This is a genomic window from Paenibacillus alkalitolerans (genome assembly GCF_016482785.1).
GTDB classification, from domain to species: Bacteria; Bacillota; Bacilli; order Paenibacillales; family YIM-B00363; genus Paenibacillus_AE; species Paenibacillus_AE alkalitolerans.
The window spans coordinates 57,672-115,342 of record NZ_JAEMXM010000016.1 but is presented as its reverse complement, the minus strand read 5'-3'; the positions used below and the strand labels follow the sequence as shown (position 1 = coordinate 115,342).

The window sequence follows — 57,671 nt, the reverse complement described above, 5'->3', positions numbered from 1 at the left end:
CGTCCGTATAAATTTCGCACAGATCCGCCTTCAACGCCGCAGCGAGCGCCACCGCCGTCGTGTCGGAGCCGCCGCGCCCGAGCGTAGTGATTTCGCCGTCTTCGGTCATCCCTTGGAAACCGGCGACGACGACAATGTTGTCCTCGCCAAGCGCTTTATGGATTCTGTCCGGTTTAATATCGGTAATCCGCGCGCGGCCGTGCGCCTTCTCCGTCAACATGCCGACTTGCCAACCGGTATAAGACACCGCGTTGTGGCCCAATCCTTGAATCGTCATCGACAACAAAGCTACGGATACCTGCTCGCCGGTCGTCAGCAGCATGTCCATCTCGCGGGCGGAAGGTTTGTCGTTCAATTGTTTGGATAAATCGATTAAATCGTCCGTCGTGTCCCCCATCGCGGACACAACGACAACGACGCGGTTTCCTTCTGCTTTCTTCTCGACAACGCGTCTCGCCACGCGCTTCATTCGTTCCGCGTCGCCGACGGAGCTTCCCCCGAATTTCATGACCACAATTGCCAAAAATACCACTCCCTTGATTTCCAGGCGAGAAACCAGCAAATTTTTTTGCACTATTATAACACAGGATGCTCTCGTTAGGTTGAATGATTTATACAAAAAGGTTAATGTTCGCGCCAACAGAGTTGATTTCCGACGGATCCGCCAAAGATAGTCGCCGGCGATCGCCGCTATTATTGCAAGAGGATCTGCAGGCCGCATGCTCCAGAGGATCGATACTCATGCTCATGCGGCAAAGGCTTGAGAAACTTCTGATTTCCGTACGTACACTCTCCCTTTGATTCAGATCGTCTGATCGCGCCATTTTCTGAACGAAAAGTCCCTTTGCCATTTTACTGAATAAAAGGTATAGTGCACGCAAGAGTGTTAGTATTGGGATAGAGCCTGGCCAAAATGCTTTATTGGGAAAATGAGGACGAACCTGCAAAGGACGAGTCGAAATAGAGGTAAAGCCCAAGTCGCCCAATCGGTTTATCTGAACCATGGGTATAATGCTCATAAAGGAGTTCGAAACGGATGTCAAGGCGGGATCGACCAAGCGAACCTCCAGGATCGTGCCAAGAAGGGAACAGTTGCCTTAAAACTTATACTTTCTAAACACAAAAATCCCGGCCGCTCTCCGGCCGGGACCTGGTCAAATCCGAACTATGCTCTGGAAATATACTTGCCTTCGCGCGTATCGATCAACAGCACGTCGCCTTCGTTGATAAAGAGCGGGACCTGCACCTTCAAGCCGGTTTCCATCGTCGCGTTCTTCGTTGCGCCCGTCGCCGTGTTGCCCTTGATTCCCGGCTCCGTTTCCGCCACCTTTAACTCGACGCTGTTCGGCAAATTGATGCCGATAATCTCTCCTTGGTAAGAAACGATATTAATAGTCATGTTCTCCATCAAGAAGTTCTTTTCCCACTCCAGCTGCTTTTCGGTAAGGGAAAATTGATCGTACGTCTCGGTGTCCATGAACGTATACTCCGATCCGGAGTTATATAAATATTGCACCGGACGGTTGTCCACGATCGCGCGGGATACGTTCTCGCCTGCGCGAAACGTCTTCTCGACGACATTTCCGTTGCGGAGGCCTTTGAGCTTGGAGCGGACGAACGCCGCGCCTTTACCCGGTTTTACGTGTTGAAAATCGATTACTGTGTAGATATCGTTATCTACTTCAATAGTCAAACCCGTCTTAAAATCGTTTACTGAAATCACGCCAAAATCCTCCTAGAAATGTTGGTTGAACGAATACACATTGCGTGTATCGGTTTACAGCGCAATAAATTGCTTGGAAGCCTTCGTGAGAATATCGCAACCGGATTCCGTTATGACGACCATGTCCTCGATGCGCACGCCGCCGAATCCCGGCAAATAAATTCCCGGTTCGACCGTGACCACCATTCCCGGCTCGAGAACGGTTTCCTCCGTCTTGCTCAATCGAGGGCTTTCATGGATCTCCATACCTACTGCATGTCCCGTCCCGTGCCCAAACTTATCTGCGTATCCGTATTTTGCGATGACGTCGCGAGCCAGCGAGTCCGCTTCGCGCCCGGTCATTCCCGGTCGAATGCCTGAAAGCGCCGAAAGCTGCGCTTCAAGCACGATATCCCAAATTTCCCGATGCTTTGCGGAAGGAGTGCCGATCACGACCGTACGGGTCAAATCGGAACAGTAGCTTTTGTAAAGTGCGCCGAAGTCCAACTTTAGAAATTCGTCCGACCCGATGACGCGGTCGCTTGCCACGCCGTGCGGCAGCGCGGATCGCTCACCCGAAGCGACGATAATATCGAACGAGCTGGACGATGCCCCTTGGCGGCGCATGAACATCTCCAATTCCAAAGCCGCTTCCCGTTCTTTAATCCCAGGTTTGACAACCGTCAAAATATGCGAGAAAGCCGTGTCCGCAACCGCAACCGCTTCTCTGATCAAGCGAAGCTCGTCCGCGTCTTTAATCCGGCGCAGCCGCTCTAGCAGCCCTTCGGTCGGCACCAGCGATATGTCGTTTCCCAGATCGGAAGCGTAAGTCAAGTACGCACCGTATGAAACGTGATTCTGTTCAAATCCGAGCTTCCGGACTCCGACGGAACGCAGCGTTTCCCCGACGGTCTTCATCGGGTTCGTATCGTGTTCCACAATTTCAAAGCCGGCTGCCTGTTCCTTCGCCTGAGTAACATAGCGAAAGTCGGTAAACAGAAACGCGCGGTCCGCCGTCACTACGACATAACCGGCCGTGCCGGAAAAGCCGGTCACATACTTGCGGTTCACGGGATGCGTTATAAGCAACGCTTCGGCTTCCGTCGAAGCGAGCGCCTGCCGCAACTTGCTTACACGTTGTTGTATCGCGGACATTCGTGCGTTCACCCTTTATCCCCAATGTGTGCTGCCATGGCACGCAACGCCAATTCGTATCCGTGTGCCCCTAATCCGGTAATGACGCCGATCGACACCGGAGCCGTTACCGACACTTGGCGGAACGGCTCGCGCTTGTACACATTCGACAGATGCACTTCGATCGCCGGTAAATTAACCGCGGCTAAGGCGTCCCGAATCGCATAGCTGTAGTGAGTAAACGCGGCCGGATTAATGATGATGCCGGCGGCGGTTTCGCGGGCGGCATGAATCTCCTCAACGAGCGCGCCTTCGTAATTCGATTGGAAAAACCGAATCCCGAGCCCGAGCTCGTCCGCCAACTTGCGGACGTTCGCTTCGATCTCTTCCAGCGTCACCGTACCGTATACATCCTTCTCGCGCCAACCGAGCGTATTTAAGTTCGGACCGTTCAATACCAGGATCGTTTTTACCAAGGGCACCACCTCTCCCGCTTTGGCGCCGTCAACATTCACGAGCATCCTTCTCGAGCACCAAATGCCATTTTACCATAGTTTTCCCCGGTTTGAGAAGCACTCCCAGACAACCTGCGGTTGCCTCGTTGTGCGAGACGCCTCCCTCTACACGGACAACCTTCGGTTGCCTAGTGCAACCGCATCGTACCCTCTCCTTTATCCCGCTCCCGCTCATCCGTAAATTCAAACGCCACCGAATACCCGATGAATACTCCCCATAGCGCAAATAGAGAACCTTCCGTGAAAAGCGTGTTCCAGCTTATTACGCCTATCGGTTCAGCCATTTCGTACCAAGGCCCGACCAGCAATATCCAAAACACAAACCAAATAAGTCCGTACGCGACACCGTACCACGGACCTTTCAGCCAATGAAACAAAAACGTATAGATAAGGGATGCGATGATCGAAAAGACGGTCCAAAACACCCATCCGACCATCCATCCGCCGACTCCCGCTAAAAAATTGTGCAAGAAAAACGGTTCCGCCAAAAATCCCGGCAATACTTCGGTAAATCGCAAGAAATAAAACAAAATGCGAACCGCTCCCCAAATCACCCCAGCAAAAAAACCGAGATATAATGCAAACGGCAGCTTTCTTGTATGCTCGACCGTCGTATGTCCGGCTTCCACCATATCGGCGCTTTTGCCCATAACATATCGTCTCCTCCGTTGCCATAATCAACCCTATTATGCGCAAAAAAGAATCGCGGTAACCGAAGCGTTCCCACATTCATCCGGCCGTTTCCGGTGGCAATTGAAGCGGGAATCGGCTACAATGAAAGCAAACAGCAAGATGTGTTGGAGAGGTGACGACTCGTGTCGCAACAAAATACAATGGCAATATACGGGGGACAAGCGGTGATTGAAGGCGTAATGTTCGCCGGACGCAACGTCAATGTAACCGCCGTGCGCAAGAAAGACCGTTCGATCGAATATTTCGAGACGCCGAAGAAATCGGTCCCTTGGGTGGCGTCGCTTAAGAAGATACCTTTCCTGCGGGGACTTGTCGGCTTGGTCGAAGCAAGCGCCAAAGGGTCTCAGCACCTCAATTTCTCCGCCGAAGCCTACGCTTCGGAAGAATCGGAAGGAGAGCGTGCGGAAGCTCCCGAGCCGCAGCGCAAATCGCTCGGCGAGAATGTGACGATGATATTGGGCGTCGCCGTGGTAGGCGTTCTGTCGTTCGTTTTCGGAAAGCTTGTCTTCACTCTCGTGCCGGCCGCGCTGGAAGAAATGCTCTTCGGCACCGTATTCGACAATATCTTTTTGCACAACTTGATAGAAGGTGTAATCAAATTAGCGCTCTTGGTCGCATATATATTACTGATCTCGCAAACACCGCTAATTAAGCGGTTGTTCCAGTACCACGGGGCGGAGCACAAAGTTATAAGCGCGTATGAAGCAGGCGATCCCCTTACCGTGGAACACGTTCAGAAATACAACACGCTTCATTACCGATGCGGCAGCAGCTTTATCGTATTGACCGTTCTTATCGGGATTTTCTTATATTCCTTGCCGTTTTTCGAATGGGACTCGATATGGGAGCGATTAGGCATCCGGATATTGCTTCTTCCTTTCGTGATCGGTTTATCGTATGAATTCCTGCGTTTCACAAATAGCGTTCGCGATGTTCCGCTGCTTCGCTATTTGGGATATCCCGGACTATGGCTGCAGAAGTTAACGACGAAAGAGCCTACCGACGATCAGGTGGAAGTGGCGATCGCCTCCTTCCAACGGATGCTCGAGGCGGACCGTCGAAACAGCATATCTATGGAACAAAATCGGACGGTGGGAGCGTGATGCCAAGATGAGACGCTATGGAGGCCGTAACGTCGCAACTTACGTCATCATTGCGTTAATGGTCGTCGGCTTGTTGTCCAGCATCGCTAGAAACGCATCCCAATGGATCATACCTGTCGTCATTTTCGGACTTGTCTTCTTGTTGTACCGGTTTCCGCCCTCGACATGGCGTTATCTCGCGGGGCGGTACCGCATAAACGGATTATTCGGATCGTCTTCCCAAGCTAACGGAAGAAAATCGAAACGCGCCAAATTCAGAGTCATTCGCGGCAACAAACAGGACGACGACGAAACTCCGAAATATCATTGAACAGCGCAACAAAACCGGCGTGCCTTATCGGGCCGCCGGTTTTTCTCATTCCGCTTTCGGCAGCGGGGGCTCGTGAGTTTTCATTTCTTCGCGTACAGTATAACCTTTGCCTCCTTTGCCCGTCACCGCCGCTTTCGGATTGATCGTATGAATCCATTTGTCCATTTCCAAAGAATAGCCCGAGTATGTCCATCTATCAAAAAATTCGCCGCCGGCCCTTACGCCCGAGTCGAATAGTTCCATCATCTGCTCGTGCGTAATTGAAAATTCCGTCGTATGCACCATGTGGGACGGAATTTTGACCGTACGAAACCGGTTGTGCTTTTCGATATACCGTTCGTCGTGAGCGCCCATCATGGTCGAGAACAAGGCATTGAACATCGACACCGGGCCATTGATCGGGTACGGTTGATCCGGCTTCTTGCCTACCAGCTGAAACCCGAGCGTCGGCACTTTCGGCGGAATCTCATTCAATTCTTTGTCGAAAATCCAAAGCGGGTAGTTGCTCAAGATACCTCCGTCCACTATATAATACGACTCCTTCTCAATTCCTCTGCCTCGTTCCTTCGGATTGCGATGCTTCAATATTACCGGATCGAAGAAATAAGGCAAAGCGGCGCTCATCCGGACCGCCCTCGCCACGGGAAAATCGGAAGGGTCTCTTCCGTAATTAGAAATATCCTCAGGCAGTACCAACATTTTCCCTTGTGAAATGTCGGAAGCGACGACCCTAAGCTTATTCGCTTCAAGGTCTCCGAAGGTGCGGATTCCCCTCGCCTTCAAATGTTCGCTCACCCATTCCTCCAACGGGTCCCCGGAGTACAAACCTTTCTTTACAAACAACCGAACCACTTGGCCGAAACCGTTCAAGTAATGGAACCAGTCTTTACTTATGAATCGCCGGAAATTCGTATTGAGTATAATATTCTTCATTTCATCAGCCGAATAACCCGCCGCCAAAAAAGCCGCGACAACGGCCCCTACCGACGTTCCCGCCACCTGGTGAAACGTAATGCCGCGCCTTTCCGCCGCATAAATCCCTCCGACGAGGCCGATCCCCTTGACCCCCCCGCCCTGGAACACCGCATTTACACGCATCGTCCGTCCCTCCCCTTGCGATAAATGTATGCCGGTGCCACAAGTCCATATGAGAAAAACACAAAAAAACGCCCGCACGCAAGGCAGACGCATTCAAGTCAATCCATATCCAATTCTTCGCGAATTTTCCTCAGCTCGGCAAGCCGGTTGCCGTCCCTGCGGAAGTACTCGACTAATGTTTCAATGCAAGTGATCGAATCCCAGCTCAGATGATGCTCGATTCCTTCCACATCTTTATAAATGTTCTCTTCCTGTACTCCGATCGCCGTTAAAAACTCTTCCAGCAAGCGGTGCCGGTCGACGAGACGTTTTCCCATCTTCTTGCCTTTGGCCGTCAATATCAGCCCGCGGTATTTCTCGTAAACCAAATAATTATCTTTATCCAATTTCTGGATCATCTTCGTAACCGATGACGGATGAACTTCCAATCCTTCGGCGATGTCGGCTACCCGGGCATACCCCTTCTCGTCGATCAAGCGGTATATTCGCTCCAAATAATCCTCCATGCTGGGTGTTGCCAAACCGGGGTTCCCCTCTCGTTACCGTTTCATAATCGTTACTTGAATACTATACCTTTAGCGTATGGACAAAGCAAGCCCGCTTGACTTCATTTTCCTCGTTTGACGGCGATTTCGCAAACAAATTCTAACGTTGAGGACATCTTTATGCAATGAAAGGGGGCAAGCGAATGGCAATGGAAACGCCGGTGCGGGCAGGCGCGAAGTTAAAAGTATTTATTCCGGAGCTCGTTTATTTTGAACCGGATTCCTTGGAATACCCTATGGGTGCCAGGATTTATAAATGGGCTCAGGAAAACGATTTGCCGATACGTATGACGACGTCACATAACCGGATCACCGATTTGCCCGGTGAGACCGATCTAGAGAAATACAAAATCGCAAAAAGAACGCTCGTTGTCGGAGTGCGCAAGACTCTCGAATTCGACACGTCCAAACCGTCTGCGGAGTACGCGATCCCGGTTGCTACCGGCTGCATGGCGCATTGCCATTATTGCTATTTGCAGACGACATTGGGCGCCAAACCGTATGTACGGGTGTATGTAAACATCGACGATATTACGAACCGGGCGTTGAAATACATTGAGGAAAGGAAACCGGAAATCACCCGCTTTGAAGCGGCTTGCACGTCGGATCCCGTCGGGCTGGAGCACATCACCGGCTCCCTCTCGCATCTCATCGAGTTCATGGGAAAGCAGGAATACGGCCGGCTTCGGTTCGTAACCAAATTCAATAACGTTGAACCGCTGCTTGCCCTTGAGCATAACAAGAGGACTCGCATTCGCTTCAGCGTAAATGCGGACTATGTCATCCGAAATTTCGAGCCGGCAACCTCAAGCTTCACGGAGCGCATTGAAGCTGCGGGCAAAGTGGCGAGGGCCGGCTATCCTCTCGGTTTCATTATCGCGCCGATCATTTGGCATGAAGGTTGGGAAGAAGGGTATGCGGAGCTGATCCGAAGCTTGAAACGGGAAGTTCCGCCGGAAGCCGAGACGGAATTGACATTCGAGCTCATACAACACCGGTTTACGAAGACGGCGAAACGAGTCATTCAGGCGCGTTATCCGAAGACAAAGCTGGAAATGGACGAAGTGAAGCGGAAATATAAGTGGGGCCGTTGGGGCCAAGGGAAATATGTGTATCCGGATGAACAAGCGAACGCCCTTCGGGAGTTTCTTACGGAACAAATCTTTGCAAACTTCCCGAAGGCGAGCATCGATTATTTTACTTAAAACCTAAGCCAGTCCGGAGTGATCGAGTTAAACCATACGGTGATTCGCAGCATCTGTCCCGTGTAAAGCAGTATGCCGAAGAGAATCAGGAACGCCCCGCCGGCTTTCATCAAGCGGTCGGAGTATTTCAAGATCCACCTTGTGGAACCGATAAAGAACGCCATGAGGAAAAAGGGAAGCGCGAATCCCAATGTATAAGCCGTAGTCAGTTGGAACCAAATGCCCGGTTCCGTTGTCGCGAGCGAGATAATGGCGGAAAAGATCGGCCCGATGCACGGCGACCAGCCTGCCGCAAACCCGATGCCGATCAGCAGAGAGCCGAGCAGCCCTGCCGGCTTTGCGTTGATCCTCAGCTTCATGTCACGCATCAGGAATTGCGGCTGGAATATTCCGAGCAGAAATAAGCCTACCAAGATGAGCAATATAGCGGACAGTTTCGCGATAAGGTCCTGATATTCCCGAAATATTTCGGCAATAAGTCCCGCGCCCGCCCCAAACGCGTAAAATACGATCGAGAACCCGATAATGAAGAAAAGAGTGTGGCTGAGCGTACGCAGCCGCACTTCTTTCGTTTGGTTCGTCTTTAATTGCGAGACGGAGACGCCGGTAATATACGACAAATAAGATGGATACAATGGCAAGCAGCACGGTGAAATAAACGAAGCGAGCCCCGCGGCAAAAGCGATCCAAACGGTGATTTCCGGCAATTTCTCTCTCCCCTTCGCGTCATCCGATCATAATTTGAAACCTTTCTTCAGCGCAATAAGCACGATAAGGATCATGATCAATAATAACACAACGGTTGCACCGGGCGCCAAATTGAGTTCACCTGCGCCTATGAGACCGGTCAAGACGGCGACTTCCGAGAAGACGATCGCCCATATGAGCGAATGGCGAAAGCTTCGGGCAATGAGCAGACTGCACGCGACTGGGATAGTCAGCAGCGCCGACACGAGCAGCGCGCCTAAAATTTTGATGGAAACGCTGATGACGAGCGCGGTCAATACCGTAAGCGTAATGTTCAGCGTTCGTACCGGAAGCCCGCTGACGCTGGCCGCATCTTCGTCGAACGTCAGCAGAAAGTATTCCTTCGAATGAAAAGCAATGACGCCTAGGACGACGATGGTCACCGCGAAAATCGTTACGAGATCGATCCAATCGAGCGTATAGATACTGCCGAAGAAGTAACTCGTAACATTGATGTTGAACCCTTGCCCCAAAGTAAACAGCATGGTGGCCAAAGCAACGCCGCCGGATAACAGAATGGCTATCGATAATTCGGCATACGTCCGGTACGTGCGGCGCAGCCGCTCGATGGCGATCGCGCCGAACAGCGCAAATATAAGCCCGACTCCGACCGGATACACATTGATCAAGAAGCCGAGCGCTACGCCTGCGATGGACACGTGAGCGATCGTATCGCCGATCATGGATAGCCTGCGAAGCACGAGGAACATGCCAAGGAGCGGCGCCATCCCTCCGATGAGAAGTCCTCCCACGAGAGCGCGCTGAAAGAAAGGAAAGGCGAAAATATCAAACATGGCCTCCCATGACCTCCTTATTGGAACGCGGGAACACGTTCGCCGGCTCCCGGCCAATCTTTCAACGCGTGAGTAAGGTCCGTCTCGGCGCACGATATGGCGTTGTCCATCGGTTTGACGTAAAACTTCAGTTTACCGTTCGTCATAACGGGCCGGTCGCCCAAGTACGATTTCATCATTTCGACATCGTGCGAAACCATGAGGAACGTGATGTCGTGATGGGCGTGCATATGACGAAGCATGGAGAAGAAGGCGCGCTGCGTCTCCGTATCAATGCCGACCGTCGGTTCGTCGAGAATAAGCAGTTCCGGATTTCCGACAAGCGCCCGCGCCAAGAAAGCGCGCTGCTGTTGTCCGCCGGACAGCTGTCCGATGCGCCGGTCTGCCAGATCGGCGATCTGCAAAGCATAAAGCGCGTCGTTGCAACGTTGATGGTCCGCCGCCGTTAGTCGGCGGTACAGCTTGTGCTTGCCGTACAAGCCGGAAAGCACAACCTCTCTGACCGTCGCCGGGAACAACGGGTTAAGCGCGGTTTTCTGCGGGACGTAACCGATTCGCCGCCACTCGTTGAATTCCGAGATTGGAGCGCCGAACAAGCGCAATTCGCCCGCCGTCGGCTTCAGCAAACCGACCATCATGCGAAGCAGCGTCGTCTTTCCCGCGCCGTTGGAGCCGATCAAGCCTACGAAATCGCGGCGGTGTATTTGGATATCGAGCCCGTCGATAACCGTCTTATCGTCGTAGGAAAACCGAAGATCCGATATTTCGATCACCGGCTGCCCCGTTCCGTTTCGCTCATTTATGTTGGCGGGGTTCATACTATCCCTCTTTGCTTAGAATTGGAGTATTACTTTAAGGCGGTCATCAGATTGGCGAGATTGTCTTCCATTAACGAAATATATGTTTCGCCCGCTTTCATTTGCTCCTCCGTTAATCCTTCCACCGGATTGAGCGGCAGCGTTTGGACGCCGAGATCGTTCGCGAGCGTCTTCGCCAATTCGTCCGACAACAACTCTTCCGTGAAAATATACCGCACTTCATGTTCCTTTACAAACTCGCTGATCTCTTTCAAATCTTGCGCCGTAGGCTCGGCTTCGTGAGCCAATCCCATGATCGGCAGCTGCGACAAACCGTAATCTCTCGCCAAGTAACCGAACGCTTGATGGGAGACGACGATCTCTTTCTTTGCCGCTCCGGAAAGCTGTTGTTTGAACTTGTCGTCCAGCGCCTTCAATTCCGCCGTCAACGCTTCGTAGTTTTTCTCGTAATCGGCGGTGTGCTCCGGATCGGCTTGAACTAGGCCGTTCTTAATATTTTCCGCCATCGCAAGCGCCGAACGAGGGCTCAACCACGTATGCGGATCGAATTGGCCGTGATCGTGCTCATCCTCGCCGCTTTCCTCCGCAGCATGCTCGTCTGCATGTGCTTCGCCCTCCTTCGCGTGCTCGTCTGCGTGCTCTTCGCCTTCTTCGGCGTGCTCTTCCGCGTGCTCTTCGCCTTCAGGAGATGCCGTCAACAGTTCGATACCATGGCTTGCTTCCACAACGACGAGGTTTCCTTTATCGATGCCGGCGAGCAGATCTTCCGTCCATCCTTCAAAGCCTGCGCCTTGATATATGAACATTTGCGCATTCGCCACATTCGTCATATCTTGGCTTTTCGGCGTCCAATCGTGCGGATCGACACCGGTCGGAATTATATTCACGACGTTAACATGCTCCCCGCCGATTTCCCGAGCGAAATCATATAGAGGGAAAAACGAAGTAATAACGTTTACTTTCCCTTCCTGCAGCACGTAGCCTTGGGAATTGCACCCAGCAGCGACAATCAGTGCGATAACCGTAATGAAAATAACAGAGACAATCTTTTTCATATTTCCTCCGATTTATTTTAAAGTTAATCGTAAAAATTACGATTTACATGAAGATTATACGTTTGTCTCTGAAAATATGTCAACCCAAATATTAATGTGTCAAGAAATAGCATTGCCCGCACGAGGCAGCAAAGACATTACTTCATCTCCGATTTATGCAGAGGCAAAGATTACCGTTGCGTGCCAGCTTTTTCGAAACGCCCTATTACAGAGGCAAAAATTACCGCTAAGTTGCCTCTTTGTACCCAAGTATAGTCTTACTTCCGGCTGTAGCGGCAAAAACTGCCGCTGCAGCAGCCAACGTACTAAACCGGCCGATTGCAGCGGCAATTATTGCCGCTGCACTTGAGCGGCCATAACCTAAAACGCCATCGGCGTCCTTCACTCAATCGTCTCCGTGCAGATGCGAGCTGCTTACTCCGGCGTCCACGTCGGGTGTTCGGTGAACAGACCGTTGCCGACTCCGAGCTCATACATAAGCAGCAGACCGAAGCCTATGCCGAATACGGATGTGGCCAAGCCCAATCCGCGATGAATGATGCCGTAGCTGCGGGAAAATATGTACGGTAAGCCGATGATCACCGTCGCTCCCATCATGCCGGCAACCGTGCCGAGTCCGAAAACAAGGAGATAAAGAATCGATACTCTCGTATCCGCAATTGTGTGCAGTACGAGAAGCGCCACGGCGGCCGAGCCGGCTGCGCCGTGTACAAGACCGACGATCAACGGTTTAAGAAACGTCTTCCGAGTAACCGGAGCTTCATTCTTCTTATGAGTGTGTCCCTTCCAAAAACTGCGTAAACTGACGATTCCCAAAATTGCAATCATCACGCCTACAGCAAATTCCATGGACAGACCGATGCGGGGAGCGATCTCCCATTCAAGGTAAATTATTAACGATCCGATCAGCGCAATGGTCACCGTATGCCCAAGTCCCCAAACGGCGCCGATCAACGCGGCGAAGATCAACTTCCGCTGTTGGCTGACGATGGTCGTTACCGCGACAACGTGATCCGCATCCATCGCGTGCCTAATTCCAAGCAGCAACCCAAACCAAAGCACGGATAATTCCAGCATTCGTCTCTCCCCGTCTCTATAAAAGATAAATGATTAAAAGCGCATGAGACCAGAACGGACTCGCGTAATGCGAGTATAAACATTCTGATCCCATGGCGGCAACCTTTTTTGCGTTTATTTTACCTTCGCTCCGTTCGGTATGTCTCCTTCAACCGTAGCGAGCGTGAGCAACTCTCCGGCGGATGCGGCCAAAATCATGCCCTGAGACAGTTCGCCGCGCAGCTTCACCGGCTTTAAGTTGGTCACGCATATCAATTTCTTGCCGATGAGCTGATCCGGTGTGTAATATTTAGCGATTCCGGAGACGACCTGACGGCGCTCGCCGCCCAGATCCAACTGGAGCTTCAAGAGCTTATCCGCTTTCGGCACCGGTTCGGCAGCCACTACTTGCGCCACGCGAAGCTCGACTTTCATAAAGTCGTCGATTCCGATTTCGGCCACGCCCTCGATTCGCGAACCGGCCGGTTCGGATTCGGCGGCAGCCGGCTTCCCTGCTGCTTGGACTTCTTTGCCGCCACCCATCGCCTGCACAATATACGCCACTTCCGCCTCCGCTTCCAGACGCGGGAACATCGGCTCCGCCTTCTGAACGCGCGTCCCCGCAGGAAGCTTGCCGAAATCGTACAAACTGGTCCATCCGGTCACCGATTCGTCGTTCATATCGAGGCCGAGCTGCGATTGAATGTGCCCCGGCGTAGAAATCAAGAACGGGCGCAGCAACACGGAAGCGATGCGCAAGCTCTCCGCAAGATGGTACATGACGGATCCAAGCTGTTCCCGCTTTCCTTCATCTTTCACCAGCATCCAAGGCTGCGTTTCATCAATATATTTGTTCGTACGAGAAATCAGCTGCCAGACGGCCGTTAGGGCGACGGAGAATTCCATGCCTTCCATCGCTTCTTCCACTTTCTTCACCGTTGTTTGCACCGTCTCCACCAAGGAAGCGTCGAACGGGGTGGCGTTCTCGATGCGCTCAGGAATGGAGCCCCTGAAATATTTGTCGATCATGACGACCGTGCGATTAAGCAGGTTGCCCAAATCGTTCGCCAAATCGTAATTGATCCGTTCCACAAACCCTTCGGGAGTGAACGTCCCGTCCGCGCCGAACGGCACCTCGCGAAGCAAATAATACCGCAGCGCATCAAGGCCGTACCGGTCGATCAGCGTTACCGGGTCGACGACGTTGCCTTTCGATTTCGACATCTTGCCGTCTTTCATAAGCAACCAACCGTGTGCAAACACCTTCTTCGGAAGGGGCAGTCCGAGCGCCATCAGCATGATCGGCCAATAAATGGTGTGGAACCGTACGATTTCCTTGCCGACGAGATGCACGTCCGCCGGCCAGTATCGCCGGTACAACGAATCATCCGCCGTCCCGTAGCCGAGTGCCGTAATATAATTCGACAGCGCGTCGATCCAGACGTACACGACATGCTTCGCGTTGCCGGGAACCTTCACCCCCCAATCGAATGTCGTGCGCGATACCGCCAAATCTTCGAGACCCGGCTTGATGAAGTTGTTGATCATCTCGTTCTTCCGGGACTCCGGTTGGATGAATTCCGGGTTTTCCTCGTAAAATTTCAACAACCGGTCCGCATATTTGCTCATCCGGAAGAAATAGCATTCTTCCTGTACGCGCTCCACCGGACGGCCGCAATCCGGACATTTGCCGTCGACGAGCTGACGCTCAAGAAAGAACGCCTCGTCCGGAGTGCAGTACCAGCCTTCGTACGTGCCTAAATAGATGTCGTCTTGGTCCACCAGCTGTTGAAAAATTTTTTCAACCACGCGCTTGTGGCGGTCTTCCGTCGTACGGATAAAGTCGTCGTGACTGATGTGCAGCTTGTCCCATAGCTCATGAATGCCCCCAACGATATCGTCGACATACTGCTGGGGGGTGACTCCCTTCTCTTTCGCCTTACGTTCGATTTTTTGCCCGTGTTCGTCCGTTCCCGTCAAATAGCGCACGTCATATCCGCGCAAACGCTTATAACGCGCCATTGCGTCTCCTGCGACGGTCGTATACGCATGCCCGATATGCAGTTTGTCGCTCGGATAATAGATCGGTGTAGTGATGTAAAATGTTTTCGCCGTTTCAGCCATCCGCACATTCCTCCAATCAAAAATAAAAAGCCCTCATCCCCTATGGGACGAGAGCTGTCGCTCACGCGGTACCACCCAAATTCCGTTCCATCATGCAATCGGAACGCTCAACGAGTCTCGCGGACTCTGCCGTTAACGCCGGCGCTGCGTGCCCGACTTATGCGGCGAAATCCCTGCCGCACTCGAAGGACAATCCTCCCGGACCATCTTCCACTTCGCGCTTATACCGGTTTTCAGCTGCCCCGGCTCTCTGCTATAACCGCTTCGGTGTACTTATCCGTTCACAGGATACCGTATTTCCCATTAGATTACCTATTTCCGCCGTCAAAGTCAAGACAGGAGGCGTCATCAGGCGGCCGATCCTCCCCCGTTGTCCGCGGCGGTACCGGATCGATCCCTCCGGGATGAAACGGATGGCATTTCGCGATACGTTTAGCGGCGAGAATAGATCCCTTAAGCGGACCGTGGACGTCGATCGCTTCCAGCGCGTACGCCGAACATGTCGGGTAGAAGCGGCATGTCGGCGGCTTCAACGGAGAAAGAACCGCTCGGTAAAACCGGATCGGAGCTTGCAGCGCCAACTTAGCCGCCGGCTTCAATGGCTGCGGCTCCTGCACTCGCGGCAAGTGCCGTAAATTTCGAATTTATGCTTGACGACGTCGAACCCATCGGGTAAATTCACCTGCACGTCCATCGGGCAGAACGGGACGGGATACGTCTTTTCGCATTGGAGGCAGATGGCATGATGATGATGACCGTGCTCCCTGCAGTGGGCACGGAATTTCACGCCGTCTTCAAAGACGAATTGCTCCAGCACATCCAGATCGTTCAACAGCCGCAAGTTGCGGTACACCGTATCGAAGCTTAGACCGCTATACGTTTTTCCCATCGATTCGTATACATCTTTCGCCGACAAGTAACCGGGAGCTTCGGCAAACAGCCTCGCAAGCGTCTTCCGCTGGTCGGTAATGCGCAGCCCTTGCTTTGACATAGCGTCAATGATCTCATGAGCTTTCACTTTCTTCTCTCCCCCGGATCAATCAATATAGCTTATATGATGCACGAAAAACACGATTTCGTCAAAATTGCCGAAAAAAAACTTCCTCATTCGGCTGTTCCGAACGAGGAAGTTTTACTCATGCTACGCCTTGACTTTAACAATCGTATTGCGGTCCTGCGATTCCATGGCGGCGAGGATAACCGCGAGCGACTTCGCTCCCTCTTCGCCTGAGACGGACGGAGGCGTCTTCGTCAAAATCGACTCGACGAAAGCGTCAATCACGCCGCTGGACAGCTGCTTTTCGTTCGTGGAGATGCCGCCCACTTGATATTTTTCCACAGTTCCGTTGCGAAGCTCAACGATCACTTGGTCTTCCGGATGAGTTCCGATTTTCATAACCCCGTTCTCGCACCATAGAACCGTGCTGTTGTCTTCGCCGCGGTAATATGTCCAAGAAGCGACTAAAGAACCGATGGCGCCGCTCTTCATGCGAAGAATGCAGTTGGCGTTGTCGTCAACGTCGGTGTCTTCCTTGTGGAGCGTGCCGACGAATGCGCCCACTTCAACTGCCTCGTCATCCAGAAGCCAGCGGATCAAGTCGGCTTTGTGAACGCCCAAGTCGCCCATCGCGCCCACGAAGGCTTTATTTTTCTGGAAGAACCAGCCGCCTTTGCCTTCGATGCTCCATCCTTCCGGTCCCGGGTGTCCGAAGGAGGTGCGGAACGTAAGTACTTTGCCCATTTTGCCGGATTTCAATATTTCCTTCGCTTTGACATGCGGAGGCATGTAGCGCTGGTTGTGTCCGATCATCAAATATACGCCGTTCTTTTTCGCCGCTTCAATCATCGCTTGAGCTTCATCGGCCGAGACGGCCATCGGCTTTTCGCAAAGCACGTGAGCGCCGGCGTCGGCAGCATCAATCGAGATCGGCGCGTGGAGAGCGTTCGGCGTGCAGACGCTCACGGCGTCCGGCTTTTCCGCCTTCAGCATTTCATTGTGATCGGTATATGCTTTACCGCCATATTTTGCGACCAGCTTCTCCGCACGCTCCTGAACCGGATCGACGAACGCGACGATCTCGACATTCGGATTCGAGGCATACTCCGGCGCATGCCGGTGGATGGTGATGGATCCGCAGCCGATGACGGCAACTTTCAACTTGGACATTCTGATAAGTCCCCTTTCGTGAAATATCGTATATTACTATAGCATGTTTTGCCGGGACAAGCATATGCCTGCGCCGAAACTCAATCGCATATTTAATATGAAAAAATAACCTTCCCCACCACGTTGCCGAGCGGAATGCTGCCGATCACGCGGCTATCGGTACTGTTGTTCCGGTTGTCGCCCATCACGAACACATGTCCTACGGGAACGGTTACGGTTTCCGCCGGAGATTTGATCGGCTCGGAAACATAAGGTTCTTTGAGCGGCTCTCCGTTCCGGTAAACGACTCCATCCCGAAACTCCAGCGTATCTCCGGGTTTGCCGATCACTCTTTTGACCCAAAGATACTCCGACTCCGCTCCTCTGAGCTTCGCCACGAGAGGATGCTCAAACACCGGGTCAAGCCATGACCGCTGTTTTCCGATGCGGCTGTCGATAATGACGATATCGCCGTATTCGTATGAGGACTGCATTTTAAACGCAAAGGTCGAGTCCGAATTGTGCAGTGTCGGGAGCATCGATTCCCCTTTCACTTGAAACGCCTGCAGCACATATGCGTTGATTACGACCGCTGCGGACACCGCTACGATCCCCGTTTTCGTCCAATCCCATAATGCCGGGCCGAAGCCTCTTTTCTTCTCCACTACGACCATCCCATTCGCTGTTTCAAGTTTTCGACATGCGCCAAGTGATGCGCGCCGTGCCAAGCGTATAAACCGATTGCTTGATCGATGCGGGTTGCACCCGATTCCGGATGCAAGAACGTTCGCTGAAGCTGAGCCGGAGTTAGAGATCGCAGGAAGACAACCCATCGTTCGGTCAGAGCGTCTAACAATTGCAACGATATTTCCGGAGGAAGCGACGAATCCTCCAACTCGGCCCAAACTTCCTCCCGATATGGTTTAATGGTCGGCCGGTCTTCCGTAACAGCCAGCTTAAACCGGACGTAACTGTTCATATGGCTGTCGGCCACATGGTGCAAGACTTGTCGCACGGTCCACCCTTCGGGACGGTACGGAGTGTCCAAATGCTCGCCGGTCATATTCCGCACGCTGTCGCGCAGTTTTCCGGGCAAACGCTCTATTTCGTCAATCCAATTGGAGATTTGCTCTTCGCTTGCCGAGCCTTCCCAACGAAATTTTCCTATCGGATATCGCAATTGATCCATGCTTTCTCTCCTTTCATTCGCATCAATTATGTATTCGAAGACGAACTTTGAAAATCCTGCCTGGAACCGATTGTTGTAATTTATTTGAAAAAACCCTTCACAATCGAACGAATGTTTGGTATATTGTATACAAACAAATGTTCTGATAGGTGGTGCTGCATATGGCAAACACGTTGAGAAATTATCGTTTTATGGAACGAGGATTCGATTATACGTTCCGGTTTTATCCGAACGGGACAGTGACGATTATCGACAATGACACGAATGCAACGATTAAGCCTAGCCAATTGACCGGCGCGCCCCTTCGTTTCTACGCTTTAAAGAAAATACAATTCATCAAGAACAAGCTGCAAGAAACCAATACATCCGCTGCTGGCTGAGTCCGAAGGATACCTTAAATGCCGAAGAACGGCACGTGAGTTCATCCGGACCGTTCTTCGGCCGGCTTATAACATAAGAATTTAAAAGTTTTCAGATGAAAAAAAGTAAATTCTTATGTTGCAAGAAAAACTTCCGCTAAATGACGTACTCGCTTAAGCCGTCCGCCGCATTCCGTACAATAGGCAGCATCCATATCGTTTATACGTAAAGGCAACCGATTAGGTTGCCTTTAGCCCGGCAGCAACGAACGCCCGGTGTATCGCCTCTGCCGTTGCCGCCGCATGAGAGCTGTCGCCGTGGATGCATATGGAGTCCGCTTGCAGCGGAATTCGATCTCCGCTAACGGTGATTACGCATCTGTCCTTCGCAATGAGAAGCGCTTGTTTCGCCGCATCTTGCGGGTCGGCGATGACCGCATGTGCCGACGATCGCGGCGTTAACTTTCCTGCGCTCTCATAGGTCCGGTCGGCAAACGCCTCATGTACCGCCTTCAACCCGAAACGGTCCGCGCAAGCGGCTAATTTTCCATGCGCAATGCCGTACACGGCTATGCCGTCATCGTATGCGGCCGCGGCTCGAACGATCGCTTCCGCTATGCCGGGGTTGTTTTCCGCCATATGGTACAACGCTCCGTGGGGTTTTATATGCCGCAAGGAACCGCCTTCTGCCCGAATGAAGGCGTCCAGCGCTCCAACTTGGTAAAGTACGATTTCATATGCTTCATCGGACGAAATCGACATTGCCCGGCGGCCGAATCCGGCCAAATCCTGCAAACCCGGGTGCGCGCCGATCGCAACGCCTTTCGCCAGGCAAGCTCTCACGGCGCGGCGCATCGTCGAAGGGTCGCCTGCATGGAAACCGCACGCCACGTTCGCCGAGGTCACCCAGTCCAACAGCCGCTCATCGTCGGCCATACGGTACACACCGAAGCTTTCGCCAAGATCGCAGTTTATATCTATCGAAACTTTCAAATATACCCCCTCCTCGCTTCTTTGTCTTTCAACAAGGCTAATCCCGAACGGAGAAGCTCCAAATTTCGTTCTCGGCCTATCAACAAGGCTTCAGCTTCTTGTGCATCGATCAACCGAAATCTTATACGCTCACCCGGGCGCATTTGGGCGATCGCGGGAAGGTCGACGGACGCGGCCTGTGCGATCCGCGGATAACCTCCTGTCGTTTGACGGTCGGCCATCAACACGATCGGTTGTCCGTCAGGAGGTACTTGCACGGTGCCCATCATCACCGCTTCCGAAAGCATATCCCTCCCCGGCAATGTTTGCAGCGACGGTCCCGACAATCGAGCGCCCATGCGGTCGGACTGAGCCAACATGACGAACGTTTCTCCGAGGAACCGGCTCTTGCTTGCATCATCGAACCGATCCCACTCACACCCGGGCATCACGCGCACCTCGGTAACTTCATCCTCGAGCTTGTTCATGACGGGCGTTCGCCATTCAACGCCAAGAAACCATGCCGCGGCGCTGAAACAACCGTTGCCGGTCCGATTCCCCGTCTCCGGGCAACGTTGTTCATTCCTTTGCCTGCACACACACGTTTCCAGCCGGTCTCCTGACTTAAGAACTCTTCCTTCTAAGCCTCCGAAACGGTTTGGCACAGCCGTTGAACGGCTCCCAAGCACCTCCGGCACCGATATTCCGCCGCGTAACGCTACTACGGTCCGGTATCCTTCCACCGCCGTCCCGAACCGTATAGTACTCCCCATCGGAATCGTTACCGGCCGCCACATCGGTAGAGGAAGCCCGTTGACAGTCGCATTCATATCGGCGCCGCACACCGCCATAACGACCTCTTCCTCAACGGACATGACGGCCCCGGACAATGTCATTTCCAGTGCCGCGGCATCTTCCGGATTTCCTGCAAGCATGTTGGCCAACCGCAGCGATAATTCATCCATCGCCCCCCCGACGGACACACCGTATTGCTGCCAACCTTTCCTTCCGCGATCCTGCACCGTTGTGAACAGCCCGGGCTTTATAATTTTCAATGTCATAAGGAACCCCCATCTTCCATCTCCGAGTGGGTTGTTTCCTTGAATCGTATCGCATCTCCCGCTGTCAACAAACTCGGGGGTACAAGCTCCGGTTGAAACAGCGGCATGGAAGTGCGGCCGATCAGCCGCCATCCGCCTGGTGAAGCGAAAGGATAGATGCCCGTCTGACTTCCTGCGATCCCTACACTCCCGGCGGGAACACGCTTCCTTGGCGTTGCAAGACGAGGCGCCGAAATTCGCTCCGCCATCCCTCCGAGATACGGAAATCCTGGCATGAAACCGATCATATAAACCGTATACGATCCGGACGTATGGATCTTAATAACGTCCTCCGGTGAAAGTTTGTTATGTTCGGCAACGAACGGCAAATCCGGACCGCACTTGGAGCAGTAACAGACGGGGATATCAACCGCGGTTCCGGCCATGCCGCCTCCGTTCGTATCAGCGGCGGCTTCAACAAGCGACACCCGCTCCGTTAACCATGAACGGACTTGCGCTTGAGCGCCGTCTGCTAACCGGCCGGTCTTAACAATGGCGACCGGATCATAATATACTGCCACGGATACATAAGACGGCACCGCTTCTTGAAACCCGGGAAACGGATTTTCCTCCAAACTGCGCGTCAATTCAACCACCCGGCGGTGCGTAACGAGATCGATACCGTCGCCGAATTTGACAATGAGCGCGCATTCCCCTAATGGAACGATCCTCGTACCTTCTCCCACAAAAACCCCCGCCCCTTCATTTCATCTTCTCCGGACGCCAGAGGGCAGCTTCCAACGGAATGCGCGAGGCGTTAGCCCGCTTCCCAACCATTGTAAAACAATGCAGGCGTAGCTGCTATTTAAACGATATATAATTTATAAGTTTTCTGCCACAACAAGCGGCGCAGCACGTTCCACATAGACGAAATATTTTTGTTCCGACGATCGGCCGAACAAACAGCGCGGCCGCCAGAAGGCAAGCCGCGCCAAAGAAGATCACCAACAACGGGATGTTCCATTGTCTCATTGATAAAGCGCTCCCGAATCATTCGAATCACCGGTCTCATTCTTTTCCATCCGCTCGTCGAAACTTCCTGCCGCGGCTCTGCTGGAAAGCGGCATACGCCAATCGCGGGCTATCTTCGCACTGTTATCGTCCTTTAATACTTGCTCCACGATATAAAGGGGTCTATGCTTGACTTCTTTATATATCTTTCCGATATATTCGCCTACCAACCCGAGGCATATTAACTGTACCCCGCCGATAAACCAAAGAGATACCATGAGCGACGTCCATCCGGTTACGGCCCTTCCGGTCCACTTCGCGTATAATGCGTATATGCCCGCCGCGACGCTGATAACAAACAGCGTACATCCCGCGAGCGTAACAAGCCGGATCGGAATGACGCTAAACGACGTAATTCCGTTCCAGGCGAACGAGAGCATCTTCCGGAACGGATACTTCGACTGCCCGGCTTGCCTCTCCTTCCTCTTGTAAACCACTTGTGCGGAACGGAAACCGAGCAGCGGAACGAGCCCTCGCAAAAACAAATTCACTTCGCGAAATTCCGCCAGCTGCAGCAGCGCGCGGCGGCTCATCAAACGATAGTCCGCATGATTGAACACGATTCGTACGCCGAATCGAGCCATCAAACGATAAAACGTCACCGCCGTTGTCCGTTTGAACCATGAATCTTTCTCGCGTTCGCTGCGGACGCCGTAAACAATGTCGTTCCCTTCCAGAAATCGCCGCACCATCTCGCTCATCAATTCGATATCGTCCTGCAAATCGGCATCGATCGAGATCACGCAATCCGCCCATTCGGCCGCCGACGTCAGTCCCGCCAACAAAGCGTTCTGATGACCGGCGTTGCGGGCAAGCTTCATACCGCAAATCCGTCCGTCCATAGCCCGGTACTGCTCGATAATGGGCCAAGTGCTGTCTTGGCTTCCGTCATCAACGAACAAGAGGAAACTGTGGGATGAAATAAGACCGTCTCCGCTCATTTCATCCAGCTTCCGAATCAATTGGCGAATCGATTCCGGCAGCGCATCTTCTTCGTTATAACATGGAACGACAACCGCCAAAACCGGCGGAATATCGCAGTAAGCGTTATTTTGCAATGTTGTCACCCTAACTTTGTCAGCTTCTTTTATCCGATATGACCGCAACCCCGAATGCGCGATTTTTCCACAATATATCCGCAATCATTTCCGCCATGTCATAACTGCATCGCACCAGGACGAACATTTCCGACATTCGTTTGCGTTTGTAGCTTTTCTTACGTTTACGGTGCAGCAGAAGCTCGATAATCAAGCCTACGGTAAATCCGCCGGCGGCTCCGATCAATCCCCAGTAAATCGGTCCCCATAGCAGTTTAAAACCGATGGCCGCGGTAATTACCGAGCACGCTGCAGCCGCTGCCATTCCGATGTCCAGATAGGATGATCCGTCCGACCGGTGAATCGTATCGAACATAGCCCGACGCACGGGACGCAGTTCCAGAGGCACCGCCAAAATGTTGTCGCGCCCTACTCCCCTGCTTTCCAACTCCGCCAAAGCCAGCTCCAAGTGTATAGAAAAATCGAATGAAGCTACCACATGCACGTTCGCCTATCCCTCATCTTTCATCTCGCGCCTGTTGCCGGAACGACATCAAGGTTTGCGTATCGTTGAGTCAAATATTTTGTCATTTCCTTGTCGAATAGTTTGTTGCATTGTATCGTGTTTGCGTAAGAGTCGTATATCGTAAAAAAATAGATGGAGGGGAGAAACATGAGCCATTCCCAATCGGCTGTACGATGCATTTGCACCCAATCAGCCATTAAAGAATAATGAATGACAAGCAAAAAATTCGATTTATAGACGGTCAAGATCCATATTGCGAGTGAGAAAAAGCCGTTCACGATTCGATGTGTGTATAAGTGTCCCATGCCCGGCATCAGCACCGACCAAACAAAAGCAACCCACGGTTTCCGCTTGTCCAAATAATTGATTTCAAGCGTACTGATGTTATAGTTGCTGATCGGTGCATCCTCATAATTGGCCAGCCGGGTGAAATTGTTTAAATCTACAGTCGTACGGTAACTGTCATATATAGCGAAAATGTATACGGGAGCATACAGCGCCAACCAGCGAATTTCGAGCACTTCTTTGGCCATCTCGAATTCACCGTTAAAAGAATACATCATGGCCAAGTTGAGTTTGGATTGCGTATTGATTACCATTTCCCAAATAAACAAAAGGAATCCTCTCAAATATTTTTGAAGCAAAATATGCCCCGCGCCCGGGAAAGCGGCGGACCACCATGCCGTTATCCACGGATTCCGATAATGCAATTGGGTCGTGCCGAAAGGACTGAGATGCGCTAATTTGCGTCTATAGTTCGTATTATCCTGCGTATGTATCACATAACCGCCCCCGCTTTGTCCCGATCCCTCGGAAAACGTAATGGTATTTTCTTCAATATTTTTCAATATAATTCATTTTCGCACAACAAAAAACCGCGCAGATCGGAATCTGCACGGTTTCGCATTCTCGATATTAGTTGCTTGCCGGAATGGAAATTTTTTGGTTCGGGAAGATCAAATGCGGATTTTTCAATTTGTTGTACTTCGCAAGCTCCCGCCATTTCAGGCCGAATTTTGCCGCAATCTCCGACAATGTGTCGCCGCGCTTCACGATGTATACCGTCTCCGTCTTCTCAGCCGGTTCGGAAGGCTTCTCCGGTGCTGCGGGCGCCGCAGGTTGCGCAGGTGTTGCAGGTGTTGCAGGTTGCGCAGGTGTTGCAGGTTGCGCAGGTGTTGCCGGCTGCGCAGGCTCGGCACCAGGAGACAAGTCGACCGCAAATTTCGCGTACCCGTCCGACTCCAAGCCGATGAACGACAACGTATCGATGTCTTCCGCGAACGATTTCGCGTCCGGAGACGTCTTGTAAACTACATTCGTCTTGCCCGGGATGGAAGCGAGCTTCCAGTTGCCGTCCGCGGTCGGGTTGATCGTCTTGTTTTCTCTAATATAATCGATCACCGCTTGCCGGTTTTCATCAGGCGACTTAATAATGATCCGCTCTCCGTCCGGATTCGCTCTTACGGAAGATGACGCGCGATAATTGTTTGTGGCGACCACGAACTTCTGTTTTTCATCGATCGGTTTCCCGTTGTATTGCAAATTTACGATCCTGTGGGATTCCGGATTGAGAACCGTCTTGCCGCTCGCATCGTACCGCGGCGGTTTAGTGACGTCGATCTCATACGTAATGCCGTCGATTACGTCAAAATTGTACGTTGGGAAATCGTTGTTTACGAGCTGCTGTTCTTCGGTGGACTTCGGGTCGATCGTGTTGAACTGGCCGGCCGACCATTCGAGCCACTCCCGAACTTCCGCGCCTGTCAACCAAACCGCGTGCAGCGTATTCGAATACAAGTACAAGTCCGCAACGTTCTTGATTGCGATCGGACCGGACGCAATATTCGTATAATATGTCGGGCCTTGGCGTCCACCCGCTTTGAACGGCGCTCCTGCCGAAAGAAGCGGAAGATTTTCGTACTCCGTGCCTTGCAGAGCCTTTTTCACATACCAAGTTTGCGCATCCGTCACGATTTGAATCGACGGATCGTCTTGTACGAGCGCGAAGAAGCTATTGATCGGCGCCGTCGTTTCTCCGACCGGACCGCGAACATACTCGATCGTTGCTTCATGTTCATGCTTCACGGCTTCAAGCACTTCGTGATCGGCGTCCACCAATGCCGTTTTCGTGTCTTTATCGTAAACGGCTCTCACTTCGACTTTCGAATTGATCACTTTCCATTTGCCGTCCGCTTGCTGCAGTTCAAGATCGATAATGCCGAGGTTGTTCCCCCAAAATCCCGGTTCAACGGAAGGCACTCCGTTGATCGTGCCTTTCTCCAAGTCGACGCCCGGCTTTCCTTCAAACGACTTGTCCGGAAACACTTTATGCGCATGACCGAACAATATGGCATCGATTCCGGGCACTTTGCTCAAGTAGAGAACGGAGTTTTCCATCAATTCGGTTTGCGGGATGTCCTCGAAACCGGAGTGCGGAATCGCAACGACGATGTCCGCGCCTTCTTCTTTCATCTTCGGGACGAGCGCCTGAGCCGTCTTCACGATATCCTTCGCGATGACTTTGCCTTCGAGATGCGTCTTGTCCCACTGCATGATTTGCGGAGGAACGAAACCGATGACGCCGACTTTGATCGTATGTTCTTGGCCGCTCTCATCGACGACCTTTTTATCCAATATTAGATATTGTTTGAAGTATGGCTTATCGTTAGTTTCGTCATTGTCGCGGTCGTCGTGGAATACGTTGGCGCTCACATACGGGAATTCGGATCCTTTCAACGAGTTCTCCAAGAAATCCAAACCGAAGTTGAACTCGTGGTTGCCGATATTCCCCGCATCGTAATCGAACAGGTTCATCGCTTTATAAACCGGGTGCGTCTCGCCGTCTTCCAGCGGATCCACCTTCGCGACATAATCGCCGAGCGGATTGCCTTGGATTAAATCGCCGTTGTCGAAGAGCAGGCTGTTCTTCGCTTCTTCGCGCGCCTTGCGGATGAGCGTGGCCGTCTTGGCGAAACCGTATTCGTCGGTCGGCTTGTCCGCAAAATAATCATAGTTCACCATGTTCACGTGCAGGTCGGTCGTCTCCATAATCCGAAGTTTAACGACACTGTCGTTGTCAGCCGCGACCGCCCACATCGGCGCAACCAATGTGCCCAACGCAACGGTTGCCGCCAACATACTCTTTTTCCACGCATGTTTACGCATGAAGAAGTACTCCTCCTATGTATGAGAAAGATAATAATAACCGTAAACTATCTTACCAAAAATAACCGGCTAATAGTTTTACGCGTCATATATGTTACCATAAATTAAGAGAAACAGGTTGCGGTTTACAAAAAAATAATTAGCCGATGCGGCCTTTGCGCTTTATAGGAAATAATTCCGGCGAAATGCTACAATGAAACAAACCATTAAATTAGCTGAACCGGGTGTGGCGCCTTCTATGAATTTGAAACGACTTCAATCCTTCGCTCGCATTGTGGAGACGAGAAGCTTCTCGGACGCAGCCGAGTCGCTGCAGTTGACGCAATCGGCCATCAGTAAACAAATAAAAGCGCTGGAAGATGAATTGGGCGTGCCGCTGTTGACCCGGAACACTTCCTCCGTAGAACCGACGGCGATTGGCCGGCGCGTGTATGATATAGCGAAAGGGATCGCCGGCGATTGGGAGCGGATCATTCACGAGTGCAGGGCGGCTGCGGCGTCCACGCGCGGAAAGCTCCGAATCGGCGCATCGACGGTTCCCGCATCGTATTTGCTTCCTCCCATGGTGAAGCGGCTCCGCGAACGGCATCCGCAATTGGAGCTTACCGTCATGGAAGGCGATTCGGAAAAAATCGTGAACTGCGTTAAGGAAGGCACCGTCGACGTCGCCTTTGTCGGCTCCGTCCACCCTTCGCCGCAGCTGCGGTGGGAACGAATCGTTGACGACCGCCTCGTTATTGTCGGAGCGGCCGACTATCCGGACCGGCGCGAAGACCCGCTCCGGGAGCTGCTTCTTCAACCTTTCGTCATTCGCGAAGAAGGTTCGGGGACGCGTCAAGCGTTCGAAGAAGCGATTCGTAAATTAGGATTGTCACCGGACCGTATTTCCGTCGCCGCGGAAGTTTCAACGACCGAATCGGCGCTCGCGCTCGCTCAAGCCGGCGTCGGCGTCACCGCGGTTTCCAAATGGGCTTTATCCGGTCCCAGAGAGCTGCTGTCTCTTGCAGAAATCAAGACGGACCGCGGTTTTTACGCGGCATATCCGATATCCCGCGATATCGACCCGTTGATCCGGCTATTTCTGCATACGGCACAGGAAATATATAGCGAGCAGTAAGAGCCCTTCGCACCTTTACAAGGCCGGAGGGCTTTTGCTACATTTAGGTATGATTTGTTTTCATAACCCTTATGAATATACGGAAAGCAGAGGACGGACTTCATCATGAACACATTATTCGGGATATGGCGCCGCAGCCGGAGCCGAAGCGCCGCGTTATCGGTCTCCTTGGTCTGTGCCATACTTTTATCCGGCTGTACAGGGGGAACCGGCGGCGGCGCGACGGCGGAACAACCGTTTCGCATAGCTGTCATTCCGGTCCAAACGGAGGGACAATTGGGCGAAGCGATCGATACATTGCAGGGAATCGTTGCGGAGGCGCTTGGAAAAGAAGTATTGATAGAAGATTACCCCGATTACAACGGCGTTGTGGAAGCGATGAATTACGGCCAGGTGGATATGGCGTTCTTCGGACCGCTGACGTATGTCATTGCGCATCACAAGAGCGGAGCGGAAGCGATTATCGTCCAGCTAGTAAAGGACAAGCCGTATTACTATTCCTATATCATCGCCCATAAAGACAACCCGTCGGAATCGCTCGACGATTTGCTGAAGCGGACCGGCGACGTCTCGTTTGCATTCGGGGACCCGAATTCCACATCGGGTTCGCTGGTGCCGGGCCGTGAATTAAAAAACAGGGGCGTGTATACGTCCGCAACGGAATATGCGATGAAGGACGTTCGGTTTACGGGCTCTCACGATATTACCGCGCTTTCGGTCCAAAATAAAGAAGTCGACGCCGGGGCGATCGACAGCGCCATATACGAGAATCTGGTCGAACAAGGCACGGTGGACGGCCAACAAATCAAGATCCTTTGGCAATCCGAACCGTTGTTCCAATACCCTTGGGCGGTCAAGAAAGGCACTGATGCGCCGACGATCGCGAAGCTGCAGGAAACGTTCGTCGGCATCCAAGACGAAACGATCTTGAAAGGATTCGGCATCTCCGGCTTTGCCAAGACGAGCGACGCGGATTACGAATCGATCCGTGCTGCCGCCGAAGCGGAAGGCCGGCTGGAGTAACGGTCGAACGGAGGAACGTTCATGCTTTGGTTCACGAAGAGAAACTTGATCTTTCTAAGCATTGTCGCAGCCGCTGCGGCTGTCAGCTGGACCGGAATCGGAATCGATCTCGCGAAGCTGGCCCGCGCGGCTAATTTTGTCGACTTCGTGCGCAACGACTGGCTCCCTCCCGACTGGAGCGTGCTCCGCCAAGCGTTGACGGAATCGGCGGCGACATTGGAAATCGCCTTCCTGTCTACAGCAATCGCGTTATGTATAGCGATGCCTGTATGCTTCCTCGCGGCCGCCAACATTTCGCCACGTTCCGTTACCGGACCGGTCCGCGCTTTCCTCAGCTTTCTTCGCGCGATTCCGGAAGTCGTGCTGGGACTGTTATTCCTGGTCGTCGTCGGACCGGGACCGTTCGCCGCGGTATTAGCCATCTTGGTTCACAATGTAGGCGTGTTGGGAAAGCTGCTGGCGGAGTTGGCGGAGGCGGCGGATCCGATCCCCCAAGAAGCGCTGAAGGCCTCGGGCGCTTCCAGAAGCGCAGTCGCATTGTACGCCGTACTGCCGCAAATTTTACCGAACGTTGTGTCGCAATATTTTTACCGGTTCGAGGCCGCCATACGAACCTCGCTCATTCTAGGCGTCATCGGCGCGGGCGGGGTAGGTCAATTGCTGTTCATTCACTTTAAAATCTTTAAATACAATCAAGTGACCGTCGACGTTCTTGTTATTATGGTTCTCGTCATTGCGGCGGATGCCGCAAGCGCCTGGATTCGGCGCCGCATCATATAAGGGGGGCGGGCAAGTGACGCTGTTGTTGGATCAGTTGAAAGTAACATACGGCGCAGCCGGAATTCCGGCGTTGGACGGCGTTTCCGCGGCTTTCCGGCCCGGGGAGATGATCGGCATTCTCGGACGAAGCGGTGCGGGGAAGTCAACCCTTGTCCGCTGCATTAACGGGCTGGTGCGCCCCTCCGGCGGCACAATCGTGTGGAACGGGACGGATTTGTTAAAGCTGCCGCCCCCGGAGCTGCGGGTGATCCGAACCCGAATCGGGATGGTGTTTCAATCGTTCGGACTCGTTCCGCGGACTACGGTGTTGACCAACGTGTTGCTGGGGATGCTCGGATCGCGGCCGGCATGGAAAAACGCCGTCGGTTATTTCAGCCGGGAAGAGCGGCTGAAAGCGGAGGAAGCGCTCCGGTCCGTCGGCTTGCAAGAATACTTCGCGCAGCGGGTGGAACGGCTGAGCGGCGGACAGCAGCAGCGTGTGGCCATCGCCCGCATGCTGGTGCAGGAGCCGTCGATGCTGCTCGGCGACGAGCCGGTTGCGAGCCTTGACCCGGTGACCGCGCGCGGCATCATGGATGTCATTGCGCGAATACGGCGGGAACGGGAATGCTTGACCATCGTCAATTTGCACGATGTCAAGCTGGCCCGCGAGTATTGCGACCGCATCTTAGGCTTGCGGGAAGGCCGAATCGTCTTCGACGGCCGTCCGGAGGACGTGGATGCGAGCGTGCAGCGAATGATTTATGTGTGACCGGGCTTATGTGCATGAAATTCTTTCCTCTGAACAACATAGCTTATGAGACGACGACATTTTAACCGGAAAGGAACGATGTTGAAATTGAACCGCAAAGAGAAGGAGAGGCGCGATAACGGCGAACCGAACATCGCCCCGGGCATGCAAAACGATGAATTGGAGAGAGCCGCAACGGAAGAAGAACGGCGCGAGGGAGAAACGACGGAAGTAACGAAGCTGTATCTCGACCGCACGCCTGAGGATTAAGGCGGACGGACGGAACACTGGAAAAGGGTTGCCGCACAATAGAGCGGCAACCCTTCGTATTTATCGCGCGACTTGTTTGCGGTATTCCTCCGGCGGGCATCCGACCGTTCTTTTGAACACCCGGCTGAAATGAGGAAGATGCTTAAACCCGACGCGGTAGCACACTTCCGATACGGACACTTTGTTTTCGAGCATGAACAACACTTTCGCTTCATTGATCCTGCGGTTGTATAAATAAGTGAATATCGTGTTTCCGGTCAATTCCTTAAACACTTTCGCCAAATAATGCTTGCTGACATGCAGCTCCCGCTCCAAATCGTCCATCGTCAAATCGTCCCCGTAATGGTTCTCCATGTACCTGATCGCATTTTGCACGTGTCGCTCCCTGTCCGTCTGAGGCATCGCCGCTTCACGAAGCGGTTGCTTGCACCGGTTGCTAACGATATAGAGAAGGTCCGTAAATCTGAGCAAAAATCGTTCATAGTGGTACTCGTCACCGACCTGATAACATCGGTTCATGTCGGCAAGAAGCGAATCGACCTCTTCTTTCCCGGGACCTTCCAGTCGAATCCGGTGATTGCTCAATTCTTCGAAAGGCTTCAACAGCTGCAGCGAATACGTGCGGTTCATATACTCTTTCACAAAACCGGATTCGAAATGGATAATACTCCGGACATACGGCCAGCGGGGGTCGGGATTCGGACAGTGCAGCGTCATTCCGTGCATGAGTATGAGATCTCCCGGCTGGAGCACATACATATCCGCACCGATCACGTAATTGCATCTTCCCTCATGAAAGTAATAAATTTCGTACCTCGGATGAGAATGAAAATACGCGTTCATCGGCCGGGCGTCTTTATAATTGAATTCCACAGGTCTGTCCAAAAAGGTCCCCTCCTCACCGCCGCGTGCAGTGCACTCTACTATTATATAACACGTTGGAGTTCGCAATAAGGTTCAAAATGAGACTTTCGTTTTTAGACGCTGCAAGCGAAGAAGTTTCGGTTACACGCAAGGGGCAATACCTCATAAACTCGTATCGCCAAGGCAATGCAGCCTATCATGCCCACCCCTCCATGTGAGCCTTTGGAGTAAATCCCCTCCACTCTCAGTAACTGAATAACAAGATGATTTTCTGATTATCTGGATCCCTCACCCCATGATAGGGTCAAAAATGAACCCTATTGTTGACAATAGGGTTCATTTTTAACCTTATCGCATCCCAATCTTTGTTGGATGATGGAAGGATCAGCATCAGCTGCTACTCCACTTTCACCGCCTGAAGTTGGGCTCTCACGCACAGCTCGCCCGCTTTGAACGCGTGCTCTTGCGTCATCGCGTTCTCCGTCCCGTTCAGACAATCGAGAATGAGCTCCCCGAAGAAAGGAAATCCGACCTCTCCTCGCGGCGCAAGATGGCGTTCTCCTTCCCCGTTCACCAAGTACAGATGATCGCCGCGCGGATCCCGTGCAATATCGATATATTTGCGCAGCTCGATGTAGCCTTCTGTCCCGAGGATGACGGTGCGCCCGTCGCCCCATGTGCCGAGTCCGGAGGGGGTCAGCCAGTCGACGCGGAAATAGTTCGTCGCACCGTTGTCGCCTATGAGTGTGGCATCGCCGAAATCTTCCAATTCCGGGTAGTCTTTGTTGTGATAGTTCGCCACCTTGCTGGATTCGACTTTCGCGTCTTTGCACCCTGCAAAAAACAAAAACTGCTCGATCTGATGGCTCCCGATATCACATAAGATGCCGCCGTAACGCTCTTTGAGGAAAAACCAGTCCGGGCGGGACGGCGCGTTCAACCGGTGCGGACCGGTTCCGAGCACATGCACTACCCGCCCGATCGCTCCGTCTTGGATCAATTGCCCGGCAAACACCGCGCATTCCACATGGAGACGTTCGCTGTAATACACCATGTACTTGTAACCGGTTTGCGCCGCTTTCGAGCGGGCCGCCTCCACTTGCTCCAGCGAAGTGAAGGGCGTTTTGTCGGTGAAGTAATGCTTGCCGTGGTCCATTACCCGAAGCCCGAGCGCGCACCGCTCCGAAGGAACGTCCGCCCCGGCCACGAGCCGCACCTCCGGATCTTGCAATATTTCCTGTTCGGAACGCGCTATTTTTACTTCCGGATACTTCGCCGCAAACTGTTCCGCCTTGGCCGGATCCGGGTCCCATACCCACTTGAGCGTGCCGCCCGCTTCCCTCAGCCCGTTGCACATCCCGTAAATATGGCCGTGCTCGAGCGCCGTCGCGGCAAACACGAATTCGCCGGGCTTGACCACCGGCTTCGGTTTGCCTTGAGGCGCGTAGTTCATTCCGTCGTTGTTCCCCATCGCCGCTCCTCCGCTTCCCTTACGAATTGTATGTCCCGCTAAGATCGACTACTTTGCCTTCCGCAACTTCTTTCTTGTATACGGAATTCCGGATGCGCTCCTGCAGCTGCTCATAGAATAAGTCTTCGTCAATCGGCAAATTCACCCAGCTGTCGGTCCACGTCGACAAATACATCGCATTGGACAGCGTCAACCCATTGATGCCTTCTTCACCCGGAGCGATCAGCGGCGTGCCGTTGCGGATGGCGTCCGCGAAGTTTTGCGTAATTCCGATATGATCGGCGTTTCCGCCTTCGACCGGTATTTCGCATTTCCAACACTCCGGAGACCCGAATACGCCGGCGAACGTGCGGTTAAACTCGGGCTCCGGCACCCGGAGCCGCCAGAACGTCATTTTGCCGTCTTCAATGACGATCTTGCCCCGGTCTCCCGTCACCTCGAACCGATTCGTTCCTGGAGCTTCGCCCGTCGTCGTTACGAATACGCCGGTAGCTCCATTCGCATACTCCACATATGCGGTGACATCGTCTTCGACTTCAATGTCGCGGTATTTGCCGAAATGGCAAAACGCCCTCACGCGCTCCGGCATCATGCCGATCGTCCACTGCCACAAATCCAGCTGGTGCGGGTCCTGATTAATAAGCACGCCACCGCCTTCCCCGGCCCATGTCGCACGCCAGCCGCCTGAGTTATAGTAGCTTTGCGAGCGGTACCAATTCGTAATGATCCAGTTCGTCCGCCTCACTTCACCCAATTCGCCGGACGTGATCAAGTCCCGTAATTTCCGGTAGAGGGGATTTGTGCGCTGGTTGTACATAATAGAAAACACTTTCCCACTCGCGGCCGCCGCTTCGTTCATTAGCCGCACCTGTTTCGTATATACGCCCGCCGGTTTCTCGATCAACACATGCAGCCCATGCTTGAACGCTTCAATTGCGCAATCAGGGTGGTCGTAATGCGGTGTCGCCACAATGACCGCATCCACCAATCCGGAGGCGAACATCTCTTCCGCGGAGCTGAAGAAGGCAACTTCTTCCCCAAGCTTCGTCTTCACCCAATCCGCCTTCTTCGGATCCATGTCGCTGACCGCCGTTAACCGTGCACCTTTAACCTTGCCTTCCCATAAATACTTCGAGTGTCCCGTTCCCATATTGCCCATACCGACTACGCCGACCCGAACCGCATCCATACGTTTCGCCTCCTAATCTTCTTCCGCCAATCCGCGGAACCAGCTTGCATATTCGCGGAGCATCGCGCGGCTGTCATAAAATCCGCTAAAATCTTCTACTCCGTACCAACCTGCATACCCCACCGATTTCAAATCCGCCAGCACTTGCTTCCAATTCACCGCTCCTTCGGTGAACGGCATCCACCTGCACTGCCATTCCCCGTTTTCGCTGCGGAACCAGCCGGCATTTTTCACATGCACGTGCGCCAAGTAATCTCCGAGCAATTCCATGCCCATGCGGTAGTTTTCATACCCCTCGTGCACCATGTTACCGGGATCGTACAGAACGCCTATATGCTCCGGATCGAACCGGGAAACGAGATTGTAAGCCAGTGATGCACTCGGGGCTATCGTGACGTGATGCGTTTCTACCAATCCTTTTATCCCGTATTGTTTCGATAGCTCCTGCACTTCGTGAAAATATCGGATCCCGATTTCGAACAATTCGTTATAGTTTTCGCTGCGATCGTACCTGGGCACGCCGATGCGGATCGATTTCGCCCCTAACGCCTTTGCGTGCTTCATTGCCCGTTCGGTACCTTCGACGTCCCCCGCCTTCAAGTACGGAGTCAGCGCCGCGGTCGTCATGCCGGCACGTTCGACTTCTACATTCAACTGCTGCAATTGTTCTATCCCGGTTCCCGGATCGATCGTGCACAAGTTGTTGCGCCAAAACGTCGGCGCTTCACCCTTTACATTGTCCGGAACGGTCGTGTACCGCCACTCGATTCCTTCAAGGCCGGCTTCCTTCGCTGCCCCGATCAACTCAACCGGGGTTAAATCCGGTGTCGCCACCGTAAACACGGACAACTTCATTGCATCCTCTCCTCGTCAAAAGGTTCCCATATCCAAGTTACCATATCCGATTCATCAGCGCTTAACTGCGGTTGTGTAGTGTGACGTATTATTTAACTGTGGTTGTCGTATTTGGTTTCGGCGCGATTGGCGGAAAAATTATGTATTGCGGATGACGGTTACGTTTGGATGCAGCATTTTCCGATAAATATGAATTATGTACTGACTTCTTCATACGACGCTGAAGGCAACATCGTGCAATGGTATTTCGACATCGTTAAGCGTGTGGGAACGACGGAAACCGGGGTTCCTTACTGTGACGATTTGTACCTGCATGTTGTCGTATTGCCGGGCGGCGGTGTTTATTTATTGGACGAGGACGAGTTGAAGGAAGCGCTGCTCCGGAACATAATCGGCAACGACGATTATTCGCTGGCCTATAACGCGGCAAACCGTTTAATGAAAGAGCTGCGAGAAAACGACAACTATCTCATACGTTCAAACCGTATGTACTATCAATTTATGTTGTCTTTGTACACGTAATGGAATTTTTGTAGAGACCACACCTGTCTACGGACGGTAAATCGAATGAAGTAACGAATTATATGAGGTTATTGAACACTGAGATGCAAAACAACGAAACAAACGGAAACAAACCGAAATATTACGTTGACAAAGACGAAATATACGGAATAAGATATTAGCGGATAGCAAATCTCACCAATATTTGCCGGAGGGTTCATGATGCTGGGGGAAGAACGGCGCCGGAAGATCGTTGAACAGCTGCAGCAAGGAAACCGCGTCATTGCCAAAGATCTTTCCGAGATGTTTCAAGTCTCTATCGACTCCATTCGAAGAGACCTCACGATGCTCGAGGAACAAGGTTTGCTGCAAAAGACGTACGGAGGAGCCGTACCCGCGGCTCCGTCGCCGAAGGTGCGCACGCTGCCCCAGCCGCAATCGCTGCGATACGGCGAAGGAGCGCCCCATCAGAACGCAATCTCCAAGCTTGCCGCTTCATATATCGAGAAGAATGAGACCGTCTTTATCGGCGGAGCCGGGATCCAATTCGGCATGCTGAAATATCTCCCTGCGGAGCTTCCTTTCACGGTTGTAACCAATTCGTTGAAAATCGCGGAGACGCTGCGTGAAAAAGAAAACATCGAGACATATTTGATCGGCGGGAAGGTAAGGCACTCGGCCGGAAGCATGATCGATGCCATCGCAATCGAGATGATCGCCAAATTCAACTTGGATACTTGCTTCTTGACCGGCGGAGGAATCGCGGAGAACGGAATCAGCACGGCAACTCCGGAAGGAGCCGGGTTTACGCGGGCCGTATGCGCCATTTCACGAAGAAGAGTTTGTTTGGCTCCGCACGAAAAAGTAGGAGTCAAGATGTTCACGACAGCGGTTCCGATCGAGCAAATGGATATCGTAATTACGGATCAAGCGGCTTTGGAGAAAGCGATCCGCGAGATCGAAAGGCGCAATGTGAAAGTGATTTTCGCTGAAGAAATCGGATGAACACGAGAGGTGCTAACGGATGAAATTTATTAAAGTGCAGCAAACCGGCAGATTGCAAGGCAGCGTTACAATACCCGGTTCGAAAAACAGTTCTTTGGCATTGCTGGCGGCGTCATGTTTGGCGGATGAGCCGGTAACATTATCGGGTTTGCCGAAAATATCGGACATACAGGTCATACAACAGCTCGGGAATGAGATGGGCTTGCAAATGACACAAGAGACGGACGGCGCAGTCCGATTGGATCCAAGAAATATCAGCAACACTACTCTCGATCCGAAGAAATCTTCAGCATTCAGAACCGCCTATTACTTCATAGGCTCCTTACTGGCCAAATACGGGAAAATTTCACTCGGTTATCCCGGAGGCGACGATTTCGTCAGCCGGCCGATCGATCAGCACATTAAAGCACTGAAATTGATGGGAGCCAAATTCACATTTTTTAACGACTATTATGAAGTGGAAGCGAAAGAACTGAGGGGCGCGACGATATACTTCGACACGATCACTTCCGGCGCGACAATCAACGCCATGCTGGCCGCCGTTCGGGCCAAAGGCCGCACCGTTCTTCTTAATGCCGCACGGGATCCCGAAGTGTCGGATACCGCGAATTATTTGATTCAGATGGGAGCAAAAATAAGCGGAGCGGGTACCGATACGATCAAGATTGACGGAGTCGGAAGCTTGCATTCTTGCGCGCACACGGTTATCCCGGACCGGCTTATTGCAGGAGCCTTTATCATTTCCGCAGGGGTAACCGGGGGCACCGTTACCGTGGACAACGTGATTCCCGAACACTTGAAAACTTGTACCGCAAAGCTGTCGGAAATCGGCGTGCAGATTGAGACGGGCGACAACTCGATAACAGCACACTCGGACGGCAAAATTAGAGCAACAAGAGTCAGAGCCGCAATGTACCCCGGTTTCCCGACCGACTTGCAGCAGCCGCTCACCGCGCTTCTGACTCGCGCTCCAGGGAAAAGCATTGTCAGCGACAAGGTTTTCCCCCACCGGTTCAATCATGTGCAGCAATTGAAACGAATGGGGGCCAATATCGAGGTTCGATCTGGTGTTGCGTTCATAAAAGGCGGCCTGCCGTTAAAGGGTAATCTCGTTCACGCTTCGGATATTCGAGCCGGAATTTGTTTGATCCTTGCCGGCCTGAGCGCCGAGGGCATCACCACGATTTCGGGTGTAGAACATATCGAACGCGGCTACGAAGACGCTGTCGATGCGTTTTCCTCCCTTGGCGCGAAGATCGGGTTATACGATGATAAAGATCATAGCAGCGAAATATTGTTGAGCGATGTGCAGTAACAATGGACATCGGATTCCAAACTTCAGGTCAAAGTGCGCACCATTCCGCCGTCCACCTGAAGCGTAACGCCGGTAATGTAAGAAGCGTCGTCGGACGCCAAGAAAGCCACCGCATTCGCGAATTCGGCGGGAGTGCCGTAACGGCCCAGAGGAATGACGGCTTCCGACTGCTGTTTCGCTAGCTGCGCCGTGATGCCCAACTTCCTCGCGCGCGCCTCGTCAAGCGATCGCACTCGGTCGGTATCGATCCTGCCCGGGGCCGCATTATTAATGCGTATATTGTAGGGAGCCAATTCATCAGCCAGCGTCTTTGCAAGTCCGACAACCGCCGAACGATATGTATTGGACAAAATCAATCCCGGGATCGGCTGCTTCGCCGAAGTCGAAATCACATTAACAATACTGCCCGACCGCTTCTCCTTCATTGCCGGCAATACGGCGCGCACGAATCGCACGACGCTTAACAAATTCAAATCATGAGCCGCAATCCAGGCTCCGTCGTCAAAATCGTCAAACCCGCCGGCAGGCGGGCCGCCGGCGTTATTGATCAATATATCGACGCCGCCGAAACTCGAAAGAGCCGCTTCTACCACTGAACGTATTTCCGCCGGGCGGCAGACGTCTGCCGCGACGGCAATCGCCTTCCTGCCTGTCGTACGCTCTATCTCGCGGGCAGCCGCTTCTATGCGGAACGGATCTCGGCTGCATATCGCAACGTTCGCCCCTTGTTCAGCTAATTTTTTAGCAACTTCCAAACCAAGTCCGCCGCTTGCTGCGGCAACGACAGCCGACTTTCCTTCCAATTTCTGCATCCGTTACGCTCCTCGTGGCACTATCTGCTAAAGTTAATTAGAGTTTACCATCTACATACATGGAGTGAAACCGTTTTTATATCAAAATATAATTTTATCCGTTAATTTTTATGCGGTACAAGGATAGGGTATTACATGTAAAAAGATTTATGGCCGCAACGCACTCTAGTCGTCCGATCTTAGCAAAGCGACCGTGTCTTTCACCATAGCCGCGAACTGATGCTCCTGCTCGGTTTCCGCGGAAGCTTCAAGCAGCTGCAGCACGTCTTTCATTGATCCGTTCTTCGCCCAATAGCTTCCCCGCAGCAGCTCCGCGTATTCCGCGACGGAAGCCAAGAACGCCAAGTCTCTCGAAATTTTATTGCCGATGCGAAGCGGTTCCGACCATTCCTCCGTCCGCCCGCTCTTCTCATCCAAGTACCGAACGCGAACCTCTCCGAAGTCCGCCGCATCATCTTCCGTATCGATCAATTTCACTTCATACAATGCCGTCACCGAATGCCCTGCACCGACTTCACCCGCGTCCACACGGTTATCGCGAAAATCCTCGTCCGCCACGTCACGGTTCTCATAACCGATCAGCCGGTAACGATCGACCCGCTTGGGATCGAACTCCACTTGAATTTTCACATCCCGTGCGATCGTCTGCAGCGTGCCGGTCAAATCGTCGACGAACAACCTTCTCGCTTCCGAAAAACTGTCCACATATGCGTAAGCACCGTTTCCTTGATCGGCCAGCTTCTCCATCATAACGTCGTTATAATTGCTCATTCCGACACCGACGGACGTCAGCGTTATGCCGCGTTCGGCGTAATCTTCGATTTGTTTCAAAATGCCCTCCGCGGAAGTTTCCCCTACATTGGCGACACCGTCAGAGCAAAGAATGACCCGGTTGACGGCGGCGCCAGAAAATTGCTTGTCCGCGACCTCATAGCCGAGCTTCAAGCCTTCCTCCGCATTCGTAGAACCGCCCGGCGTTAACGACTCGATCGCATCAAGCACTTCGTCCTTTTCCTCCAAAGAAACGGGCTCAAGCACCGCACGCGCATCCGAACCGTACGTGACGATCGCGATTTGGTCGCTACCCGATAAAGAATCAACGAGCAGCTTCAAGCTTTTCTTCACAAGCTCCAACCGGTCTTCCCGATTCATCGAGCCGGAGACGTCGATAACGAAGGTCAAGTTTACCGGTTTGCGGTCGGATGCTTCGATTTCTTTGCCTTTCAGAGCAATGCGAACCAGTTTATATCCTTCTCCGAACGGAGAGTCTCCTCCGTCGACATGAATGGTGAACGCCTTCTTCGCCGGCGCCTCATAGCGCATGTCGAAATAATTAATAAATTCCTCGACCCGGATGGCGTCCTTAGGCGGCAATTCCCCCCGGCTTACATAATTTCGAGCGATCGTGTACGAGCCGGTATCGACGTCCACCGCGAACGTGGACAGCGGATCTTCTTCCGCAGTAACGAACGGATTCGTCCCGGTATGATCGAAATACATATCGTCGTACGGCTCGCCGTTCGGCAGCGCGGAAGGCTTTGGTTTCCGCTTTGGCGGAGCCGGCTCCGACGAGGCCGAATCTTGCGCTGAACCGGTACTCGCCCCATCCTTTGCAGCGGCAGACGACTGTTCTTCGGTTTGCGCATGATTCTCCGATTCAGCGGCGGATTCACTTCCGCCGGCATTGCTTGCCGCGCTGCAGCCCGTAAGCAGCAAAATCATTGCGAATGCAGTAAGAAAGACCCCTCTTTTCATACGTTTCGCCCCCTCAGCGATATCTAATTTCAATATCTCTGACGAGGAAAAACCGGGAGATGTTGCAAATATTTTACTGATTTCTCATGCTGCCTGTCCGCCTGAAAATCATCATTTGCCGGTCAGTTCAGCGTACCGGAAGCAATTCTTCGTATGATCCATAACCATGCCCGTCGCTTGCATGAACGCGTAACAAATGGTGGAGCCGACAAAGGAAAAGCCTCTCTTCGACAAGCTTTTGCTCATTGCATCCGATTCGGGGGTTCGCGCAGGCACGTCCGACGCGCCCTCCCAGTGGTTCACCAACGGGGTGCCTCCCACGAATGACCATATGTATTCGCTGAAAGAACCGAACTCGTCTTGCACATTGAGAACGGCGTTGGCGTTGCGGATCGCCGATTTCACCTTAAGCCGGTTGCGCACGATCCCCGGGTTCGTTAACAGCTCTTCGACTTTCGCCTCGTCATATGCGGCTACGATAGCCGGTTCGAAGTTGTCGAATGCGATGCGGTAGTTGTCCCTCTTCTTCAATATCGTCAACCAATTCAAGCCCGCCTGCGCGCCTTCCAGCACCAAATATTCGAACAGAAGACGATCGTCGTAAACAGGTACGCCCCATTCGCGGTCGTGATATTGGATATATAACGGGTCGGACGTAGTCCAAGCGCATCTAGTCATCATAACGATTCCTTTCGAATCAAATTGCGGAACTAACGACTCGTCCCGCGATAAAATAAACGGCCGTCCATATGAAACCGCCTGTATATGCAAATGGAGCGAAGCTGACGTATTTCATCCGGTTCGAAGATACGACGTAAGGCAATACATGTCTTACAACGGGAATAAAGTAGCCGAAGACGAGCGCAAATTTACCGTATCGATCGACCAGCTTCTCCGTACGTTCCAAAGTCCGCCGAAACCCCATCTTCCGCTTCAACCGGTTCAACACCGGCAAGCCGAAGATGCGCCCCATTGTATAACCGAAGGTCAAGCCCGAGCAAACACCCAGATATGTCATGAAGAAGGCAGGCACCGGCAGAAGCATTCCGCTTGCCGTCACCGCGCCTCCCGTCATAACGATCGCTTCATTGGGCAGCGGAAATCCGAACAGCCCCAAGCATAAGGCAAAAAACAACGCAGCATAGCCGTATTGCGCAAGAAACGCTTCAAACTCCATGAAGCCAGCCTTCTCTCAAAAAAATAACTTTCCCAATCGTTTCTTACGAAGAAACAAATGGAAAAGTTGCATATGTTGACAGTCATTACTTCGAATTCCAATCAAGCTCAAACCGTACGCACAAAGATAACCGCCACAAAGTTATTCGCGCTTTCCAACCGCGGCCTTGCCGGTCGTCTCTCTCATATTGCCATGCCGTCCGGTTTATTCGATCCATTTTCTCCTGCAATTGCTTCGACTTGAACTCTTCCGCTAACAGTTCCATCATAAATTTCCACTCCCCTAACTCCTTGCGTTTCTCTTTATCTTTATTGTATCCTGTCAAAAGGAGAAGAAAAGTGAATTTACATTTTTTTGTGCTTCATCTTTTTTCGGTACAGGGGGTGGCGGGATGCATCTAGAGATGCATTACTTGAATTTGTGCGATCGTTTAGGTGCCGTTGATTTAGGGAGAGCCGTTCCTGTTACAGTGGAAAATTTATCGGAAATATTCGAATGTACGGAACGCAATGCGAAGATGATATTGCGCAAGATGGAGGAGCAGCGTTGGATCGATTGGCAGCCGGGAAGAGGACGGGGGAATAAATCGAACATCACTCTTCTCTCGGACCGGGAACAGCGGTTGATGGATCTTGCCAAGCGGCATGTGGGCCAAGGAGACGTAAGAGAAGCGATGCAATTGGTGCAGCTTCGGGGACGCAACAATGAAGTGATCACCCGGTTCTCCGAGTGGCTGACCGACTTTTTCGGTTACCGGAAAGAGGGAATGAGCGACCGACAGCTTGAGACGCTTCGTGTTCCGGTGAACTACTTCATCGGCACGTCGGATCCCGCTCAAATATATTTCGCAGGGGACGGCCACTTAGTCAGGCAAATATTCGACACGCTGGCCGGTTATGACTACACCAACGAGACGCTCGTTCCAAAGCTCGCTCACCATTGGGAATCGAACGATGCGCGGACCGAATGGACTTTTTACTTGCGCAAAGGAGTTCTGTTCCATCACCGCCGGGAGATGGATGCCGAAGACGTCGTATTTACGTTTGGAAGACTAAGGAATCATCATATCTATTTCAATATCAAACATGTCGCCGCTCTCGATTCCAAAACCGTAAAGTTCGAACTCCATGAGCCGTGCGTATGGTTTCCGCGCATGGCCGGATTCGACTCAACCTCCATCCTGCCCAAGGAGCTTGTCCTGGAGAAAGGCGAGGCGTTTTTCGATTTGCCGATCGGGACGGGACCGTTCCAGATGGTGAAGAGAACGCCGGCACTATATGTGCTGGACGCTTTCCCGTTATATTATTCGGGCCGGGCGCATCTGGACCGCGTGGAGCTGCACACGATGCCCTCGCCTGAAGATGATATCGCCTATTGGGATTTGTCGGACAAATGTTCCGGCCCGGAACATGCCATGTGTTCGTGGGAACGCATACGGACATCGTTGGCATGCTTTCGGCTGCTTACGTTTAACTTTCAGCGTCCCGGGCCGCAGCTGCATCCTTCGTTTCGAGCCGCTTTGCACCGCATTCTGGATAGAGAAGCTATGCTGGCTCAATATGCCGACGACCGGTACAGCATTTCATACGGTTTTTCACCGGCTTGCGAAGCTGCCGCGGCTTCCGCAAGTGTGCATTCGCGTTCGGATGAAGAACGTTCGATCGGCGATTTGCTCAAAGAGTCCGGATATGACGGCAGTCCGCTGATATTGGAATTGACCAAAAACCAGGCGTCGGATGCCGAACTTATCCGATCGTTGTGCGAAGCGTACGGAATCGATGTGAAGATCCGCCTCAGGGAAAAATCCGAATATTGCGGCCGCAGCGACATGACGGACGCGCATATGACGTTAAAGAACGTCATACTGGAAGACGAAGAACTGACGTTCCTCGATTTGGTTTTTTCCGAGAAAAGCTGTATAGACTTTCACTTGTTGGACGACGAGACGAAACAAATCGGCCGCCGGTATGTACGCAACATGTTTCGCGAACAGTCGAGCGAAGGACGTTGGGCTTGGATCGCCAAGCTGTCGGAACTGCTGCGAGAGTCCCATCATATGCTGTTCTTGTTCAAATTACATTTCGAATCGTACTACAACCCTCGAATCGGCGGAGTCCAGCTCAATTCGCTCGGACTGATCGATTTCCGCAACCTGTGGTTCAAGGCATAAAAAGCACGCCCTTGAAAATTTCCAAAAGCGTGTCTTTTTTCGCCAATCTATTATGCTGTCGCTTGAACAACCTTTATTATCAGCCTTTGATTCCCGTCGTTGCGATGCCTTCCACGAAATACCGCTGCGCGAGGAAAAACACAATCATGCACGGAACGATGGAAAGCACCGACATCGCCATCACCTGGTCCCAGTCAGATTAGTACACGAAATTCCGATAACGATTTTCGCTCATACCTCAATATGATAAATAAAAGCCTTTGGAATATATCCAAGGGCTTTTTTGATTGGCTATTTTATACAGACCTTATTCAACATCATAACAAATGAAAAAGAAACAGTCTATTCTTTTCATGAAATTTTTTTTATAGTTGGGTTGCCGACAAAACCAATGAAACGGAGTGTTGCTCGTCGTGGAATACACATGTCATCTCGATCGAACGGATTTGCAGGAATACATGGACAAAGTTTTCGGTTCCGGTTATTTAGTTGCGGAAGTAACGAAAATGCATGGCGGTGCGCAAAAGGTCGTCTACAAAATCGATTGCAAGAACGGCTTTACATGTGTTTTGTATGTGTGGGATTCCTCCATGAATTATTTTCAACAAGAAATAGAAACCCAAAATATGAATGAGCGGTCCTACGGCGCCGATTTGTTTGAAATGAACAATAACTTTTTAACGCGACAAGGAATTCCAACTCCCGCTCTTTATGCTCTGAATAAAGAAAAAAGACTGTGCCCGTTTGATTTTGCTCTCGTTGAATATGTGCATGGACGGAAGGCGGAAGATTATTTTCAATCCGATTCCGCGACACAAGATAAAGTGTTTCACCGGTTGGGCGATATGGTTGAAAGAATGCATGCGATCGAACGACAGGCGTATGGGAAACTGAACCATATGGGGGGCGGCGCTGAACAGTGTCACCTGTTCAAGATGGAAAATGCAAAAAATCAGCTTGCTTATGCCTCCCGATATATCGACGAAATTTCCATCAACCGGGTCAAGATACTCGACTTATTGCAGCTGCTTGAATCGAGAATAAATCCTAGAAACCGTTACGGGTTCATTCATGGGGAGCTGGGTCCCGATCATGTATTGATCAATGAAAATTTCGAGCCGTACTTGATAGATATAGAAGGGGCGATGTTCTTTGACATTGAGCATGAACACAGCTTTTTACAACTGCGGTTCCAAGAAACTTACCGTTATTTGAATAACGACTCTCTCGATCATGACAGGATGTTGTTTTATAAGCTGCATCACCATATTTCAATTACTTCGGGCGGATTGAAGCTGCTTCATAGAGGATTCCCGGATAAGCATTTTGCCAAAGGAATCGTCGACCATAATTACCGGAGCGTGCTGCGAATGATTGAAGGAAACAGTTACTGATTCGTTAATACGAGCAACGGCAGTCCGGACATGATTTCATGTGCAGGACTGCCGTTGCTATTCGGATAATTTAGGCTCCCGCCTTATGCAATGCTCGTTCCTTCGCCATTCGGCGGGACCGGGACATCCCGAAGGAGGCGGCCGCCGTCCCGGCAGCGATAGCTACGGATGCCGCACCGATCCAACTGACGGACGCCAGCGACGCCTGCCCGACGACGATGCCCCCGATTCCGGCGCCGGCCGCCATTGCGAACTGGAGCATTGAAGTATTCAGACTAAGAATAATGCCTGAAGCTTCCGGAGCAAGATTTATGATATTAACCTGCTGCGTAGGGCCCGACGACCAAGCCGAGAACGCCCACAGCATGAGCAGTGCAAACATGACCGCCGAATATTGCGCTGTCAGCGAAATCAGAACAAGAGTCACGGCGTGAAGGAGCATTCCGCCGATCAGCGTACGGGAAACTCCCCATTTGTCCGTGCTGTAGCCTCCTAACTTGGAACCGATCAAGCTGGCAATGCCGAAAGCGAACAACGCTGCGCTCACAACACTTTCACTCATCCCCGTGACGGTAAGAAGAAAAGGCGAAATGTATGTGTAGGTAACGGAATACCCGGCGATCCAGAAGAAGGTCACCGTTAAAGCGACGATGATTTTCTTATCCTTAAGCAGCGCCATCTGCTTGCGGAGCGGCACCGGCTCCTCTCCGTCCGTTCGCGGAATCGAGAAGGAAATAGCGAGAATGGCCAGCAATGCAAGTACGCCGATTCCACCGAAAATCATCTTCCAATCGTAAACGGATGCAATTACCCTTCCCAGAGGAACACCGATAATAAGGGAAGTGCTGAAGCCCATGACGAGCGTTGCGATAGCGCCGCCTTGCTTTCCGGCAGGAGCCAGCTTGGAGGCTACCGTCAACGCCGTAACGACGAATACTCCGGTGCTTAAGGCCAAGATGATGCGAGATCCGATTAAAAATTCAAATCCGGGCAAAACAACGGCGATTCCGTTCCCTATTACGAATACGCCGAGCGAGTAAAGCAGCAGCTTCCGCCTCTCCATGCGCGCCGTAACGGCCATAAGGAACGGAGTACCGAAAGCGTAAGCGAGCGAAAACACCGTAATAAGCTGCCCCGCCGCGGACACCGTGACGCCGATATCCTCCGCGACTTTATCCAAAATGCCGGCAATGATAAACTCCGATGTACCGACGAGAAAACTGATTATGGCCAACAAATAAATTTTCCAGGCATTCGACACTGTCACCCAGCCCCTATCCTATACAGTATTGGAATTTCTCCCTATGTTTGTCATCTCTGTTTCAAGCAATTTCATTCTGTTCCTGCAGTGCGGCAACACCTCCTTTACGGATATTGCGATTGTAAAATATGACATTCTGTCAGAGTCAAGGTTTCAAAAATTTGTACAACGAGATTTCTTAAAGCTTGATTGTTTTTATATTTCTAAAAATATAGAAATATAAATCAAAAAATACACATTAAATCCATATCATTACTCTAACAGATAAGGAGCATACTTTCGCGCCACCTCCCGGTTCACGCTGTAGTATATATAAGTGCCGTCCTTACGGAGATCAAGAAGGCCGCAATCGGTCAATTGCTTTAGATGATGAGACAGCGTAGAGCCCGCTACGGATTCCAACTTGCATTTGATGTCGGTGCAGCACAGATTCCTCTCCTCGGTAAGAATCATCGCGATTTTTAGCCTGGTCGGTTCTCCGAGCGCCTTGTATATTTTAACGGCTTGACGCATATCCGCTTGATCCTCGACCATCTTTACCTCCCCCTTAGCTAATTCGTTATTTCTAAATTTATCGAAATAAAAATAACATACTTCTCGATCAATGTAAACAGGGAAAATAATAACGATGGCGCAAGCCGATACCGAATAAGAAAATTAGAGGAAGCGGCTCCCCTAATTTTCCTGCCATCAAAGAGTGGGGCTGTCACTTAGTCGATAGCGTTGACTTTGTGACAGCCCCATTCATTCATTGCTCACACCCTGAATGACTTCAAACGTTCGTTCAATGTTTTCGTTTGCGAATACACTTCTTTATAGATACCGAACAGCTCGCGGTACGCAGACACGCGATCCGGATCCGGTTGATACGAAACGCCGTAAGACAAGAACGATTGTGCGCATTCCCGCAGCGTGTCGAACCATCCGCAGCCGGCAGCGGCAAGCATCGCCGCACCCATGCCGGGTCCTTGCTCGTTATTCAAGGAAATCACTTCGGCGTCAAACACATCGGCCTGCATCTGCAGCCATGTTTCGTTCTTTGCGCCGCCGCCGATCGATAACACCGTGCCTACCTGTTTACCGGCGTTTCGAAACAGATCGATCGATTCGTTCAGCGAGAACGTGATGCCCTCCATGACGGCTCGGGCAAAATCGCTCAAAGCATGCGATGCGTCCATGCCGATGAAGCTTCCGCGAATGATTGAATCGGCGTGAGGCGTCCGCTCTCCCACCAAATACGGCGTATACAACAGCCCTTTCGAGCCGATCGGCACCGCGGACACCCCTTGCAGCAGCTCGTCGAACGATGCGTTCGGCGCGAACGTTTCCTTGAACCAGTTCAAGCTGTGTCCTGCCGATAACGTAACGCCCATCGCGTAATACGAGTCCGGTTTCGCATGATTAAAGAAGTGTACTTTCCCGCCGAAGTCGCGGTCCTTATCGTCTTCATACGCAAGGATGACTCCGGACGTACCGATCGAGCACATGACGGAGCCCGCCGACAATATGCCCGAACCTACCGCGCCGCACGCGTTGTCCGCACCGCCGGCGAACACTTTCGTCTCAGGGCGCAAGCCCGTCTCGTTAGCGACGTCCGGCAGCAGCGTACCGACAAGCTGCTGCGCTTCAACCAGAGGAGGACAAAGCTCCTGCCTGATGCCGAGACGGCGGCAAATCTCTTCGCTCCAGCGCTTTTCCCTGACGTCAAGCAGCAGCGTGCCGGCCGCGTCGGACAAATCCATATGCGCCGCTCCGGTCAAGCGTAGCCGGACGTAATCTTTCGGAAGCAGGAACAGCTTCGCCTTCTCGAAGTTTGCCGGTTCATGCCGCTTAACCCAAAGCAGCTTCGGCAGCGTGAAGCCTTCCAAAGCGGGGTTTCTCGCGATCGCGAGCAAGTCTTCTCCCAATGCCGCTTCGATATTTCGGCATTGCTCCGTCGTCCGGGTATCATTCCATAGGATGGCATTCCGGATCGGACGGTATTCGCCGTCGAGCAGCACCAATCCGTGCATCTGGCCCGAGAAGCTGATGCCCTCGATATCTGCGGCGGCCGCACCCGACGTCCGAACCAATTCGGCAAGCGCAGTCTTCGTCTCGCGTACCCAATCCTCCGGATTTTGCTCGCTGTACCCGGAACGCTCATGAAAGAGCGGGTACGGCCGGGAAGCGGTGGCGCGAATCGTACCCTGCCGGTCCACAAGAAGCACTTTCACGGCGCTCGTTCCGAGATCGACTCCAATAACGTATTTCACGCGGGATCCCTCCGACCGGTTTTAGAAAATGTATTCGTTCAATGCGCCTTTAATCAATTCCAATCTGCCGGAGCGGTTTACGATATTGTCTTTGTCAATAATATAAGCTTGAAGAGATTTGAAATCGGCTTTGCCGTTTACAATATCCAAGCCGATGCCCGACTTGAAGCTCGCATAACGGTCGTCGACGATCTTTTCGAAGAAACCGTCTTCTTTCAATTTCGCTACGGTTTTCAAGCCTCTGGCGAACGTATCCATCCCGGCGATGTGCGCATAGAACAAATCTTCCGGTTCGAACGATGTGCGGCGCACCTTGGCGTCGAAGTTAACGCCGCCGGAGCCTAATCCGCCGTTCTCGACGATTTCGTACATAGCAAGCGTTACGGCGTACAGATCCGTCGGGAACTCGTCCGTGTCCCAGCCAAGCAGCAAATCGCCTTGATTCGCATCGATCGAGCCGAGCATGCCGTTAATGCGCGATACCCGCAGCTCGTGTTCGAATGTATGGCCTGCAAGCGTTGCGTGGTTCGCTTCGATATTCAGCTTGAAATGATCTTTCAAACCGTACGATTGCAAGAAGGCTATCGTGGTCGCCGCATCGAAATCGTACTGGTGCTTCGACGGCTCCTTCGGCTTCGGCTCGATGAGGAACTGGCCGGTGTAGCCGATCTCCTTCGCATAATTGATCGCCATATGGAAAAACCGCGCCAAATTGTCGAGCTCCAGCTTCAAATCCGTGTTCAACAGCGTCTCGTAACCTTCCCGTCCGCCCCAGAACACGTAGTTTTCCGAGCCGAGCTCTTTGCCTACTTCGAGACCTTTCTTCACTTGAGCTGCCGCATATGCGAAAACTTCGGCGTTGTTCGAAGTCGCGGCGCCATGCACGAAGCGTGGATTCGTGAACATATTCGCCGTGTTCCACAATAACTTCACATTGCTTGTTTTCATGTAATCTTTAATCATCGAAACGATCTCGTCCAAGATCCGGTTCGTCTCCCGAAGGGTGGCACCTTCCGGTGCGATATCGCGGTCATGGAAACAGAAATACGGGATGCCGAGCTTCTCGTAAAACTCGAACGAAGCTTCCACTCTCTTCTTCGCCAAATCGATGCCGGAAGCGCCGCTCCAAGGACGAACCGCCGTGCCTACGCCAAACGGATCGGCTCCTTCGCCCGTGAACGTGTGCCAATATGCGCACGCGAAGCGCAGGTAATCTTCCATCCGCTTGCCAAGCACGATTTCATCAGGATTGTAATGTTTAAATGCCAACGGATTGTCCGACTGTTTTCCCTCGAATTGAATTTTTCCGACGTTCGCGAAATAACTCATTTATGAAAGCCCTCCCAAAAAAATGAATATGATAACTCCTCACTTATGTAGTGTATCATCGCAAAACTTAGTTTGTCCATACAACAAAGTAAGTTTCATGTCTTTCATGTCTTGATAATCAACCAAGAGGACTCCCTTTATAAGTGGTGAGGTGAATCGGCTCTTCCTGGATCTCCCCGAATATTTAGGTGTTGATGTTCTGGGGAAAGTTGGTATAATTTTGTTAAGAACATGTGTTCTTTGACAACTGAACATATGAGGTTGTAGCAGGTAGATAATGGCTCTGCTACGTAAAATGTTCAAGCCACCGAAAGAGCCGAAGAAGCGCCCAGGAGTGTTAGGAATCCTGCAGCAGGCTCAAAAGTAGTCCCAAAGGCACGACCGATGGGATAGAGGGGTTGGGTGTTCATAATACACCACCGTGTCAACTCCACTGACGTTAAGCGTCCGTACTGGACGATACGTTGGAAACCCCAGCTTCAACAGTTTCAGCTGTAAGCGGGGGAGTATTCATGATATGATACGAATCATCTCGACAGAAACGAAATTTGAGGGAAACATAATGAAAATCACCGGGGATCAAACGTTAATAAAGAAAATAAACAAAGGCCTCGTCTTAGACACGGTCATCGCCCATTCCCCGCTTTCCCGCGCGGACATATCGGCCAAGATCGGATTAAACAAGGCGTCGGTCTCCGCTCTGGTCAACGAATGGATCGACGAGAGCATGGTGATGGAGACCGGACTCGGGGAGTCGAGCGGCGGCCGCAAACCGGTCATGCTGTTGTTCAACAACGAAGCGGGATATGCGGTTGGGGTCGATTTAGGCGTGAATTACATCGTGGCGCTGTTGACCGATCTCGCAGGCGCTGTCGTACACCGGGAGAAAACCGATTTGCACACGTCGGAGCCGGCGGCGGTTGTCCGCCAGCTTATGTCTATCATCCGCACCGTCATCTCCAAAGCACCGGAAAGCCCGTACGGCATCGTCGGAATCGGAATCGGCGTGCCCGGCATTGTGGACGAAAGAGGAGTCGTGTTGGCGGCACCCAATTTGCAATGGGAAGGCGTGTCGTTACAGAAGCTTCTGCTAGAGGAATTTCAAGCGCCGATTACGATCGATAACGAAGCCAACGCGGGCGCGATCGGCGAGCACAAATACGGAATCGGATCGGAAGCCGGCAATCTCGTTTACATTAGCGCCGGTATCGGTATCGGTTCGGGAATCATTATGGACGGAAAGCTATACCGCGGAGCGGCCGGCTTCTCTGGCGAGCTCGGCCATATGACAATCCAGGCGGACAACGGGCTGCCTTGCGGCTGCGGCAACTTCGGCTGCTGGGAAATGTACGCTTCCGAGAACTCGCTGCTGCAGAAGGCGCGGGCCGCAGGCGAGTTCGGCAGCGATCCGGATTTAGAATCGTTGATGGAAGCTGCGAAGCGCGGGGACGCTTTAGCGCTTCGCCTGTTTGAGGAGATCGGGCGATACTTGGGAACAGGCATCGCCAACGTGATTAACGCGCTTAACCCTGAGACAGTCATTATCGGCAGCAGGCTCGCTCTCGCGAAACAGTGGATCGAGCCGGCCCTGCTCCATTACGCACAGAGCCGGAGCCTCGGATACCACAACAAGGGAGTGCGCATTGCATTCGCCGCCCTCGGAATGGATTCCGCCGCCGTCGGTTCCGCTTCCGAGGCGGTCACCAAGTTTTTAACAAAAATTAAATAATTCAGCATTAAAGAAACCGGATGTTCACCAAACCGCTTCCTTGAACGTTTCTGCTTCTTCGCAGAGCCACCGCGTTCCGCCTGAGCAGCCGTTTCACCCTGCCGGGCGACGAGCCGGGAAATTTCTGCAGCAGCTGTGCCGCGACACCCGCTGCGATCGGAGCCGCCATGCTCGTGCCGGTCAATGTAAAATACGACCGCCCTACGCGCGACCGTCTGAACCTGCGGTCAAGCGTCGATACGGGCGCGCGCAGCGAAATAATCGAGACGCCGGGCGCCACCAAATCCGGCTTGCTCACCCCGCCTCTCGCCGGACCGCGGCCGGAGAAATCCGGTATCGTGTCGTCCGAAGTGCGCACCGTACGATGATCGTTGGCCGCGCCGACGGTGATCGCTAACGGGCTTGTGCCCGGCGAATCAATAGTTCCTATGCCGGGGCCTCCGTTTCCGGCTGATGTGACCACAACCAATCCTCTTCTGACCGCTTGATTAACCGCCTGGCAAAGTGCGTCACGAGAGCAAGGCGCAACCGCTTTGGCGCCTAACGAGAGCGACAATATGCGGATGCCGTACCGCCTCCGGTTGTTCAGGCACCATTCAATGCCGCGAATGATTGTCGAATCCAAACCGACGCCGTTTCTGTTCAGCACCTTCACCCCCGCCAAGCGGGCTTCGGGCGCTGGGCCCTTATACTTCCCTCCGGACCGGAACCCGTTTCCGGCCGCATCGCCCGCACAGTGAGTCCCGTGTCCGTTGTCGTCATAAGCTCTCCGCCTATTGTTCACAAAGTCCTTGAAAGCAACGATCCGGTTGCGCGGGTTCGTCAGGTCGGGATGCCTGTAAATTCCCGTATCCAGAACGGCGATCGTCACGCCCCTGCCGGTCCAGCCTGATCGTTGCGCGGCCGATGCGCCGACACTCGGAGTGGCCACATTGAGATTGATCCGTCTTTTTCGGTCGACGAATACCCTTTTCACATCCGTGCACCTGCATATGGACCGATAGCTGCGGCGCGGCACTTTCACTGCAATGGAGCGGATCATCTTCAAAGGCGCATGACGCGCGTAGTATTTCGGGTGAATCAACTTTTTCAACGATCTGTGGTTGCGATAATGCTTCTTGCTCTTAAATTGCACGATCAATCGAACCAGGTTGGACTTGCGCCTCTTGCTATTGATCGCGGTACCTTTTTTCATCTGCATGGTCATCACCTCATCCTTTTCCCTCAGCTTATGCCCTTATCGGGAAACGGGTTGGATGAAGGCCTACGTTACCCGGGAATAAAGTCCGCGACAGGCACGCCGAAGTTCGGCGTTCCATCCTCATCCCAAGTAAACGCTTGCGCCCGGGTATGGCGGTTCGGATCGTACAGGGGATCCCCGTTGATTTCTTTATAATTGCGCGCATGGTAGACGATAATATCATGCCGGCCGTCGGCGGAAACGGTAAAGCTGTTGTGTCCCGGTCCGTATTGCCCTGTTTCCTCATTCGTTTGGAACAACGGTTTCTCCGCTTTGCTCCACGAATTCGGATCCAGCAAATCGCTGCTCTCCGATGCTGTCAACAACCCCATACAATAATTGTAATCCGTCGCGCTTGCTGAGTAGGCGATGAATATTTTGCCGTTGTGCTTCAATACCGCCGCACCCTCGTTCACCCAAAATCCGATTATCTCCCAGTCGAATTCCGGCTTCGAGATCATTACTTGCGGACTTTTGATCGTCCAAGGATTTTCCATTTCGGCGATATACAGATTGGAGTTGCCCCGGATATTCGGATCCTTCTGCGCCCACACTAAATATCTCCTGCCGTCATGCTCGAAAGTCGTCGCATCCAGCGAGAACGACTCCCAGTCCGTCTTGAGTTGGCCCTTTTCTTCCCATGCACCTTGCAGCGGATCGGCCGATTTGTTTTCCAATACGAACATGCGGTGATCGAACAACCCGTCCTTCGTTTCGGAAGTGCGCGCCGCAGCTAAGTAAATGTACCAAGCGACGCCGATATAATGAATCTCCGGAGCCCAGATGTTTGCGGACATCGGTCCGGTGTCATGCTTTCTCCAAGCGACGACGGGTTCGGAAGTGCGCAGCTCCTCAATGCTCCGTGCGCGTCTTATTTCAATCCTGTCATACTCCGGTACGGATGCCGTGAAGTAATAGAATCCGTCCGTATGTTTATAAACCCATGGGTCGGCGCGCTGCTCGACAATCGGATTTTGAAACATTTCATCCTCAGCCATTCGAATCATTCTCCCATTCGTCGATGATCAACTTTGCCAATTTGTTGAAGCTAACCTTTCACACCTCCGGCTGTCATGCCTTCGATAAAGTACCGTTGGAAAAATATAAATACGATCAGAATCGGAACGATCGCCAGTACGGATCCCGCAATGAGCACATCGTAGTTGTTACCGTAAGGCGTCAATAAAGTGGACAATCCGATCGGCAGCGTCAATTTGTCGCCGGACTTCAGCACGATCAACGGCCATAAGAAGTTATTCCAGCTGAACAGCGCCTGCAAAATAATCATGGACGAAAATGCCGGCGCCATCAGAGGCATCATGATTTTGAAAAACAGACCGTACTCCGTACAGCCGTCGACACGGCCCGCGTCCAGATAATCCTTCGGAAGTCCGATGACGTATTGGCGGAAGAAAAAGATCGGCAGCGGCGCGACAATAAAGGGAACGAAAGCGCCCCACAGCGTATTCATCATCTTTAGCTTTATGGCCATCTGGTACATCGGCAGCATAATGATCTCGAGCGGTACCATCATTACGATCAGAACAAGTCCGAAGATCGCGTTTCTCAGCTTGAACCGATAAACCGCCAAACCGTAACCGACCATCGAAGAGAAAATCATGCATAATGCCGTATAGACCACTGTGATGATAATGCTGTTTTTATACCACGTAAAATAGCCCGATTCGCCGGAAAATATAAAAGCGTAATTTTTGAAGCTTAACAGATCCGCCTGCACCTTCAAATTCAAACCGAACCGCAACAGCTCCGTCGAAGGCTTAAACGACGCCAATGCGATTGCAAACAGAGGAAGCAGCGCGAATACGGAGAACAATGAAAATAACAGCAAAAGCAACACGGAATACTTATTGTTCCGCACGTGCCGGGTCGTCTGCATCGACGCTATTCCTCCTTCCTGAACATGCCGAAGAGCTTCAATTGGATCATAATGATGACGAAAGTAAGGACTAACAGCGTGATCCCGATCGCGGAACCGAAGCCTAAATTGTTTTGCTCCAATCCGTTACGGTACAAATATCCGACAATCGTAAGACCGATATCCCCCGGCGATTTGTTGCTGCCCCATAGCATATAGCTTTCCACAAACATCGAATATCCGCCGTAAATGCTGATCGTCATCACATAAATGACGATCGGCTTCAGCATCGGCAGTGTAATCCGGGTGAGCTTATCCCAAGCGGTGGCGCCGTCAATCTCAGCGGCTTCATATATTTCTTGCGGTATATTTTGCAGCCCGGCCAGGAAATAGAGAAGATTGACCCCCAACCAGCGCCATGTAGCGAGCACAACGAGCGCAAACATGCCTGTGTTCGCCCCGTTTAGCCACTTGATGGGATCATACCCTGCGTATGAGATAAAGGAATTCAGCAGCGCGCCTTCCTGTCCTCCGAAAATAAGGCGGAAAATGATGCCCGCCACCACGACGGAAGTCAATGCGGGTATGAACAATACCGAACGAAACAAATTTCTCGCAAATATGACTTTCGAATTTAAGAACACGGCCATCAGCATCGGGAGCGGGATTAATACGCAAAGCGTTAGCGCCGTATAAATAGAACTGTTTCTAAGAGCCTTGAAAAAGGTCGGGTTCCATAATTTTTCATAGTTGTCCAAATTGATAAATTTGGTCTGTCCGGGCAGCACTTCCTGAAAACTCATTACGACCGTTGTAAAAACCGGGTAAGCGAAGAAAAGGGCGAATGACAATAGAAAAGGAAACACAAACACATACGGCGCAAGCTTCTTCGAATATAGAAAACTCATTCTCGTCCGCGTTCCTCCTTTCGGGAAGAAAGATATCACCAGCCTCAACGGCTAGTGATACCCTCTTTCCTGCGAACTAATTCGTTTATTTAAGCTCATCGGCGGCAGCCTTCAACACTTTGGCCGGATCTTGCATATTAACGAGCGATTCAAACATTATTTTCGTATCGACCGCATCGAAAACTGCAGGCGACTTTTCGCCGATATTGACGCCTTCGATTTCGTCCTTCACTTCTACCAATACATCGAAGATGCCGTCGCCGAAATACTCGGTGAACTTGTTCGGTTCTTTTAACGCCGGGTCATTCCAAACATCGGAGCGGATCGGATCGAAACCGAGCTGCTTCCATATTTCAATATTGCCCTCTTTGGACAGCTTGGCGAATGTGAGAAACTCTTTCGCCAACTCGGGATTCTTGGATTGATTCGTAACGACGGTGCCCGTTCCGCCCATACCCGCCGAGCGCGGATGCCCCGCTTCCCAAGAAGGCATCGGCTTGATAACGATTTTTCCTTTCAGATCGGGCATGTACTCTATAAATCTTCCCATGTACCACAGCGGCATCCAAATCGAAGCGGCGCCGCCGTTATTCATGAACCCGTAGTATTCTTCGGCATGGTGCAGGTTGCCGGGAGCCGCGATCGCGATCCCTTCCTTGATTAAATCCTGTTGGTACTGAAGCACTTTAACGATTTCCGGATCGTCTAAATTGACTTCCCCGCTCGTCGTAAGCAGGTCGTTCGGACCTTGCAGCTGAGCGACTTGCGGCCATAACGACCACTGATCGGCAACTTCCAGCGTCGTCATCGGCACTCCGGTTTTCTGCAGCACGGTTTTGCCGGCCTCTTTATAGTCATCCCATGTTTTTATATCGTCCGGATTCACGCCGGCTTTATCCAGCAATTCTTTGTTATAATAGATTACGGAAGCGCCTACATGGAAATCGATTCCATAGTAATTTCCGTCTTTCGCGTAAATATCCAATCTGGATTTCACGAGATTGTCCATGACGGGATCAACAATATCGTTTAAAGGAAGCAATTGCGGCTCGCCTTTCAAATAATTCGGAAACTTGCTGAGCTCCACATCCGACAAGTCCGGAGCGCCCGTGCCGGATTGCAATGCGACAAGCAGTTGGTTGTGCATGTCTTCGTACGGAAGCGTCGTTGCCTTCAAATCGATTTTCTTATCCGGGTTTGCCTCGTTCCATTTCTCCGCCATATGAGTGAAAAATTTGCCGTGCAGCTCGTTAAATGTCCACATCTCAAGCTTTGTCCCGCCGGATCCGGACGATTGCTCTCCCGAGGTTTCCCCTGCGGTATTCCCGCCGGAACCGGAACAACCGGCCAGCGCCGCCGAAATGGCCAAGATCACTGCAAGTAAAACCAGAAAATGTTTTCTCACTTTCGTTCCCCCTTAAAATAATTTGTTGCTGGGTGAAACAGACTTAAATTGATTTAGATAAAACTAAATTAAAATACATTTTTATGGTATATAGCCCGTCTTTCTTTGTCAATATGTTTTTTGAATGCGCTTTCGAAATATTTTTTGCTAAAATGCACACACAAATTATTAAAATAAAAGTAGGATGGATATCATATATTAATCTATTTATTTACTTAATATATAATTTATGTAATCATAATGCATTGATATTTGACTTTTATTTCAGTTTTTTATTAATTCCTTTTCTTTTTTGTTTATTTACTTTATGATTAATTAAAATAAATCTCGGGGTGAAAGGGTGTTTTTAGCCGTTGATCCATATTAAAGAGTTAAAATCGGGATTAAATATTTTCAAAGCGTTAAGCTCAGAAATTCGAATAGAAATACTAGAGTTGTTGGCAGCCCACAATTCGCTCAACTTAAATGAGATTTCAGAGAAGCTCGGCATCACCAACGGCGCTGTTTCCATGCATATTAAGAAGCTGGAAGAATGCGGGCTCATCGATATTACGACCGCGGTCGGAAAACACGGCATTCAAAAACTGTGCTACCTGAATGAAGACCTTCTTACCGTCGAGCTTCGCAACACGGAACCGGAAAACATATACGAGGTAGATATTAAAGTGGGGCATTACAGCGATTATCAAGCTCATCCCACTTGCGGACTCGCTACCAAGGACGCCATTATCGGGGAGTTTGACGATCCGCGTTATTTTGCCGACCCCCAGCATATAAACGCAAGCATTATATGGATGTCGAAAGGCTATTTGGAGTACCGCATTCCGAATTATTTAAAA

Annotated in this window: 59 protein-coding genes and 1 pseudogene (2 of these 60 cut by a window edge); 16 read left to right on the top strand and 44 right to left on the bottom strand. The window is 52.0% G+C overall.

From position 1 onward, the window contains the following. The 5 genes from JET16_RS21265 to JET16_RS21245 all read right to left on the bottom strand — a co-directional run. Positions 1-523, bottom strand: the 5' end (the start) of a protein-coding gene (locus JET16_RS21265; protein WP_199620153.1) for an aspartate kinase. The gene continues 731 nt to the left of window position 1, outside the view; 523 of the gene's 1,254 nt are visible here — the first part of the coding sequence; its start codon is at positions 521-523; its stop codon lies off the left edge, out of view. 642 nt (positions 524-1,165) lie between these two features. Further along, positions 1,166-1,723, bottom strand: coding sequence for an elongation factor P (efp, locus tag JET16_RS21260; RefSeq protein WP_199620151.1), 558 nt, complete (start codon positions 1,721-1,723; stop codon positions 1,166-1,168). A 54-nt stretch (positions 1,724-1,777) separates the two neighbouring features. Further along, positions 1,778-2,857, bottom strand: coding sequence for a M24 family metallopeptidase (locus tag JET16_RS21255; RefSeq protein ID WP_199620149.1), 1,080 nt, complete (start codon positions 2,855-2,857; stop codon positions 1,778-1,780). A gap of 8 nt (positions 2,858-2,865) precedes the next feature. Further along, positions 2,866-3,351: a type II 3-dehydroquinate dehydratase gene (gene aroQ / locus JET16_RS21250; RefSeq protein ID WP_325176752.1), complete on the bottom strand. Its 486-nt coding sequence runs from the start codon at positions 3,349-3,351 to the stop codon at positions 2,866-2,868. A 128-nt stretch (positions 3,352-3,479) separates the two neighbouring features. Beyond that, positions 3,480-4,001, bottom strand: coding sequence for a YqhR family membrane protein (locus tag JET16_RS21245; RefSeq protein ID WP_233532004.1), 522 nt, complete (start codon positions 3,999-4,001; stop codon positions 3,480-3,482). 165 nt (positions 4,002-4,166) lie between these two features. On the opposite strand from JET16_RS21245, the gene JET16_RS21240 reads away from it, so the two are divergent. Both JET16_RS21240 and JET16_RS21235 read left to right on the top strand, forming a co-directional pair. Next, the gene (locus JET16_RS21240) at positions 4,167-5,147 is read left to right on the top strand and encodes a DUF1385 domain-containing protein (protein WP_407673169.1); all 981 of its coding nucleotides are present in this window, start codon (positions 4,167-4,169) and stop codon (positions 5,145-5,147) included. Between the two features lie 7 nt (positions 5,148-5,154). Beyond that, positions 5,155-5,457: a hypothetical protein gene (locus tag JET16_RS21235; RefSeq protein ID WP_199620145.1), complete on the top strand. Its 303-nt coding sequence runs from the start codon at positions 5,155-5,157 to the stop codon at positions 5,455-5,457. Positions 5,458-5,502: 45 nt separating this feature from the next. On the opposite strand, the gene JET16_RS21230 is transcribed toward JET16_RS21235, so the two are convergent. Next, entirely contained in the window at positions 5,503-6,555 is a 1,053-nt protein-coding gene (locus JET16_RS21230; RefSeq protein WP_199620143.1) for a patatin-like phospholipase family protein, read from the bottom strand. Positions 6,556-6,653: 98 nt separating this feature from the next. Then, entirely contained in the window at positions 6,654-7,076 is a 423-nt protein-coding gene (gene mntR / locus JET16_RS21225; RefSeq protein ID WP_199620140.1) for a transcriptional regulator MntR, read from the bottom strand. Positions 7,077-7,243: 167 nt separating this feature from the next. On the opposite strand from mntR, the gene splB reads away from it, so the two are divergent. After that, entirely contained in the window at positions 7,244-8,305 is a 1,062-nt protein-coding gene (gene splB, locus JET16_RS21220) for a spore photoproduct lyase (protein ID WP_407673168.1), read from the top strand. On the opposite strand, the gene JET16_RS21215 is transcribed toward splB, so the two are convergent. The 11 genes from JET16_RS21215 to JET16_RS21165 all read right to left on the bottom strand — a co-directional run bounded on the left by JET16_RS21215 (position 8,302) and on the right by JET16_RS21165 (position 18,234). After that, a complete protein-coding gene (locus JET16_RS21215; RefSeq protein ID WP_199620139.1) occupies positions 8,302-9,012 on the bottom strand; it encodes a cytochrome c biogenesis CcdA family protein in 711 nt (236 codons plus the stop codon). The two genes, splB and JET16_RS21215, sit on opposite strands and share 4 nt — an antisense overlap. Positions 9,013-9,039: 27 nt before the next feature. After that, positions 9,040-9,846, bottom strand: coding sequence for a metal ABC transporter permease (locus tag JET16_RS21210; RefSeq protein ID WP_199620136.1), 807 nt, complete (start codon positions 9,844-9,846; stop codon positions 9,040-9,042). A gap of 17 nt (positions 9,847-9,863) precedes the next feature. Beyond that, a complete protein-coding gene (locus JET16_RS21205) occupies positions 9,864-10,664 on the bottom strand; it encodes a metal ABC transporter ATP-binding protein (RefSeq protein ID WP_199620133.1) in 801 nt (266 codons plus the stop codon). 29 nt (positions 10,665-10,693) lie between these two features. Next, on the bottom strand, positions 10,694-11,719 hold the full coding sequence (locus tag JET16_RS21200) for a metal ABC transporter substrate-binding protein (RefSeq protein ID WP_199620131.1): 1,026 nt from the start codon (positions 11,717-11,719) through the stop codon (positions 10,694-10,696). A gap of 414 nt (positions 11,720-12,133) precedes the next feature. Further along, on the bottom strand, positions 12,134-12,796 hold the full coding sequence (locus tag JET16_RS21195; protein WP_199620130.1) for an urease accessory protein UreH: 663 nt from the start codon (positions 12,794-12,796) through the stop codon (positions 12,134-12,136). 114 nt (positions 12,797-12,910) lie between these two features. Beyond that, the gene (gene metG, locus JET16_RS21190; RefSeq protein WP_199620128.1) at positions 12,911-14,899 is read right to left on the bottom strand and encodes a methionine--tRNA ligase; all 1,989 of its coding nucleotides are present in this window, start codon (positions 14,897-14,899) and stop codon (positions 12,911-12,913) included. Positions 14,900-15,207: 308 nt separating this feature from the next. Further along, complete coding sequence (gene yidD / locus JET16_RS21185) at positions 15,208-15,498, bottom strand: membrane protein insertion efficiency factor YidD (protein ID WP_199620125.1); 291 nt, start codon at positions 15,496-15,498, stop codon at positions 15,208-15,210. Then, positions 15,495-15,917 carry a Fur family transcriptional regulator gene (locus tag JET16_RS21180; protein ID WP_325176751.1) on the bottom strand — a complete coding sequence of 141 codons (423 nt, stop codon included), beginning with the start codon at positions 15,915-15,917 and terminating at the stop codon, positions 15,495-15,497. Before JET16_RS21180 ends, yidD begins: the two co-directional genes overlap by 4 nt. A 123-nt stretch (positions 15,918-16,040) precedes the next feature. Further along, on the bottom strand, positions 16,041-17,066 hold the full coding sequence (locus JET16_RS21175) for a Gfo/Idh/MocA family protein (RefSeq protein WP_199620123.1): 1,026 nt from the start codon (positions 17,064-17,066) through the stop codon (positions 16,041-16,043). A 92-nt stretch (positions 17,067-17,158) separates the two neighbouring features. Next, positions 17,159-17,710 carry a signal peptidase I gene (gene lepB / locus JET16_RS21170; RefSeq protein WP_325176750.1) on the bottom strand — a complete coding sequence of 184 codons (552 nt, stop codon included), beginning with the start codon at positions 17,708-17,710 and terminating at the stop codon, positions 17,159-17,161. Continuing rightward, complete coding sequence (locus JET16_RS21165) at positions 17,710-18,234, bottom strand: YfiT family bacillithiol transferase (RefSeq protein WP_199620118.1); 525 nt, start codon at positions 18,232-18,234, stop codon at positions 17,710-17,712. Before JET16_RS21165 ends, lepB begins: the two co-directional genes overlap by 1 nt. A gap of 161 nt (positions 18,235-18,395) precedes the next feature. On the opposite strand from JET16_RS21165, the gene JET16_RS21160 reads away from it, so the two are divergent. Beyond that, on the top strand, positions 18,396-18,614 hold the full coding sequence (locus JET16_RS21160; RefSeq protein ID WP_199620115.1) for a hypothetical protein: 219 nt from the start codon (positions 18,396-18,398) through the stop codon (positions 18,612-18,614). A 219-nt stretch (positions 18,615-18,833) separates the two neighbouring features. Here JET16_RS21160 and JET16_RS21155 read toward each other — a convergent pair whose 3' ends face one another. From JET16_RS21155 to JET16_RS21125, 7 genes are all read right to left on the bottom strand, one after another. Beyond that, positions 18,834-19,586, bottom strand: coding sequence for a LamB/YcsF family protein (locus tag JET16_RS21155; RefSeq protein WP_199620112.1), 753 nt, complete (start codon positions 19,584-19,586; stop codon positions 18,834-18,836). Then, on the bottom strand, positions 19,583-20,626 hold the full coding sequence (locus JET16_RS21150; RefSeq protein WP_199620109.1) for a 5-oxoprolinase subunit C family protein: 1,044 nt from the start codon (positions 20,624-20,626) through the stop codon (positions 19,583-19,585). Before JET16_RS21150 ends, JET16_RS21155 begins: the two co-directional genes overlap by 4 nt. Next, positions 20,623-21,351 carry a 5-oxoprolinase subunit PxpB gene (gene pxpB / locus JET16_RS21145; RefSeq protein WP_325176749.1) on the bottom strand — a complete coding sequence of 243 codons (729 nt, stop codon included), beginning with the start codon at positions 21,349-21,351 and terminating at the stop codon, positions 20,623-20,625. The genes JET16_RS21150 and pxpB overlap by 4 nt, the downstream gene beginning before the upstream one ends. Before the next feature lie 282 nt (positions 21,352-21,633). Next, on the bottom strand, positions 21,634-22,734 hold the full coding sequence (locus JET16_RS21140) for a glycosyltransferase family 2 protein (RefSeq protein WP_233532003.1): 1,101 nt from the start codon (positions 22,732-22,734) through the stop codon (positions 21,634-21,636). A gap of 19 nt (positions 22,735-22,753) precedes the next feature. Further along, positions 22,754-23,212, bottom strand: a complete 459-nt coding sequence (locus JET16_RS21135) for a hypothetical protein (protein ID WP_199620106.1) — start codon at positions 23,210-23,212, stop codon at positions 22,754-22,756. A 26-nt stretch (positions 23,213-23,238) separates the two neighbouring features. Beyond that, positions 23,239-24,021, bottom strand: coding sequence for a hypothetical protein (locus tag JET16_RS21130; RefSeq protein ID WP_199620105.1), 783 nt, complete (start codon positions 24,019-24,021; stop codon positions 23,239-23,241). Between the two features lie 133 nt (positions 24,022-24,154). Beyond that, positions 24,155-26,404 (bottom strand): bifunctional 2',3'-cyclic-nucleotide 2'-phosphodiesterase/3'-nucleotidase, encoded by a 2,250-nt coding sequence (locus JET16_RS21125; RefSeq protein WP_199620104.1) that lies wholly within the window; start codon positions 26,402-26,404, stop codon positions 24,155-24,157. A 193-nt stretch (positions 26,405-26,597) separates the two neighbouring features. Between JET16_RS21125 and JET16_RS21120 the strand changes: the two genes are divergently transcribed. The 5 genes from JET16_RS21120 (at position 26,598) to JET16_RS21100 (ending at position 30,324) form a co-directional block, all read left to right on the top strand. Then, positions 26,598-27,521 (top strand): selenium metabolism-associated LysR family transcriptional regulator, encoded by a 924-nt coding sequence (locus tag JET16_RS21120; RefSeq protein WP_233532002.1) that lies wholly within the window; start codon positions 26,598-26,600, stop codon positions 27,519-27,521. A 105-nt stretch (positions 27,522-27,626) separates the two neighbouring features. Beyond that, positions 27,627-28,544 carry a phosphate/phosphite/phosphonate ABC transporter substrate-binding protein gene (phnD, locus tag JET16_RS21115; RefSeq protein WP_199620102.1) on the top strand — a complete coding sequence of 306 codons (918 nt, stop codon included), beginning with the start codon at positions 27,627-27,629 and terminating at the stop codon, positions 28,542-28,544. 21 nt (positions 28,545-28,565) lie between these two features. Further along, positions 28,566-29,324, top strand: a complete 759-nt coding sequence (gene phnE / locus JET16_RS21110; protein ID WP_199620100.1) for a phosphonate ABC transporter, permease protein PhnE — start codon at positions 28,566-28,568, stop codon at positions 29,322-29,324. 13 nt (positions 29,325-29,337) lie between these two features. Then, positions 29,338-30,075, top strand: coding sequence for a phosphonate ABC transporter ATP-binding protein (gene phnC / locus JET16_RS21105; RefSeq protein ID WP_325176748.1), 738 nt, complete (start codon positions 29,338-29,340; stop codon positions 30,073-30,075). Between the two features lie 78 nt (positions 30,076-30,153). After that, positions 30,154-30,324 carry a hypothetical protein gene (locus JET16_RS21100; RefSeq protein WP_199620094.1) on the top strand — a complete coding sequence of 57 codons (171 nt, stop codon included), beginning with the start codon at positions 30,154-30,156 and terminating at the stop codon, positions 30,322-30,324. A gap of 60 nt (positions 30,325-30,384) precedes the next feature. Here the strand turns inward: JET16_RS21100 and JET16_RS21095 are convergent, their stop codons facing one another. The 4 genes from JET16_RS21095 to JET16_RS21080 all read right to left on the bottom strand — a co-directional run bounded on the left by JET16_RS21095 (position 30,385) and on the right by JET16_RS21080 (position 34,703). Continuing rightward, the gene (locus JET16_RS21095; RefSeq protein WP_233532001.1) at positions 30,385-31,209 is read right to left on the bottom strand and encodes an AraC family transcriptional regulator; all 825 of its coding nucleotides are present in this window, start codon (positions 31,207-31,209) and stop codon (positions 30,385-30,387) included. Positions 31,210-31,585: 376 nt separating this feature from the next. Then, positions 31,586-32,659, bottom strand: coding sequence for a Gfo/Idh/MocA family protein (locus JET16_RS21090; protein ID WP_199620091.1), 1,074 nt, complete (start codon positions 32,657-32,659; stop codon positions 31,586-31,588). Positions 32,660-32,678: 19 nt separating this feature from the next. Continuing rightward, on the bottom strand, positions 32,679-33,848 hold the full coding sequence (locus JET16_RS21085; protein ID WP_199620088.1) for a Gfo/Idh/MocA family protein: 1,170 nt from the start codon (positions 33,846-33,848) through the stop codon (positions 32,679-32,681). A gap of 12 nt (positions 33,849-33,860) precedes the next feature. After that, entirely contained in the window at positions 33,861-34,703 is an 843-nt protein-coding gene (locus JET16_RS21080) for a sugar phosphate isomerase/epimerase family protein (protein ID WP_199620085.1), read from the bottom strand. Positions 34,704-34,829: 126 nt separating this feature from the next. Here JET16_RS21080 and JET16_RS21075 point away from each other — a divergent pair, with 126 nt between their 5' ends. The 3 genes from JET16_RS21075 (at position 34,830) to murA (ending at position 37,524) form a co-directional block, all read left to right on the top strand. Beyond that, positions 34,830-35,225 carry a DUF402 domain-containing protein gene (locus tag JET16_RS21075; protein WP_199620082.1) on the top strand — a complete coding sequence of 132 codons (396 nt, stop codon included), beginning with the start codon at positions 34,830-34,832 and terminating at the stop codon, positions 35,223-35,225. Between the two features lie 201 nt (positions 35,226-35,426). Then, positions 35,427-36,209, top strand: coding sequence for a DeoR/GlpR family DNA-binding transcription regulator (locus JET16_RS21070; protein ID WP_199620188.1), 783 nt, complete (start codon positions 35,427-35,429; stop codon positions 36,207-36,209). A gap of 19 nt (positions 36,210-36,228) precedes the next feature. Then, positions 36,229-37,524: a UDP-N-acetylglucosamine 1-carboxyvinyltransferase gene (gene murA / locus JET16_RS21065; protein WP_199620079.1), complete on the top strand. Its 1,296-nt coding sequence runs from the start codon at positions 36,229-36,231 to the stop codon at positions 37,522-37,524. A 23-nt stretch (positions 37,525-37,547) separates the two neighbouring features. Here murA and JET16_RS21060 read toward each other — a convergent pair whose 3' ends face one another. From JET16_RS21060 to JET16_RS21040, 5 genes are all read right to left on the bottom strand, one after another. Continuing rightward, positions 37,548-38,336 carry an SDR family oxidoreductase gene (locus JET16_RS21060; protein WP_199620076.1) on the bottom strand — a complete coding sequence of 263 codons (789 nt, stop codon included), beginning with the start codon at positions 38,334-38,336 and terminating at the stop codon, positions 37,548-37,550. Positions 38,337-38,501: 165 nt separating this feature from the next. Further along, positions 38,502-40,091, bottom strand: a complete 1,590-nt coding sequence (locus JET16_RS21055; protein WP_199620073.1) for a vWA domain-containing protein — start codon at positions 40,089-40,091, stop codon at positions 38,502-38,504. Between the two features lie 111 nt (positions 40,092-40,202). Next, a complete protein-coding gene (locus JET16_RS21050; protein WP_199620185.1) occupies positions 40,203-40,769 on the bottom strand; it encodes a DNA-3-methyladenine glycosylase I in 567 nt (188 codons plus the stop codon). 19 nt (positions 40,770-40,788) lie between these two features. Beyond that, positions 40,789-41,268: a DedA family protein gene (locus JET16_RS21045; protein ID WP_199620071.1), complete on the bottom strand. Its 480-nt coding sequence runs from the start codon at positions 41,266-41,268 to the stop codon at positions 40,789-40,791. 85 nt (positions 41,269-41,353) lie between these two features. Further along, entirely contained in the window at positions 41,354-41,536 is a 183-nt protein-coding gene (locus JET16_RS21040) for a hypothetical protein (RefSeq protein ID WP_199620069.1), read from the bottom strand. A 123-nt stretch (positions 41,537-41,659) separates the two neighbouring features. On the opposite strand from JET16_RS21040, the gene JET16_RS21035 reads away from it, so the two are divergent. After that, the gene (locus JET16_RS21035; RefSeq protein WP_199620067.1) at positions 41,660-43,438 is read left to right on the top strand and encodes an ABC transporter substrate-binding protein; all 1,779 of its coding nucleotides are present in this window, start codon (positions 41,660-41,662) and stop codon (positions 43,436-43,438) included. Positions 43,439-43,517: 79 nt separating this feature from the next. Here JET16_RS21035 and JET16_RS21030 read toward each other — a convergent pair. After that, positions 43,518-43,631: pseudogene (locus JET16_RS21030) on the bottom strand (carbohydrate ABC transporter permease); the annotation flags it as partial. Positions 43,632-43,896: 265 nt separating this feature from the next. On the opposite strand from JET16_RS21030, the gene JET16_RS21025 reads away from it, so the two are divergent. Further along, a complete protein-coding gene (locus JET16_RS21025) occupies positions 43,897-44,832 on the top strand; it encodes a phosphotransferase (RefSeq protein WP_199620183.1) in 936 nt (311 codons plus the stop codon). Between the two features lie 70 nt (positions 44,833-44,902). Here JET16_RS21025 and JET16_RS21020 read toward each other — a convergent pair whose 3' ends face one another. The 4 genes from JET16_RS21020 to xylA form a co-directional block, all read right to left on the bottom strand. Next, positions 44,903-46,093: an MFS transporter gene (locus tag JET16_RS21020; RefSeq protein ID WP_199620181.1), complete on the bottom strand. Its 1,191-nt coding sequence runs from the start codon at positions 46,091-46,093 to the stop codon at positions 44,903-44,905. A gap of 252 nt (positions 46,094-46,345) precedes the next feature. After that, on the bottom strand, positions 46,346-46,627 hold the full coding sequence (locus JET16_RS21015) for an ArsR/SmtB family transcription factor (protein ID WP_199620065.1): 282 nt from the start codon (positions 46,625-46,627) through the stop codon (positions 46,346-46,348). Positions 46,628-46,848: 221 nt separating this feature from the next. Next, positions 46,849-48,345 carry a xylulokinase gene (gene xylB, locus JET16_RS21010; protein WP_199620061.1) on the bottom strand — a complete coding sequence of 499 codons (1,497 nt, stop codon included), beginning with the start codon at positions 48,343-48,345 and terminating at the stop codon, positions 46,849-46,851. A gap of 21 nt (positions 48,346-48,366) precedes the next feature. After that, positions 48,367-49,674 carry a xylose isomerase gene (xylA, locus tag JET16_RS21005; RefSeq protein WP_199620058.1) on the bottom strand — a complete coding sequence of 436 codons (1,308 nt, stop codon included), beginning with the start codon at positions 49,672-49,674 and terminating at the stop codon, positions 48,367-48,369. 517 nt (positions 49,675-50,191) lie between these two features. Here xylA and JET16_RS21000 point away from each other — a divergent pair. Continuing rightward, a complete protein-coding gene (locus JET16_RS21000) occupies positions 50,192-51,403 on the top strand; it encodes an ROK family protein (protein WP_233532000.1) in 1,212 nt (403 codons plus the stop codon). Between the two features lie 7 nt (positions 51,404-51,410). Here the strand turns inward: JET16_RS21000 and JET16_RS20995 are convergent, their stop codons facing one another. The 5 genes from JET16_RS20995 to JET16_RS20975 all read right to left on the bottom strand — a co-directional run bounded on the left by JET16_RS20995 (position 51,411) and on the right by JET16_RS20975 (position 56,832). Then, positions 51,411-52,604: a S8 family peptidase gene (locus tag JET16_RS20995; protein WP_233531999.1), complete on the bottom strand. Its 1,194-nt coding sequence runs from the start codon at positions 52,602-52,604 to the stop codon at positions 51,411-51,413. A gap of 68 nt (positions 52,605-52,672) precedes the next feature. Further along, positions 52,673-53,641, bottom strand: coding sequence for a glycoside hydrolase family 43 protein (locus tag JET16_RS20990; RefSeq protein ID WP_199620052.1), 969 nt, complete (start codon positions 53,639-53,641; stop codon positions 52,673-52,675). A 50-nt stretch (positions 53,642-53,691) separates the two neighbouring features. Further along, positions 53,692-54,540, bottom strand: a complete 849-nt coding sequence (locus JET16_RS20985) for a carbohydrate ABC transporter permease (RefSeq protein WP_199620050.1) — start codon at positions 54,538-54,540, stop codon at positions 53,692-53,694. 5 nt (positions 54,541-54,545) lie between these two features. After that, the gene (locus tag JET16_RS20980) at positions 54,546-55,427 is read right to left on the bottom strand and encodes a carbohydrate ABC transporter permease (protein ID WP_199620047.1); all 882 of its coding nucleotides are present in this window, start codon (positions 55,425-55,427) and stop codon (positions 54,546-54,548) included. An 85-nt stretch (positions 55,428-55,512) separates the two neighbouring features. Beyond that, positions 55,513-56,832 (bottom strand): ABC transporter substrate-binding protein, encoded by a 1,320-nt coding sequence (locus tag JET16_RS20975; protein ID WP_199620045.1) that lies wholly within the window; start codon positions 56,830-56,832, stop codon positions 55,513-55,515. A gap of 353 nt (positions 56,833-57,185) precedes the next feature. On the opposite strand from JET16_RS20975, the gene JET16_RS20970 reads away from it, so the two are divergent. Beyond that, positions 57,186-57,671, top strand: partial view of an ArsR/SmtB family transcription factor gene (locus JET16_RS20970; protein WP_199620043.1) — the 5' portion only. 435 nt of this gene lie beyond the right edge of the window; 486 of the gene's 921 nt are visible here — the first part of the coding sequence; its start codon is at positions 57,186-57,188; its stop codon lies off the right edge, out of view.

Excerpts from the sequence above, each read along its gene's own strand:
- JET16_RS21255 (WP_199620149.1), bottom strand. The coding sequence starts at position 2,857 with ATGTCCGCGATACAACAACGTGTAAGCAAGTTGCGGCAGGCGCTCGCT.
- JET16_RS21245 (WP_233532004.1), bottom strand. The coding sequence starts at position 4,001 with ATGGGCAAAAGCGCCGATATGGTGGAAGCCGGACATACGACGGTCGAG.
- JET16_RS21235 (WP_199620145.1), top strand. The coding sequence starts at position 5,155 with ATGAGACGCTATGGAGGCCGTAACGTCGCAACTTACGTCATCATTGCG.
- JET16_RS21230 (WP_199620143.1), bottom strand. The coding sequence starts at position 6,555 with ATGCGTGTAAATGCGGTGTTCCAGGGCGGGGGGGTCAAGGGGATCGGC.
- splB (WP_407673168.1), top strand. The coding sequence starts at position 7,244 with ATGGCAATGGAAACGCCGGTGCGGGCAGGCGCGAAGTTAAAAGTATTT.
- JET16_RS21210 (WP_199620136.1), bottom strand. The coding sequence starts at position 9,846 with ATGTTTGATATTTTCGCCTTTCCTTTCTTTCAGCGCGCTCTCGTGGGA.
- JET16_RS21205 (WP_199620133.1), bottom strand. The coding sequence starts at position 10,664 with ATGAACCCCGCCAACATAAATGAGCGAAACGGAACGGGGCAGCCGGTG.
- JET16_RS21200 (WP_199620131.1), bottom strand. The coding sequence starts at position 11,719 with ATGAAAAAGATTGTCTCTGTTATTTTCATTACGGTTATCGCACTGATT.
- JET16_RS21195 (WP_199620130.1), bottom strand. The coding sequence starts at position 12,796 with ATGCTGGAATTATCCGTGCTTTGGTTTGGGTTGCTGCTTGGAATTAGG.
- metG (WP_199620128.1), bottom strand. The coding sequence starts at position 14,899 with ATGGCTGAAACGGCGAAAACATTTTACATCACTACACCGATCTATTAT.
- JET16_RS21175 (WP_199620123.1), bottom strand. The coding sequence starts at position 17,066 with ATGTCCAAGTTGAAAGTTGCCGTCATCGGCTGCGGATCCATCACCATC.
- JET16_RS21165 (WP_199620118.1), bottom strand. The coding sequence starts at position 18,234 with ATGGATCAATTGCGATATCCGATAGGAAAATTTCGTTGGGAAGGCTCG.
- JET16_RS21160 (WP_199620115.1), top strand. The coding sequence starts at position 18,396 with ATGGCAAACACGTTGAGAAATTATCGTTTTATGGAACGAGGATTCGAT.
- JET16_RS21150 (WP_199620109.1), bottom strand. The coding sequence starts at position 20,626 with ATGACATTGAAAATTATAAAGCCCGGGCTGTTCACAACGGTGCAGGAT.
- JET16_RS21125 (WP_199620104.1), bottom strand. The coding sequence starts at position 26,404 with ATGCGTAAACATGCGTGGAAAAAGAGTATGTTGGCGGCAACCGTTGCG.
- JET16_RS21120 (WP_233532002.1), top strand. The coding sequence starts at position 26,598 with ATGAAACAAACCATTAAATTAGCTGAACCGGGTGTGGCGCCTTCTATG.
- phnD (WP_199620102.1), top strand. The coding sequence starts at position 27,627 with ATGAACACATTATTCGGGATATGGCGCCGCAGCCGGAGCCGAAGCGCC.
- phnE (WP_199620100.1), top strand. The coding sequence starts at position 28,566 with ATGCTTTGGTTCACGAAGAGAAACTTGATCTTTCTAAGCATTGTCGCA.
- JET16_RS21100 (WP_199620094.1), top strand. The coding sequence starts at position 30,154 with ATGTTGAAATTGAACCGCAAAGAGAAGGAGAGGCGCGATAACGGCGAA.
- JET16_RS21090 (WP_199620091.1), bottom strand. The coding sequence starts at position 32,659 with ATGGGGAACAACGACGGAATGAACTACGCGCCTCAAGGCAAACCGAAG.
- JET16_RS21085 (WP_199620088.1), bottom strand. The coding sequence starts at position 33,848 with ATGGATGCGGTTCGGGTCGGCGTAGTCGGTATGGGCAATATGGGAACG.
- JET16_RS21080 (WP_199620085.1), bottom strand. The coding sequence starts at position 34,703 with ATGAAGTTGTCCGTGTTTACGGTGGCGACACCGGATTTAACCCCGGTT.
- JET16_RS21070 (WP_199620188.1), top strand. The coding sequence starts at position 35,427 with ATGCTGGGGGAAGAACGGCGCCGGAAGATCGTTGAACAGCTGCAGCAA.
- murA (WP_199620079.1), top strand. The coding sequence starts at position 36,229 with ATGAAATTTATTAAAGTGCAGCAAACCGGCAGATTGCAAGGCAGCGTT.
- JET16_RS21060 (WP_199620076.1), bottom strand. The coding sequence starts at position 38,336 with ATGCAGAAATTGGAAGGAAAGTCGGCTGTCGTTGCCGCAGCAAGCGGC.
- JET16_RS21055 (WP_199620073.1), bottom strand. The coding sequence starts at position 40,091 with ATGAAAAGAGGGGTCTTTCTTACTGCATTCGCAATGATTTTGCTGCTT.
- JET16_RS21050 (WP_199620185.1), bottom strand. The coding sequence starts at position 40,769 with ATGACTAGATGCGCTTGGACTACGTCCGACCCGTTATATATCCAATAT.
- JET16_RS21045 (WP_199620071.1), bottom strand. The coding sequence starts at position 41,268 with ATGGAGTTTGAAGCGTTTCTTGCGCAATACGGCTATGCTGCGTTGTTT.
- JET16_RS21040 (WP_199620069.1), bottom strand. The coding sequence starts at position 41,536 with ATGATGGAACTGTTAGCGGAAGAGTTCAAGTCGAAGCAATTGCAGGAG.
- JET16_RS21035 (WP_199620067.1), top strand. The coding sequence starts at position 41,660 with ATGCATCTAGAGATGCATTACTTGAATTTGTGCGATCGTTTAGGTGCC.
- JET16_RS21025 (WP_199620183.1), top strand. The coding sequence starts at position 43,897 with ATGGACAAAGTTTTCGGTTCCGGTTATTTAGTTGCGGAAGTAACGAAA.
- JET16_RS21015 (WP_199620065.1), bottom strand. The coding sequence starts at position 46,627 with ATGGTCGAGGATCAAGCGGATATGCGTCAAGCCGTTAAAATATACAAG.
- xylA (WP_199620058.1), bottom strand. The coding sequence starts at position 49,674 with ATGAGTTATTTCGCGAACGTCGGAAAAATTCAATTCGAGGGAAAACAG.
- JET16_RS21000 (WP_233532000.1), top strand. The coding sequence starts at position 50,192 with ATGATACGAATCATCTCGACAGAAACGAAATTTGAGGGAAACATAATG.
- JET16_RS20995 (WP_233531999.1), bottom strand. The coding sequence starts at position 52,604 with ATGCAGATGAAAAAAGGTACCGCGATCAATAGCAAGAGGCGCAAGTCC.
- JET16_RS20990 (WP_199620052.1), bottom strand. The coding sequence starts at position 53,641 with ATGGCTGAGGATGAAATGTTTCAAAATCCGATTGTCGAGCAGCGCGCC.
- JET16_RS20985 (WP_199620050.1), bottom strand. The coding sequence starts at position 54,540 with ATGCAGACGACCCGGCACGTGCGGAACAATAAGTATTCCGTGTTGCTT.
- JET16_RS20980 (WP_199620047.1), bottom strand. The coding sequence starts at position 55,427 with ATGAGTTTTCTATATTCGAAGAAGCTTGCGCCGTATGTGTTTGTGTTT.